Annotated in this window: 57 protein-coding genes (1 of these 57 cut by a window edge); 28 read left to right on the top strand and 29 right to left on the bottom strand. The window is 68.6% G+C overall.

The features are described from left to right. From G6N64_RS15280 to G6N64_RS15260, 5 genes are all read right to left on the bottom strand, one after another. A protein-coding gene (locus G6N64_RS15280; protein WP_163797822.1) for an amidohydrolase family protein crosses the window boundary here: on the bottom strand, positions 1-498 show its 5' end (the start). Its footprint begins 504 nt before the window's first position; the window shows 498 of its 1002 coding nt (coding positions 1-498); it begins with the start codon at positions 496-498; its stop codon lies beyond the left edge, outside the window. A gap of 70 nt (positions 499-568) precedes the next feature. Next, a complete protein-coding gene (locus tag G6N64_RS15275) occupies positions 569-1723 on the bottom strand; it encodes a hypothetical protein (protein ID WP_163797821.1) in 1155 nt (384 codons plus the stop codon). Next, on the bottom strand, positions 1683-3092 hold the full coding sequence (locus tag G6N64_RS15270) for an FAD-binding oxidoreductase (RefSeq protein WP_163797820.1): 1410 nt from the start codon (positions 3090-3092) through the stop codon (positions 1683-1685). Before G6N64_RS15270 ends, G6N64_RS15275 begins: the two co-directional genes overlap by 41 nt. Positions 3093-3215: 123 nt before the next feature. Beyond that, the gene (locus G6N64_RS15265; protein ID WP_163797819.1) at positions 3216-3842 is read right to left on the bottom strand and encodes a class I SAM-dependent methyltransferase; all 627 of its coding nucleotides are present in this window, start codon (positions 3840-3842) and stop codon (positions 3216-3218) included. Between the two features lie 61 nt (positions 3843-3903). Beyond that, on the bottom strand, positions 3904-5043 hold the full coding sequence (locus G6N64_RS15260) for a zinc-binding dehydrogenase (RefSeq protein WP_163797818.1): 1140 nt from the start codon (positions 5041-5043) through the stop codon (positions 3904-3906). A gap of 178 nt (positions 5044-5221) precedes the next feature. On the opposite strand from G6N64_RS15260, the gene G6N64_RS15255 reads away from it, so the two are divergent. The 8 genes from G6N64_RS15255 to G6N64_RS15220 all read left to right on the top strand — a co-directional run bounded on the left by G6N64_RS15255 (position 5222) and on the right by G6N64_RS15220 (position 17418). Next, positions 5222-6544, top strand: coding sequence for a cation:proton antiporter (locus tag G6N64_RS15255; protein ID WP_163797817.1), 1323 nt, complete (start codon positions 5222-5224; stop codon positions 6542-6544). A 179-nt stretch (positions 6545-6723) separates the two neighbouring features. Continuing rightward, positions 6724-8490, top strand: a complete 1767-nt coding sequence (locus G6N64_RS15250; RefSeq protein WP_174266815.1) for an NAD(P)/FAD-dependent oxidoreductase — start codon at positions 6724-6726, stop codon at positions 8488-8490. Between the two features lie 49 nt (positions 8491-8539). Next, entirely contained in the window at positions 8540-14080 is a 5541-nt protein-coding gene (locus tag G6N64_RS15245) for a type I polyketide synthase (RefSeq protein WP_163797816.1), read from the top strand. Continuing rightward, positions 14077-14928, top strand: a complete 852-nt coding sequence (locus G6N64_RS15240) for an ABC transporter ATP-binding protein (protein WP_163797815.1) — start codon at positions 14077-14079, stop codon at positions 14926-14928. The genes G6N64_RS15245 and G6N64_RS15240 overlap by 4 nt, the downstream gene beginning before the upstream one ends. Continuing rightward, positions 14928-15785 (top strand): ABC transporter permease, encoded by an 858-nt coding sequence (locus tag G6N64_RS15235; RefSeq protein ID WP_163797814.1) that lies wholly within the window; start codon positions 14928-14930, stop codon positions 15783-15785. The genes G6N64_RS15240 and G6N64_RS15235 overlap by 1 nt, the downstream gene beginning before the upstream one ends. Then, positions 15782-16420: a glyoxalase gene (locus tag G6N64_RS15230; protein WP_174266814.1), complete on the top strand. Its 639-nt coding sequence runs from the start codon at positions 15782-15784 to the stop codon at positions 16418-16420. The genes G6N64_RS15235 and G6N64_RS15230 overlap by 4 nt, the downstream gene beginning before the upstream one ends. Before the next feature lie 54 nt (positions 16421-16474). After that, the gene (gene rnhA / locus G6N64_RS15225) at positions 16475-16942 is read left to right on the top strand and encodes a ribonuclease HI (protein WP_163797813.1); all 468 of its coding nucleotides are present in this window, start codon (positions 16475-16477) and stop codon (positions 16940-16942) included. A 65-nt stretch (positions 16943-17007) separates the two neighbouring features. Further along, the gene (locus G6N64_RS15220) at positions 17008-17418 is read left to right on the top strand and encodes a PAS domain-containing protein (RefSeq protein WP_163797812.1); all 411 of its coding nucleotides are present in this window, start codon (positions 17008-17010) and stop codon (positions 17416-17418) included. A gap of 154 nt (positions 17419-17572) precedes the next feature. On the opposite strand, the gene G6N64_RS15215 is transcribed toward G6N64_RS15220, so the two are convergent. Both G6N64_RS15215 and G6N64_RS15210 read right to left on the bottom strand, forming a co-directional pair. After that, positions 17573-18319: a GAF and ANTAR domain-containing protein gene (locus G6N64_RS15215; RefSeq protein ID WP_246231254.1), complete on the bottom strand. Its 747-nt coding sequence runs from the start codon at positions 18317-18319 to the stop codon at positions 17573-17575. Between the two features lie 169 nt (positions 18320-18488). Beyond that, complete coding sequence (locus tag G6N64_RS15210; RefSeq protein ID WP_163797811.1) at positions 18489-19376, bottom strand: LysR family transcriptional regulator; 888 nt, start codon at positions 19374-19376, stop codon at positions 18489-18491. A 124-nt stretch (positions 19377-19500) separates the two neighbouring features. On the opposite strand from G6N64_RS15210, the gene G6N64_RS15205 reads away from it, so the two are divergent. After that, on the top strand, positions 19501-20268 hold the full coding sequence (locus tag G6N64_RS15205; protein WP_163797810.1) for a glucose 1-dehydrogenase: 768 nt from the start codon (positions 19501-19503) through the stop codon (positions 20266-20268). A gap of 26 nt (positions 20269-20294) precedes the next feature. After that, complete coding sequence (locus G6N64_RS15200) at positions 20295-21032, top strand: SDR family oxidoreductase (RefSeq protein ID WP_163797809.1); 738 nt, start codon at positions 20295-20297, stop codon at positions 21030-21032. Between the two features lie 9 nt (positions 21033-21041). Here the strand turns inward: G6N64_RS15200 and G6N64_RS15195 are convergent, their stop codons facing one another. Next, a complete protein-coding gene (locus G6N64_RS15195; RefSeq protein ID WP_163797808.1) occupies positions 21042-22802 on the bottom strand; it encodes an N-acyl-D-amino-acid deacylase family protein in 1761 nt (586 codons plus the stop codon). A gap of 100 nt (positions 22803-22902) precedes the next feature. Here G6N64_RS15195 and G6N64_RS15190 point away from each other — a divergent pair, with 100 nt between their 5' ends. Then, positions 22903-23550, top strand: coding sequence for a TetR/AcrR family transcriptional regulator (locus tag G6N64_RS15190; protein ID WP_163797807.1), 648 nt, complete (start codon positions 22903-22905; stop codon positions 23548-23550). A gap of 73 nt (positions 23551-23623) precedes the next feature. Further along, positions 23624-25849, top strand: coding sequence for an acyl-CoA dehydrogenase family protein (locus G6N64_RS15185; RefSeq protein ID WP_163797806.1), 2226 nt, complete (start codon positions 23624-23626; stop codon positions 25847-25849). A 122-nt stretch (positions 25850-25971) separates the two neighbouring features. On the opposite strand, the gene G6N64_RS15180 is transcribed toward G6N64_RS15185, so the two are convergent. Next, entirely contained in the window at positions 25972-26265 is a 294-nt protein-coding gene (locus G6N64_RS15180) for a DUF4235 domain-containing protein (RefSeq protein ID WP_163797805.1), read from the bottom strand. A gap of 261 nt (positions 26266-26526) precedes the next feature. On the opposite strand from G6N64_RS15180, the gene G6N64_RS15175 reads away from it, so the two are divergent. Both G6N64_RS15175 and G6N64_RS15170 read left to right on the top strand, forming a co-directional pair. Continuing rightward, positions 26527-27330: a bestrophin-like domain gene (locus G6N64_RS15175; protein ID WP_163797804.1), complete on the top strand. Its 804-nt coding sequence runs from the start codon at positions 26527-26529 to the stop codon at positions 27328-27330. Between the two features lie 147 nt (positions 27331-27477). After that, positions 27478-28191: a VIT1/CCC1 transporter family protein gene (locus G6N64_RS15170; protein ID WP_163797803.1), complete on the top strand. Its 714-nt coding sequence runs from the start codon at positions 27478-27480 to the stop codon at positions 28189-28191. Between the two features lie 21 nt (positions 28192-28212). Here G6N64_RS15170 and G6N64_RS15165 read toward each other — a convergent pair whose 3' ends face one another. From G6N64_RS15165 to G6N64_RS15150, 4 genes are read right to left on the bottom strand one after another with little or no spacing between them, the layout of a single operon-like run. Further along, positions 28213-28875 carry a GntR family transcriptional regulator gene (locus tag G6N64_RS15165; protein WP_163797802.1) on the bottom strand — a complete coding sequence of 221 codons (663 nt, stop codon included), beginning with the start codon at positions 28873-28875 and terminating at the stop codon, positions 28213-28215. Positions 28876-28920: 45 nt separating this feature from the next. Then, positions 28921-29904: a transketolase family protein gene (locus G6N64_RS15160; protein WP_163797801.1), complete on the bottom strand. Its 984-nt coding sequence runs from the start codon at positions 29902-29904 to the stop codon at positions 28921-28923. Then, a complete protein-coding gene (locus G6N64_RS15155; RefSeq protein WP_163797800.1) occupies positions 29901-30767 on the bottom strand; it encodes a transketolase in 867 nt (288 codons plus the stop codon). Before G6N64_RS15155 ends, G6N64_RS15160 begins: the two co-directional genes overlap by 4 nt. Then, the gene (locus tag G6N64_RS15150; protein ID WP_163797799.1) at positions 30767-32110 is read right to left on the bottom strand and encodes an MFS transporter; all 1344 of its coding nucleotides are present in this window, start codon (positions 32108-32110) and stop codon (positions 30767-30769) included. The genes G6N64_RS15155 and G6N64_RS15150 overlap by 1 nt, the downstream gene beginning before the upstream one ends. Before the next feature lie 193 nt (positions 32111-32303). Between G6N64_RS15150 and G6N64_RS15145 the strand changes: the two genes are divergently transcribed. Then, positions 32304-33134 carry a sugar phosphate isomerase/epimerase family protein gene (locus G6N64_RS15145; protein ID WP_163797798.1) on the top strand — a complete coding sequence of 277 codons (831 nt, stop codon included), beginning with the start codon at positions 32304-32306 and terminating at the stop codon, positions 33132-33134. Between the two features lie 20 nt (positions 33135-33154). Next, positions 33155-33931 carry an SDR family NAD(P)-dependent oxidoreductase gene (locus G6N64_RS15140; RefSeq protein WP_163797797.1) on the top strand — a complete coding sequence of 259 codons (777 nt, stop codon included), beginning with the start codon at positions 33155-33157 and terminating at the stop codon, positions 33929-33931. 12 nt (positions 33932-33943) lie between these two features. Here G6N64_RS15140 and G6N64_RS15135 read toward each other — a convergent pair whose 3' ends face one another. From G6N64_RS15135 to G6N64_RS15125, 3 genes are all read right to left on the bottom strand, one after another. Next, entirely contained in the window at positions 33944-34306 is a 363-nt protein-coding gene (locus G6N64_RS15135; protein ID WP_163797796.1) for a hypothetical protein, read from the bottom strand. Positions 34307-34309: 3 nt separating this feature from the next. Next, positions 34310-34969 (bottom strand): GAF and ANTAR domain-containing protein, encoded by a 660-nt coding sequence (locus G6N64_RS15130; RefSeq protein WP_246230660.1) that lies wholly within the window; start codon positions 34967-34969, stop codon positions 34310-34312. Between the two features lie 126 nt (positions 34970-35095). Further along, positions 35096-35731, bottom strand: coding sequence for a dihydrofolate reductase family protein (locus G6N64_RS15125; RefSeq protein WP_163797795.1), 636 nt, complete (start codon positions 35729-35731; stop codon positions 35096-35098). A gap of 178 nt (positions 35732-35909) precedes the next feature. Here G6N64_RS15125 and G6N64_RS15120 point away from each other — a divergent pair, with 178 nt between their 5' ends. The 4 genes from G6N64_RS15120 to G6N64_RS15105 all read left to right on the top strand — a co-directional run bounded on the left by G6N64_RS15120 (position 35910) and on the right by G6N64_RS15105 (position 38856). Continuing rightward, positions 35910-36677 (top strand): cutinase family protein, encoded by a 768-nt coding sequence (locus G6N64_RS15120; protein ID WP_409370808.1) that lies wholly within the window; start codon positions 35910-35912, stop codon positions 36675-36677. 59 nt (positions 36678-36736) lie between these two features. After that, positions 36737-37489, top strand: a complete 753-nt coding sequence (locus G6N64_RS15115) for an Rv2253/PknI dimerization domain-containing protein (RefSeq protein ID WP_163797794.1) — start codon at positions 36737-36739, stop codon at positions 37487-37489. Continuing rightward, the gene (locus G6N64_RS15110; RefSeq protein WP_163797793.1) at positions 37486-38349 is read left to right on the top strand and encodes a CE1 family esterase; all 864 of its coding nucleotides are present in this window, start codon (positions 37486-37488) and stop codon (positions 38347-38349) included. Before G6N64_RS15115 ends, G6N64_RS15110 begins: the two co-directional genes overlap by 4 nt. A 135-nt stretch (positions 38350-38484) precedes the next feature. Further along, positions 38485-38856: a hypothetical protein gene (locus G6N64_RS15105; RefSeq protein WP_163797792.1), complete on the top strand. Its 372-nt coding sequence runs from the start codon at positions 38485-38487 to the stop codon at positions 38854-38856. On the opposite strand, the gene G6N64_RS15100 is transcribed toward G6N64_RS15105, so the two are convergent. From G6N64_RS15100 to G6N64_RS15090, 3 genes are all read right to left on the bottom strand, one after another. Beyond that, entirely contained in the window at positions 38853-40253 is a 1401-nt protein-coding gene (locus tag G6N64_RS15100; RefSeq protein ID WP_197748272.1) for a carboxylesterase/lipase family protein, read from the bottom strand. The genes G6N64_RS15105 and G6N64_RS15100 overlap by 4 nt on opposite strands. A gap of 100 nt (positions 40254-40353) precedes the next feature. Then, positions 40354-41040, bottom strand: coding sequence for a 3-oxoacid CoA-transferase subunit B (locus tag G6N64_RS15095; protein ID WP_163797790.1), 687 nt, complete (start codon positions 41038-41040; stop codon positions 40354-40356). Beyond that, positions 41037-41723, bottom strand: a complete 687-nt coding sequence (locus tag G6N64_RS15090) for a 3-oxoacid CoA-transferase subunit A (RefSeq protein WP_163797789.1) — start codon at positions 41721-41723, stop codon at positions 41037-41039. The genes G6N64_RS15095 and G6N64_RS15090 overlap by 4 nt, the downstream gene beginning before the upstream one ends. 73 nt (positions 41724-41796) lie before the next feature. Between G6N64_RS15090 and G6N64_RS15085 the strand changes: the two genes are divergently transcribed. Beyond that, positions 41797-42717, top strand: a complete 921-nt coding sequence (locus G6N64_RS15085) for a LysR substrate-binding domain-containing protein (RefSeq protein ID WP_163797788.1) — start codon at positions 41797-41799, stop codon at positions 42715-42717. A gap of 55 nt (positions 42718-42772) precedes the next feature. Here the strand turns inward: G6N64_RS15085 and G6N64_RS15080 are convergent, their stop codons facing one another. The 7 genes from G6N64_RS15080 to G6N64_RS15050 form a co-directional block, all read right to left on the bottom strand. Beyond that, positions 42773-43030: a hypothetical protein gene (locus G6N64_RS15080; RefSeq protein WP_163797787.1), complete on the bottom strand. Its 258-nt coding sequence runs from the start codon at positions 43028-43030 to the stop codon at positions 42773-42775. Positions 43031-43064: 34 nt separating this feature from the next. Then, entirely contained in the window at positions 43065-43361 is a 297-nt protein-coding gene (locus tag G6N64_RS15075) for a hypothetical protein (RefSeq protein ID WP_246230659.1), read from the bottom strand. After that, the gene (locus G6N64_RS15070; RefSeq protein WP_163797786.1) at positions 43362-43736 is read right to left on the bottom strand and encodes a heme-binding protein; all 375 of its coding nucleotides are present in this window, start codon (positions 43734-43736) and stop codon (positions 43362-43364) included. It abuts the gene before it with no gap. A 174-nt stretch (positions 43737-43910) separates the two neighbouring features. After that, positions 43911-44123, bottom strand: coding sequence for a hypothetical protein (locus G6N64_RS15065; protein ID WP_246230658.1), 213 nt, complete (start codon positions 44121-44123; stop codon positions 43911-43913). A gap of 76 nt (positions 44124-44199) precedes the next feature. Continuing rightward, on the bottom strand, positions 44200-45111 hold the full coding sequence (locus G6N64_RS15060; RefSeq protein WP_163797784.1) for an alpha/beta fold hydrolase: 912 nt from the start codon (positions 45109-45111) through the stop codon (positions 44200-44202). Positions 45112-45284: 173 nt separating this feature from the next. Next, positions 45285-46505 carry a pyridoxal phosphate-dependent aminotransferase gene (locus tag G6N64_RS15055; RefSeq protein WP_163797783.1) on the bottom strand — a complete coding sequence of 407 codons (1221 nt, stop codon included), beginning with the start codon at positions 46503-46505 and terminating at the stop codon, positions 45285-45287. 9 nt (positions 46506-46514) lie between these two features. Next, positions 46515-47336 carry a glutamate racemase gene (locus G6N64_RS15050; RefSeq protein ID WP_163797782.1) on the bottom strand — a complete coding sequence of 274 codons (822 nt, stop codon included), beginning with the start codon at positions 47334-47336 and terminating at the stop codon, positions 46515-46517. Between G6N64_RS15050 and G6N64_RS15045 the strand changes: the two genes are divergently transcribed. Further along, positions 47335-48303, top strand: a complete 969-nt coding sequence (locus G6N64_RS15045) for a MurR/RpiR family transcriptional regulator (RefSeq protein WP_163797781.1) — start codon at positions 47335-47337, stop codon at positions 48301-48303. The genes G6N64_RS15050 and G6N64_RS15045 overlap by 2 nt on opposite strands. Beyond that, entirely contained in the window at positions 48290-48673 is a 384-nt protein-coding gene (locus G6N64_RS15040) for a RidA family protein (RefSeq protein ID WP_197748271.1), read from the top strand. The genes G6N64_RS15045 and G6N64_RS15040 overlap by 14 nt, the downstream gene beginning before the upstream one ends. Before the next feature lie 27 nt (positions 48674-48700). On the opposite strand, the gene G6N64_RS15035 is transcribed toward G6N64_RS15040, so the two are convergent. From G6N64_RS15035 to G6N64_RS15025, 3 genes are read right to left on the bottom strand one after another with little or no spacing between them, the layout of a single operon-like run. Then, entirely contained in the window at positions 48701-49582 is an 882-nt protein-coding gene (locus tag G6N64_RS15035) for a 5-oxoprolinase subunit C family protein (RefSeq protein ID WP_163797779.1), read from the bottom strand. Beyond that, positions 49573-50247 carry a 5-oxoprolinase subunit B family protein gene (locus G6N64_RS15030; RefSeq protein ID WP_163797778.1) on the bottom strand — a complete coding sequence of 225 codons (675 nt, stop codon included), beginning with the start codon at positions 50245-50247 and terminating at the stop codon, positions 49573-49575. The genes G6N64_RS15035 and G6N64_RS15030 overlap by 10 nt, the downstream gene beginning before the upstream one ends. After that, positions 50234-51013 (bottom strand): LamB/YcsF family protein, encoded by a 780-nt coding sequence (locus tag G6N64_RS15025; RefSeq protein ID WP_163797777.1) that lies wholly within the window; start codon positions 51011-51013, stop codon positions 50234-50236. The genes G6N64_RS15030 and G6N64_RS15025 overlap by 14 nt, the downstream gene beginning before the upstream one ends. Before the next feature lie 226 nt (positions 51014-51239). On the opposite strand from G6N64_RS15025, the gene G6N64_RS15020 reads away from it, so the two are divergent. From G6N64_RS15020 to G6N64_RS15000, 5 genes are all read left to right on the top strand, one after another. After that, positions 51240-52070, top strand: coding sequence for a substrate-binding periplasmic protein (locus G6N64_RS15020; protein WP_163797776.1), 831 nt, complete (start codon positions 51240-51242; stop codon positions 52068-52070). Between the two features lie 57 nt (positions 52071-52127). After that, positions 52128-53141 (top strand): arginase family protein, encoded by a 1014-nt coding sequence (locus G6N64_RS15015; RefSeq protein ID WP_163797775.1) that lies wholly within the window; start codon positions 52128-52130, stop codon positions 53139-53141. Further along, positions 53141-53854: an amino acid ABC transporter permease gene (locus tag G6N64_RS15010; RefSeq protein WP_163797774.1), complete on the top strand. Its 714-nt coding sequence runs from the start codon at positions 53141-53143 to the stop codon at positions 53852-53854. The genes G6N64_RS15015 and G6N64_RS15010 overlap by 1 nt, the downstream gene beginning before the upstream one ends. An 82-nt stretch (positions 53855-53936) precedes the next feature. Then, the gene (locus tag G6N64_RS15005; protein ID WP_163801819.1) at positions 53937-54725 is read left to right on the top strand and encodes an amino acid ABC transporter ATP-binding protein; all 789 of its coding nucleotides are present in this window, start codon (positions 53937-53939) and stop codon (positions 54723-54725) included. Positions 54726-54772: 47 nt separating this feature from the next. Continuing rightward, positions 54773-55519: an SDR family NAD(P)-dependent oxidoreductase gene (locus tag G6N64_RS15000; RefSeq protein ID WP_163797773.1), complete on the top strand. Its 747-nt coding sequence runs from the start codon at positions 54773-54775 to the stop codon at positions 55517-55519. Positions 55520-55876 lie beyond the last annotated feature (357 nt).

Genomic DNA, 55876 nt, shown 5'->3' with positions numbered 1-55876 from the left:
GATGGGGAGGTCGACCGCCTCGGCCGCCGCCAGGACCGGTTCGAAGCGTGCGTCGTCGAGGAACAGGCCGCCGCAGGTCCCCGTCACCAGCGTGCCCACGAAGCCCAGATCCCCGACGCATCTGCGCAATTCATCGGCTGCAGCCCGGGGGTCGTGCAGCGGTATCGTCGCGAAACCGCGGAAGCGCGTCGGGTGCTCGGAGATCTGCCGTGCGAGATCGTCGTTGACCCGACGGCACAGGGTCACCGCCTCGGGGTGGTCGAGGGCGCTGGGACTGTTCGCACCGTGCGAGACGACCTGCACGTCGATCCCCACGTCGTCCATGTGCTTCAGTCGGCTGCCGCCGAGCTGCTCGGCCGCCTCCGGGTCGGGGGCGAAGTCCCCGAGGAAGTCGCCGAAACCGGCGTCGGGCGTGATGGGCGCGGGGCCGGACAACTCCATGACCCGACCGACGGACCCGGGGTGGTGGAAGTGCTCCTCCACGGTGATGATGCGCATGGCTCTCCTCGAGGACGCCGGCGGGACGGGTCCGCGAGGGTACGCGGCCGATCTGGGTCCACGCTCGGAGTCAGTTGCCGCCGCCGCCGGTGTCGCCGTGATGCCGATTGCGGCCGATCAACGTGACGTGCAGGTCCTCGATGAGCGGTGTCAGGAAGTCGCGCTTGAACTCGTCGTCGCCGACCGACCGGGCGCTGACGTACATGAACGTCAACGCGCACAGGATCAGCGTCATGTTCAGCAGTGACTGCGGGACGGGCACCGTCATGCCGAGCACCGTCCCATCGGTGGATCCGTTGCCGGTCCACTTCTGGAGCACCGCGGGACTCAGCACGATCAACCCCAGCGCGAAGTAGATGGCCGACGTGCACACCGCGACGATCAGCAGGTGCGCCATCTGGGCCGCGGCCAGCACCACGACGACGTTGACGCGCTCGGCACGGTTGAGCGGTGCGACGGTGGGCGGGTCCGGGACACCCGCGAAGGGCGTGCCGGACAGGTCGTGGGAATCGTCGGCGCCGTCGAGCGACGACAACATCGGCCGCACCCGCGACGCACTCGTCGAGACGACGAAGGCCGCCGTCACCGCGGTCAGCAGGAGCACCGCCAGCCACAGTCGCGTCTGGCTGATCGTGGCGGCCATCAGCCAGACGTAGGTGTTGAAGAAGACGACCACCGTCAGCAACACCACCGGCAGGGACCGCAGGAAGAGATCACCCATCGCGGCGGCCTGCGCGACCGTGAGGCGCACCGCCCACCCCAGCACGGCACCCACACCCGTCGCCGTCGAGGCGACCACGATCGCGACGACGATGGCGACGCCGAGCAGGTGCGACGGCCCGCCCTGGATCACGCTCGCGACGACGGCGACGGCGACCGCGGACGCCGCGACCGCCACCCGTGTCCGTCGGCTCTCCAGCCGCGCGACCATCCACCCGGCGAGCAGGGCCAGCGGGAGGCAGAAGACGATGACCGTCAACACGATTCGCTCGGCGGGTGTCGGTGCGCCGTCGACGTACAGCTCGCTGGTTCCCGTCACGAGGTAGACCACCAGCAGTGCGACGGTCACGGTGGCGTAGGCCGCCAGTGCCGGCGCCGATCGTGACGTCACGTGGCGCGCGCGGGCCCGCGGCGTCAGCACCGCGGGCAGTCCCCGCCGGAGGAACCAGCCGTCGGGCGACGCGCTAGCTGCTGGGGTCACGTGCCGGCGGGACGCTCTGGGCATAGGTGAACACACCGTCGGGGTCGTACGCCGCCTTCACTCGCCGCAGCCGCTCGACACCCCGTCCCCAGTACTGTTCCGCCCAATCCTCGGCGTCCGCGTTGGGGACGTTGACGTAGGCGCCGTTCGCGAACGGCGCGAGGGCACGGCTGAAGTCGGCGACCCATGCCAGACACGTCGCCGTCAGCGCATCGCCGTCCGGCCCCGGATCCGCCCCTCGGGCGCCCCAGCCCGCCCCCGGCTCGGCGTAGAACAGCGCGTCGCGGTGGGCGAACACCGACCCGCCGGACGGCTCACCGTCAACGACGGCTCCACCGAACGCGTTGGTGAAGTAGTTGCAGTCGGCGGTGGGCGCCGTCGTCATGAACGACCGCACCACCTCGATGGCCTCGACCGGGAACGGCTGAGTCATGAACTGGGAGGTGAACTTCCAGTTGGCCGGCTCGTCCTCCGTCGGGAGTTGGAACCCCGCGTACGTGTCGGCCCAGCTCCCGGCGGTGGCCGTGACGACCGGGGTTCCTATCGACAGGACGGGCGCCAACAGTTCGAGCGCCTCCGCCTCCGAATCCGACACCAGGACGCCGATCAGGGAGATGGCGTCCCCGTGGATCTCGAGCTGACTGGTCAGCCGGCGGTCGGCGCCGGGGGCCGACCGCTGCCAGGTGTCGAACACCTCGACGAGGTCGCCGAGGCCCGTCCAGTTCGCCGTCACGTAGATCGCCTGTGCCACGGGATGAATGGCGTAGGTCAGCGAGGTGACGATCCCGAAGTTGCCGTTGCCGGCCCCGCGGAGCGCCCAGAGCAGGTCCGCGTGATCGTTCTCGTCGACCGCCAGCACCTCGGCCCCCGTGTCTCCCGACGCGACGACGACCTCGGCGGCGAGCAGGTTGTCCGACGCCATCCCGAAGGGGCGGGTGAGTAGGCCGAAGCCGCCGCCCAGCGTGGCGCCGACCAGACCCACGCTGCCCTCGGTCCCGGTCGGCGCCACGAAGCCTGCGGCACCCAGGGCGGTCACCGCCTCGAGCTGGTTGAGCCCCGCGCCGACGGTGGCCGTCCCCGCCGCCGGGTCGATGGCGGCGGACTTCATCTCGCTGACGTCGATCACCACGCCGTCGTCGACGGTGGACCAGCCCTCCAGGCAGTGCCCACCGCTGCGCACCCGCACCGGGACGTCGTGCCACCGCGCCCACGCGAGCGCCGTGACGACGTCCTGGGTCGTCTGCGCGTAGACGATCACGCGCGGTCGGTGGCTGAACAGCTCGTTCCACGACCGGCGCGCCACCGCGTAGTCGTCGTCTACGGGTCGGACGACGCGACCAGTGAGTTCCGCCGGCGTGGAAGCGGCGCGTACCGCTACGTTCTCCGCTGTCATCGTTCGGTCCGATCGTCGGTCGCGAGGAATGACCGAAGACCGGCCGTCAGTGATTGTCGCGCCGACGGTGCCGATCAGCACCCGTTATTGACTACTGCGTTCGATCGAGGTTTCCTCGCGCGACTACCGAACCCGCCGCGCACGCAGCACCAGGTCGTGCGAGTGCCCGGATCCGCCGCCGGTGGGCACGTCGCGCGGGCGCCGCTCGTCCACCTCGACGAGCCAGTCGTCGTCGAGGACCGACATGACGTCGCCGGGCATGACGTAGTCGGCCGGATCGAATCCGTGGGCCTTCGCCGCTTCGGCGTCGACGTCGGCGTGGTGCACGACGAGCAGGGTTCCTCCCCGCACCACGGCCGCGGCAAGCAGTCGTTCGGCCTCGCGCCCCGGGGTCGCGGGCAGAGCCGGATAGTGGACGGTGACCAGGTCGAACGAACCGGGGTCGAGGTCGGCGTCCAGGAGGCCGGCGTGGACGAAGTCGATCCGCGAGGCCATCTCACCGGCGCGGCGGGCGGCGCGGTCCAGTGCGACCCGGGACACGTCGAGCGCCGTCACGGACCACCCCCGGTGGGCCAGCCACACCGCGTCCCCACCCTCGCCGCACCCGACGTCGAGGGCGCGGCCCGGCCGAAGGGTGGCGACCTCGGTGACGAGCGCCCCGTTCGGCTGCCCGCTGAACAGCTGTTCCTCGCTGGAGTAGCGCTTGTCCCAGTCGGCACCGTGATCCGTCGTCGGAGATGAATTGGTCATGGGTACGACGATTCCCCCGTCGTCCCAGATCCGCAAACGTTCTTGCCGATCCGGCAACCGGTCAGCCGTTCGGGGTGACGAGGAACTTCTCCCCCGTCGCACGTCTGACGTAGGCGGTGAACGCCTCGGGCGCGAGCATGCCCGGCAGCGTCACCTCCTGGGTGTAGCTGCTGGCGAACGTGGTGGTCAGTTCGTCGGCCACCCGGGCCCGAAGCCGGGCGATCGTCTCGCCGCCGGCGTTCTGCAGGAACGGGGTGAGCAGCCACCCGCCGATCCCCCACGCCATGCCGAACCGCCTGTGCAGCACCGTCGGTCCGGTGTCGAGGCCGCCGTAGACGTACACCTGCTTGTGCACCGTCGACCCGTAGCGCGAGTACTCGGCGGCACTGGCGCCGGCGGCCTCCTCCATGCCGTTGAGGATGTCGCCGGCGAGGGTGCCGCCGCCGATGGCGTCGAACGCGAGGGTGGCCGACGTCGCGATCAGGGCCTCGCGCAGGTCCGCCGGGAACGTCGGCGAGGACGTGTCGCAGACGTGCGTCGCGCCCAGGTCCCGCAGCAGCTCGACCTGCTCGGGCTTGCGGACGACGTTGACCAGCGGCACGTCGTCGGCATGGCAGATCTTCACCAGCATCTGACCGAGGTTCGACGCCGCGGCGGTGTGCACCAGAGCCGAATGCCCCTCGCGCCGCATGGTTTCCACCATGCCGAGAGCGGTGAGCGGGTTGACGAACGACGACGCCCCCTCCCTTGCCGTCGCACCGTCGGGCAGGGGCAGGCACGCCGCGACGTTCACCAGCCGGTACTGCGAGTACATCGCGCCGCCCGCCACGCCGACCGTCTTCCCGAGCAGCGCCTGGGCGCCGGCCGACGACCCCGCCGCCACGACCGTGCCCGACCCCTCGTTCCCGACGGGCAGCGACGCGTCGAGACGCGCCCGAAGACCGTCGAGCGCACCCTCGGGCAGCGGCGCCGAGACGACGGGGCGGTCGGCCGAGCCGCCCACCGTCGCCGCCGCCATGTCGGCGCCGGCGGTCAGCAACCCGAGATCCGACGGGTTGATGGGCGCCGCCTCCACCCGGACCAGCACCTCGTCGTCGCCCGGAACGGGCACCGGCACCTCGTGCAGCGACAGTTCGAGTGTGCCGCCCGAGGTCACCAGTGACCGGAGTTCGAGCGCGCTGTCGGGGAGGTCTGCGGTCATGGCCGGTGCTCTTTCCTGTCGGGAACGTCTCCGTGACAGTGTGAACCCGCTGCCGGCGACGCGACGGCGTGTGTCATCTTCATGACGGGTCCCGCCGCCGGTCCTCCGGTGCCGGGGTCCCACTCGTAGCGTCGCCACTGACCGTCGACCGCCCCGCCGAACCAGGGAAGACGAACCGATGCCCGCTGAGATCGCCATCCACTTCTTCCTGAGTCTGGCCGTCATCCTGGCGACGTGCCGCGTGGTGGGCATCCTGGCGCGGCGCGTCGGCCAGCCGCAGGTCGTCGGCGAGATGATCGCGGGCGTCGTCCTCGGTCCGTCGCTGTTCGGCCTGTTCGCGCCCGGGGCGCAGGAGTGGATGTTCCCGCCGGGACAGGCGAACACGGTGCTCTACACCATGGCGCAGATCGGTCTGGTGCTCTACATGTTCCTGATCGGTCTGAACTTCGACGTCGACCTGATCAGGCACCGCGCGGGCACCGCTGCGGCCGTCTCTGCGGCAGGCATCATCGTCCCGCTCGCGCTGGGGGCGCTGATCGCTGCGCCGCTGCTGGCCGACGGAAGCTTCTTCGGCGAGAACGTCACGCTGGTCATGGCGATGCTGTTCCTCGGCGCATCGATCGCCACCACCGCTTTTCCCATGCTCGCCAGGATCATCTTCGAGAAGCGCCTCTCGGGGACGTCGCTGGGCACCCTCGCGCTCGCCTGCGGTGCCACCGACGACGCCATTTCCTGGTGCATCCTGGCCGTGGTCCTGGCCCTCAACCGCGGGAACCCGTCCACGGCCGTGCTGGCGATCGGCGGCGGGATCGCCTACACCCTGATCGTCCTGACGATCGGCCGGCGTGTCCTCGGCAAGCTCGGCCCGATGACCGAACGCGCCCAGAGCATCAGCGCTCCGGTCCTGAGCGTCGTGCTCGGCCTGCTGATGCTGTGCGCCTGGATCACCGACGTCATCGGGATCTACGCGATCTTCGGGGCGTTCCTGCTCGGCGTGGCCATGCCCTCGGGCTTCTTCGCCAAGCGCTTCACCGCCACCGTCGAGCCGATTACCACCACGTTCCTGCTGCCCCTTTTCTTCGTCTACTCCGGGCTGAACACCCAGATCGGGCTGGTCGACACCCCGGCGCTGTGGGCACTGACCCTGGGTCTGCTTGTGGTGTCCATCGCCGGAAAGGGTGTCGCGTGCACGGTGGCCGCACGGCTGAACAAGGTCCCGATGCGCGAGTCCGTCGCACTCGGCGCACTCATGAACGCCCGCGGCCTGATCGAACTCATCCTGCTCAACATCGGCCTGCAGGCGGGGATCATCACCCCGACGCTGTTCACCATCCTCGTCATCGTCGCGATCGTCACCACGCTGATGGCCTCGCCGATCTTCGAGTTCGTCTACGGCCGGCACCGTCCGCCCGTGCCGCCGCCGGCCGAGGAAGCCCACGGCGACCTGCCGGTCCCCCAGCGGGATCCGGCGCCCTCCGACGTCGAGAAGGGTCAGACGTAAGGGTTCGGTCACAATATTGACGCGAGCCTTCCCGAACCGCAGGGCCGGCCTATGTCAACGCCCCGAACAGCGTCTTCGCCGGTGCCGTCGCGCTGCCGTCGTCGCTGGCAGAGGCCCCGTTTCGTGTTAGGTTCGAATACTGAACGACTTCGTCGACCCGCCGTGGGAAAGGGTGTTGCATGGACGTGCAATCGCAGCTGTCGCAGCTCAGTTCCGAGGCCCGGGAAGCGCTCGCGCGCAAGATCAAGAGCCGCCTGTCCGCAGCCGGGTCCGGGTCCGCCGGCACCGACCACGACGTCAGCATCGTCGGAGGGGGCGTCGCGGCCCTCACCCTCGCCCTCGAACTGCGATCCGCGCGCCCGGACACCCGGGTGCTGATCGTCGAACCGACTCCGCACCCCGTCGCCGAGATCACCCACACGGTCGGCGAATCCACCGTCGAGGTCTCCGCTCACTACCTCCGGGACCGGCTGGGCATGGCCGACCATCTCCGGGACTCCCAGATCCGCAAGATGGGCCTGCGGATGTTCTTCTCCGGGGCGGGCAACACCGACATCACCCAGCGGGTGGAACTCGGCAGCTCGACGTTCACGTCGCAGACGACCTACCAGATCGACCGCGGCCGGTTGGAGAACGAACTGCATCGCCGATGCGTCGCAGCGGGTGTCGACATGGTGGTCGGTCGGGTCCGGTCGATCGACGTGGGTTCCGACGACACCCCGCACACCCTGTCGATCCAGAGCGACGACGCCGTCACCCGGACGACGGCGCGCTGGGTCGTCGACGCGTCGGGCCGCAACCGCACGCTGCCGCGGGAGCTGAACCTCAAACGCGACAACGGACATGCGTGCAACGCGGCGTGGTTCCGGGTCGCCGCGGAGATCAACGTCGGGCAGTGGAGTGACGACCCGGCCTGGCACGCGCGCCTCGACGAGGGCGACCGCTCCTTCTCCACCAATCATCTGATGGGCGAGGGCTATTGGGTGTGGCTCATCCGCCTCGCCTCCGGGGCCACCAGCGTCGGCATCGTCGCCGATCCCGCCTTCCACGCGTTCGACGGATTCAACACGCTGGCCAAGGCCAAGGCCTGGCTCGCCGAGCACGAGCCGCAGTGCGCGTCCGAGGTCGCGAAGTACGACGACCTGATCATGGACTTCCGGGTGATGAAGCACTACAGCCACACGGTGACCAAGGCATTCGACGGTCGTGACCGGTGGGGCGTCACCGGCGACGCCGGCGTCTTCCTCGACCCGCTGTACTCCTCGGGCCTCGACCTGGTCGCGATCGGCAACGGGCTGCTCACCGACATGATCGGTCGAGACCTCGACGGCGAGGAGGTCGTCGCCCGATCGGCGATCAGCGACTCCCTCTTCCGGTCGCTGACCGACATGTGGCTCAACATCTACCGCGACCAGTACGTGCTGATGGGATCGCCGACCGTGATGTCGGCGAAGGTGATCTGGGACATCGCCTTCTACTGGGGCTTCGTCGGATTCCTCTACAGCAATGACCGGTTCACCCGGGTCGCCGACGATCCGGCGTTCGTCCCGCACCTGCAGGGACTCATCGACCTCAGCAATCGGATGCAGGCCTTCTTCCGAGAATGGGCGGCCGTCGAGGGCGCCGGATCTCCGGTCGACTTCGTGGACCTGTACTCGCCGCTCGACTTCATGGTGACGCTGCACCACGCGATGATCGGCGAGTCGGAGCGGTTCGACGACGAGTTCGACGCGAACGCCCGGCTCCTCCGCCAGGTCGCCGGCCAGATGATCGACACGGTCCTCGCCGAGAAGTCCTCGAACTACTCGGACGACGGCGTGATGGCACAGGTGCAGGCCTGGCAGCGGGACGGCCTGGTGCGTGACCTGCGGTCGATCTACCGCCAGGAGCAGTCGACGAACCCGATCAGCACGGACTGGGTGCTCAGTACCGCTCTGGCGCACTGACCCCCGACCGGGCGTGCCCCAGGATGAGAACCATGCGGTGTAGAAGAGGATGAAGGTGCCCGACACGCAGGACCGACCGAACCGCGAGCCGTTGGCGATCGTCGGGATCGGATGTCGCCTCCCCGGCGACGTCAGCTCGCCCGAAGACTACTGGAACCTGCTCGTGAGCGGGATCGACGCCACGCGGACGGTGCCCGAATCACGCTGGGACGCAGCGCGTTTCTACGACTCGAACCCCGCCAAGGCCGGCAAGATGGTCACCCGCCGCGGCGGCTACCTCGCCGAGATCGACCAGTTCGACGCCCAGTTCTTCGGCATCTCACCGCGCGAGGCGAACCTGCTGGATCCGCAACAGCGACTGCTGCTGCAGACCACGTGGGAGGCGCTCGAAGACGGCGGCATCCCCGCACAGTCGTTGGCGGGCGCCGAGGTCGGCGTGTTCATCGGCGGCTTTACGCTCGACTACCAGCTGCTGCAGAATCAGGGGCGCACCAGCCGCTTTCGCTTCAAGACCCATTCCGCCACCGGAATGATGATGACGATGCTGGCGAACCGGATCTCCTATACGTTCGATCTGCGCGGGCCCAGCATGTCGATCGACACGGCCTGCTCCAGTTCGCTCGTCGCGGTTCACCTGGCGGCGCAGAGCATCTGGAACGGCGAGTGCGACCTGGCGCTCGCGGGTGGGGTGAACGTGATCGTCGGCCCCAACACCGCCATCGCGGAGTCGAAGAGCGGTTTCCTCAGTCCCGACGGCCGCTGCAAGGCGTTCGACGAGTCGGCCGACGGGTACGCCCGCGGCGAGGGTGGCGCCGTCGTCGTCATCAAGCCACTCGCCAAGGCCCTGCTCGACGGGGACCGGATCTACGCGCAGCTTCTCGGCTCCGCGGTCACGCAGGACGGCCACACCGACGGCATCACCGTGCCGAGCGAGGACGCTCAGCGCTCGGCCATCACGACCGCCCTGCATCGGGCCGGGGTCAGCCCCGAGCAGGTCGGCTACGTGGAGGCGCACGGTACGGGCACCCCGGTGGGTGATCCGATCGAGATGCGTGCCCTCGCAGGCGCTCTGACGGCGGACCGGCCGACCACCGAACCCCTGGTGATCGGATCGGTCAAGACCAACATCGGCCACCTCGAGGCGGGCGCGGGTGTCGCCGGGCTGATCAAGGCGGCGCTCGTGGTCGAGCGCGGCCACATCCCGGCCAACCTGCACTTCGACAACCCGACGAGCGTGTTCGCCGACCTGAACGTCGACGTCCCGCGTACCGGCCGCCCGTTCCCCGCAGGCGAGCGACGGATCGCGGGCGTCAACTCCTTCGGCTTCGGCGGCACCAACGCCCACGTCGTGCTGGCCGAGCCCCCCGTCGCGGTACCGCAGCCCGTCCCGACCGATCAGCGGCAGCCGTCGCCGACGGTCCTGCCCATCTCGGCGCGCAGCGAGGATGCGCTCACGGCCGTCGCCCACGACCTCGCCGAGTTCATCGACGCCCAGGCCGACCTCACCCTGGCCGATCTCGGGTACAACCTGAGCCAGCGGCGCTCGCACCTCACCTTCCGCCGGACGCTCATCGCAGACGATCTCGGCGACGCGCGGGAACAGTTGGCGGCGCTCGCGGCCGGCGGCCTGATCTCGACGGGCCGGACGCCGACCAGCGCACCGAAGGTTGCCTTCGTGTGTACCGGCATGGGTCCGCAGTGGTGGCGGATGTGCCGCGACCTGCTCGACGCCTACCCGACGTTCGCCGAGACCATCGCGGCGTGCGACCGCGAACTGTCGAGGCACGCCGACTGGTCGCTGCTCGAGGAGCTCCGGCGCGACGAGGCCGACTCCCGCATGGGCGACACGGAGATCGCGCAGCCCGCCAACTTCGCCGTCCAGGTCGCCTTGGCCGCCCAGCTCGCCGAGTTCGGGATCACCCCCGACGCGGTGGTCGGCCACAGCGCCGGTGAGGTGGCGGCCCACTACCTCGCCGGGTTGTTGACCTTCGAACAGGCCGTGCACGTCATTTTCCACAGGAGCAGGCTGCAGCAGCGCACCAGCGATCTCGGCCGGATGCTCGCCGTGGGCCTGAGTGCCGAGAAGCTGCTCCAGACCGTCGATGCCGCGACGGTCGCCGAGTTCGGCCACCGTGCGTCGGTCGCCGCGATCAACAGTCCGCTCGCGGTGACGATCGCCGGCGACGGCGACGTCCTCGACGAGATCGCCCGCCAGCTGGACGATCTCGAGGTGTTCAACCGCTACCTCCCCGTCAAGGTGCCGTACCACACCCACTACATGGACATGGTGAAGGACGACCTGTACGAGGCGTTCGAGGGACTGACGTCGGCGACGGCGACGATCCCGCTGTACTCCACGGTGACCGGCGAGCGGGTGACGGAGTACGCCGCCGGCGCCGCCTACTGGTGGCAGAACACCCGCGCCACGGTGCTCTTCGAACCTGCCGCGCGCCGGATGCTCGACGACGGCTACACCCACTTCGTGGAACTCGGGCCACATCCCGTGCTGGCGTCGTCCCTCCTGGAGATCGCCGGAACGCGGCCGGTGTCCATCGTGGCGTCGCAGCGCCGCAACGACGACGACGATCGCACGCTGCTCAATTGCGTTGGCGCACTGCACAACGGCGGTGTCGACGTGGCGTGGGACGCGCTCAACCCCCGCGGTGGCGCCCGTCTGCTCGCGTTGCCGTCCTACCCGTGGCAGTCGAGGCGCTTCTGGAACGAACCCCCGGAGGCGGCCGAGGACCTGCACTACGACCCGGTGCACCGACTCCTCGGACAGCCCGTCCGTGCCGTCCACCCGACGTGGGAGGGCGAACTCAGCGTCGCCACCATCGGCTTCCTGGCCGACCACCGGGTGCAGGGCACCGTCGTCGTCCCCGGTGCGGTCTTCGTCGAGATGGCGATGGCCGCCGCCATCGAGACCTACGGAACCCCGTGCAGCGTCGACGATCTGGTGCTGCACCGGGCGCTGCTCATCGAGGACGCCTGCGATCCGCTGGTCCGGACCACGCTCAACGAGGAACGCGGCACCCTGGAGTTCGCGGCGTTCACCGCGACGGGTGACGGCGACTTCGCCTGGATGCTCACCGCGACGGCCGAACTCAACACGCTCCCCACGGCGCCCACCCATCTCCGCGGGCCGGAGCCCGCCGAATCCGGCACGTCGATGTCCGGCGACGACTTCTACGCCCTCACCCAGGACATCGGGTTCGACTACGGCGACGCCTTCCAGGCCATCACCGGCATCACCGCCGGAGACGAGTGGGCGGTCGCCGACATCGCCGTACCCGGCGGCATCATCGACGAACTCGACGACTACCACTTCCATCCGGCACTGATGGACAGTGCCTTTCAGACGCTGTTCGGGACGAGGTTCACCGGCTCGGACGCCGACGGCGCCACCTACCTCCCGACCCGGATCCGGCACAGCGCCGTCCACGGCCCGGCCGAGAAGCGCATGACCGTGCACGTACGGGTCGTCTCGGCCACCGCCGAGGAGATCGAGAGCAACATCACGATCGTCAACGGCCTCGGCGAACCGCTCGCGGTGTTCGACGGGTTCACCGTGCAGTCCCTGAGCGCCTCGTCGGCGATGTCGACCGAACGGATCGACAAGGGCCTGTACGAGATGCAGTGGATCGCCGCGCCCGAGCCCGACCCCGAGACCGTGGACGTCTCGACTGTGGCCGACCGGTCGTGGCTGGTGCTGACCGACGACGACGGGCTGGGAACCGTTGTCGCGCAGAACCTTCGGGATCGCGGCCACCGCGTGCACGAGGTCGCTCACCGCACGGTCGACGAACTCACCGAGACCGCCTCGGGTTACGCGATCGATCCCGCCCGGCCTACACAGATGCGCGAGCTGCTGGACGCGCACCTGGCCATCGACGGTGACCTCGCCGGCATCGTCGACTGCTGGGCCCTCGACATCCCGGCCGACGTCGGCGCCGACGTTGGTTCCGACGACACCGAACGCACCCATCGGATCGGCGTCTTCGCGATCCTGCACCTGGTCCGTGCGCTGGCCGAACTCGACACCGTCACCCCCCGACTGCACGTCGTGACGGCGAACGCGCAACCCGCCCTCGGCACCGAGAGCCTCGCCGCCGACCGGTCCGCACTCTGGGGCCTGGGGCGCGTCATCGGTCACCAGGAGTTCGCGGGCAACTGGGGCGGCCTGATCGACGTCGACGACGCGGACGACCGTGCTCGCACCGCCGAGCGAATCTGCCGGCACGTGCTCGACGACGACACCGAGGACCAGATCGCGTTCCGGGGCGACGCGGCCCTGGTACCGCGACTGCGCCCGTGCACGGGTCTGACGAAGCCCTTCCCCACCAAGCTCGCCGTCAACGCCACCTACGTCGTCACCGGTGGCGCCGGCGCCCTCGGCCGTACCGTGGCCGGCTACCTGGCCGACCGCGGCGCCCGGCACATCACTCTGCTCGGCCGGCGGGCGATGCCACCGCGGGCGCAGTGGTCGAACCTGGACCGCGAGCACCCGCAGTTCCGCACCGTCGAGGCCATTCAGAGGATCGAACGCCTCGGCGCCGAGGTCACCTGCGCCAGCGTGGACGTCACCGACGCGGCGGCCGTCCGGTCGTGGCTTGCCGACCACGAGCGCGACGGCGGCCGGCCCATCCGCGGGATCGTGCACACGGCGGGCACCGTCGACGATCGTCTGCTGGTCAACATGACCGAGGAGGACTTCGCGCGGGTGATGGCCCCCAAGGTCACCGGGACCCGGGTGCTGCACGGCGCCCTCGACGGGTACGACCTGCAGTTCTTCGTGATGTTCGGATCGGCCGGCTCGGTCGTGGCCTCCCCCGGCCAGGGCAACTACGCCGCCGCGAACGCGTTCCTGGATGCCTTCGCGTCCTACCGCCGCGCCCGGGGCCTACCCGCGCTGACCATCGGGTGGGGCCCGTGGTCGGTGGGGATGGTCGAGGAACTCAAGCTAGAGCGGATCTACGCGCAGCGCGGGATCGAACTGATCACCCCGGCCGCGGGCAACCGCATCCTCGACCGGCTGATCAACCAGAAGATCCCTGCCGTCGTGGCCATCACTGCCGACTGGGGCCGGGCCCGCCAGATGGGCCTGGCCGGCCAGCTCCCGCCGATGTTCTCCGACCTCGAGGCCCTCGAGAGTTCGGTCACGGCGGACGAGGGCGGCTCGTCGGTGCTCGACGTGCTCGCCGCGACCCCGGAGCCCGAGCGCCTCGGCGTGGTCACCGACCAGGTCCGCAGGAGCGTGGCGGCGATCTTCGACTGCGCGGTCACCGACGTCGAGACCGACGAGACCCTGGACGGCGTGGGACTTGACTCGTTGATGGCGATGGAGTTCCGGGTACGGATCAACGCGATGTTCGCCATCGACATACCGGTACTCGAGATACTCAAGGGTGTGAGCGTGAACTCGCTGGCCGCCCGGGTGCTGACCGAACTCGACGTCCCCCGCGCCGACGACGCACCGAGCGTCCCCAATCAGCCCGGGGACGGCGCCGATGACGTCGACCGGCTCGTCGCCGAACTCTCGGACGACGAATTGCGGGCGCTCCTGGCCGAACTCGAGGCAGACGGGTCTTGACCAACGCAGACCGGTCGAACGCCGTTCGGGTGCGCGGCCTGTGCAAGACGTACGGCCGCCTGCACGCGGTACGGGACCTCGACCTCGACGTCGGCTACGGCGAGGTCGTGGCGATCCTCGGCCCCAACGGCGCGGGCAAGTCGACCACGATCGAGATCCTCGAGGGCCACCGGAAGCGCGACTCGGGTGACGTCCGCGTCCTGGGAGAGGATCCCGGCGCCGCGGGCAGGAACTGGCGGGCCAGGATCGGGATCGTGCTGCAGGAGGCGAGCGACTTCGGGATGCTGACGGTGTCCGAGACCGTGCGCATGTTCGCCGGGTGCTACGCCGAGGTGCGCGATCCCGGCGAGGTGCTCGAACTGGTCGGTCTCGGGGCCACGTCGACGTCGAAGGTGCGGACGCTGTCCGGTGGGCAGCGGCGCAGGCTGGACGTCGCACTCGGCATCATCGCCATGCCCGAGCTGCTGTTCCTCGACGAACCGACCACGGGGTTCGACCCCGAGGCGCGCCGACAGTTCTGGGACCTCATCAGGTTGCTCGCCCGCGACGGGACGACCATCGTGCTGACCACCCACTACCTGGAGGAGGCCGCGGCGCTCGCCGACCGCGTCGCCGTGATCGCCCAGGGTCGCGTGGTGGCGGTGGACTCGCCGGAACGACTGACGGCGCACGCGAACTCGGCCGCCACCGTCCGGTGGATGGAGGGCGACCGGGTGCACGTCGAGGTGACCTCCCACCCGACCGAGCTGATCAGGCAACGCTCGGCCAACGGGGTCGAGCTGGCCGAGCTGACGGTCACGCGACCGACCCTCGAGGATGCGTACATGCATCTGATCGGCGCTCGGTGATGGCCACCGACCAGGCGCCCAGCCCGGCTCGGCACCGCGCCCGCGGGTCGACGTCGGCGTCCGCGCTGCCGTCGCCGTTGCGCATCGGACTGTCGCGCGTCGTCCCGGAACTGAAGATGTTCTACCGGCGCCCCGAGCAGCTGGTCCTCACGTTCTCGATGCCGGCGATCATCTGCATCCTGCTCGGCTCGATCTTCTCGGCGAAGCTGCCGAACACCGACACCAGTACCGGCGCCGTGATCGCCGCGAGCATGCTCGCCTACGGCGTGCTCTCGACGTCGTTCATCAACCTGGGCATCAGCGTCGCCGCCGACCGGGACACCGGCGCGCTGCGGCGACTGCGTGGCACGCCCGCGACCGCCACGTCGTACTTCGTCGGGAAGATCGCGCTGGTGGCCATCGCGAGCCTGGCCGAGGCGATCATCCTGCTGCTGGTCGGCGTCTTCGTCTTCAAGCTCCAGCTGCCCTCGGACCTCCTCGGGTGGTGGACGCTGACGTGGGTGTTCGTCCTCGGCATCACCAGCTGTTCGCTACTGGGCATCTTCATCAGCAACTTCGCGAGCAATGCGGTGTCGGCGGCGGTGATGACGAACGGGCCCGCGGTGGGTCTGCAGTTCGTGTCCGGGACGTACGTGCCGCTGATGGTGCTGCCGGCCTGGATGCTGGCCATCGGGTCCGTCTTCCCGGTCAAGTGGATGGCGCAGGGGTTCCGCTCGGTGCTCCTGCCCCCGGAGATGGTGATCTTCGAGCCGGCGGGCACCTGGGAGCACGGCCGGATCTTCCTGGTCCTCGCCACGTGGAGCGTCGTCGGCCTGTTCTGCTGCCTGCGGGTGTTCCGGTGGTCGGACAAGAGGTGAGCACCGCGCCCGCCGTCGCCGGGTTCGAGGTGGCCGATCCGGTGGAGGCGTGGGTTCACGCCGGCTTCCACGTGGGCTCGGACGCCGTCTGCAGGATCGGTGGCGTCGGCGTCCGGTTGGTCGGACGCGAGCGTGGGACCGGACTCGTCGGCTGGTCACTGCGCGGAGTGCCCGACGAGGTCACCGACGTCGACGGCATCCCGACGACCCCGGCGGCCGAGGTCGCCGCCCCCGGCCAAATCCATCCCAACGGGGTCCTGGCGATCGATCACGTCGTGCTGCTGACCCCGGACCTGGGCCGGACCGTCGCATCGCTGGCCACGATCGGCACCCATCCGCGCCGGGAACGCGACGCCCACCTCGGGGGCCGCCCGATGCGGCAGGTGTTCTTCCGACTCGGCGAGGTGATCGTCGAGGTCGTCGGGTCTCCCGAGTCGTCGACGACCGGCCCGTCAGCGCTGTGGGGTCTGACCCACACGGTGTCCGACATCGATGCGACGGCGCACTCGCTGGGCGACCTGACGTCTCCGGTGAAGGACGCGGTGCAGCCCGGACGCCGCATCACCACGCTGCGGCACGAGGACCTCGGCATGTCGGTGCGGACCGCGCTCATGTCGGCGCAGCCGGAGCGGTAGCGACCCGCGCGTCGCCCGCGGGGACGGGCGACGGTGGTCCTATCCTCAGCGGTCATGGGCGAGTCAGGAGAGGACGTGGTGGTCATCCACACCGACGGCGGCTGCCGGCCGAACCCCGGGCCGGGCGGCTGGGGTGCGGTGCTGCGCATGCGTCAGCATGTTCGCGAGATGTGTGGCGGCGACCCCGGTTCGACCAGCAACAACCGGATGGAACTGACCGCACCCATCATGGCGCTGGAGGCGCTCACCAGGCCGGTCGTCGTGCACCTGTACACCGACAGCACATACGTCCGGAACGGGATCACCAAGTGGGTCCTCGGCTGGGAGCGCAACGGGTGGCTGACCGCCGCCAAGCAGCCGGTGAAGAACGTGGACCTCTGGCAGCGCCTGCAGGCGGCGTGCGCCCAGCACGACGTCGAGTGGTTCTGGGTGAAGGGGCACGCCGGCGTCCCCGACAACGAATTGGCCGATGAACTGGCCACTCGCGGGATGCAGGAGGCCATCGACGCGCCGATGCGGTGACCCGTGTGAGGGGTGCCACAGCGCGTCGGGGTTCGGTTTCGCCGCTGGCGCCCGTCTCCACTTCCATGCCTACTTCGACGTGGAGTGACGGAACGGCCTCGGCGCAGTACCTGGACGTGACCCCGGCGCGCGCGGTGCTCGACCAGTTGCAGACGCCGGTGCTCGGCGTCGGTACGGGCGGCCAGATCGTGTACGCGAATCCGGCGTTCGCCGCGATGATCGGCTTGCGTTCCAATCCGGTGGGCCGCCTGGTGAGCACCCTGTTCGCGGTGCCCGACGCCTGCCCACCCGGCAGCACCTCGGCTTTGGCGGACGTGGCGGGACGGTCCCTGTCGTGGCGCCACGTCGACGGCTACGAGGTCCGCACCGTGGTGTCGCCCGCTCTGCCGCACCACCGCGGCGACGTCGAAGTGCTCGTGACGCTCGACGACGTGACCGCCTCGGACTGGACGCACGACGCCCGTTCGAAGAACTGACCTGGGCGGCCCCGCCGGCACCTTGCTCGGCCGGCGAGGCCTGAACGGCCGGAGTGACCGGTCACTTCTGCCGTCCTGAAGCAACCCTTACCCGGGGACGGTCTCGCAAAACGTGGACGAGCCGGACGACGAGAGAAGTTGTCCGACAGCGGTTCTAGTCCTCGCCTCGACGGTCGACCTCGGCGAGGATCCGTAGCGCGATGTCACGCAGCTTGACGTTCTCCCGCTGGGACCGGTCCACCATGCGCGCGAACGCATCGTCGGCCGTGCCGCCGTAGAGCGTGCGAAGCACTCCCTTGGCCTGATCGATCTCCGTGCGGGACGTCAGCGCGGTCTCCAACTGCTCCACCGTGTCCCGGAGCCGTTGCCAACGGTGCGCTTCCGCAATGGCGCGGGCGGCAGCCTCGGTGTAGAGGCCCATGATCTTCTCGTCGATGACGTCGAAGGCCTCCGTCGACCTGCTGTAGGCGTTCAGCGAGCCGACCAGTTCGTCCTCCCCGCTGGCCGGGGATGGCACGATCAGCGGAATCGACAGGGTGGCGTGTACCCCGGCCGCGCGGGCCGCCTCGACGAACTCGGGCCACCGCTGGCCGTCGGCCCGCATGGTGACCCGCACGGGTTGGCGGGTCCTCGCGGCCTCCAGGCAGGGACCGCGGCCGGAGTCGTACTGCTCCTGGTCCAGGGCCACGACGCCGTCGTCGGTCGACGCCGCGGTGCGCACGGGCTCGTCCTGAAGTTCGGTGATGGACACCGCGTCCGCGTCGGACACCGCGCGTACGGCGTTGAGGGCCACCTTCTTGAGCACGTCGTCCAGCGACTCCTCGGCCGCGAGGAGCGTGTTCAGCGATCTGATCGCCTCCGCCGCAGCATCTAGACGGACCAGGAGGTCCGGTCGTTCCACGCTCAAGCGCAAGTCCTTCCCGCAACGTTCTGAAGACGAGGATATCGACCACGAGAGCGGGTCGAAAAGGAAACGGGCGCATGTGCCTAGACGCCGAGTTATGTCATTTATAATCAGTACTGGACGATCTGTCCAATACGCACGCGGCCCGTTGACGGTGACGTCAGAGTCACGTCACCGGCGTGCCGGTCAGGTGCCGGCGGGCAGCGGTGACGAAGTCCACGACGAGCGGGTTGGGGTCGCCGGCCCGGGTCGCGACGATGACCTTGCTGGTGGGGAATCCCTCGACCGGCACGCTGGCGAGGTCGGTGCGCAGCGAGCTGCGCCGGTCACCAGCAGGCAGCACGGCTAGCGCCCCGCCGCTCGCCACCAGCTCGAGCCTGTCCTCGAAGCTCTCACCGGCCGGACCGGCGGAGATCGGACCGGCCTCGGCGTCGAGCGGATAGACCGCGCGGGCGCCGCCGTGCGGGCAGACGAAGTCCTCGCCCGCGAAGTCCGCCGGCGACACCGATGCGCGGGTGGCCAGGTGGTGATCGACCGGCATCACCAGCACCCGCGGCTCCTCGTACAGCACCGTGACGAGGGCGCCCTCGCCCGGGACGGGCAACGGGTCCCTGGCCACCAGGACGTCCACGGTGCCCGCGGCGAAGGACGCCGCGTCGGCGCAATCCAGGTGTCGCGTGCCGATGTCCGCGTGCGGATGGCGTCGACGAAGCTCGCGGACCGCAGCCGTGACGACGAGGTCCTCGACGAAGCCGATGACGATGCTGCCCTCGGGTGCGTGCGCCCGGGCGGTCTGCGTCGCCCGGCGGGCTGCCCGCAGCAGCGCGTGGGCCTCCGGCAGGAAGGCCGCACCGGCCGACGTCAGGCGGGTGCCCTGCGGGGTGCGGTCCAGCAGCCGGACGCCGAGCCGGGCTTCGAGGCGCTGGATCTGGCGACTCAGCGACGGTTGCGCCACCCGTAGCTCCGTGGCGGCGCGGCCGAAGTTGCCGTGCTCGGCGACGACCGTGAAGTACCGCACCAGCCGCAGTTCCAGGTCTGCCCCGAGATCGTTCACCGTCCGTCCAACCCGGCTCGCCGTCGACGGTATTCCGGAGCGCCCGACGTCATTCCGATTCGGCATGACGTCGTGCCGAACGGGTCTTGGACACGATCGGTCGGGTCGCCCGAGACTCGGAAGCATGGAATCCGAGCCGATACGGCGAGAGACGAAGCGCTACGACGGCAAGAACGTCGTGATCACCGGTGGCAGCAGCGGTCTGGGACTCGCGGCCGCGAGGTATCTGGTCGACGGCGGAGCGCGGGTGCTGGTGACGGGCCGCACGCGCGAGACGCTCGACGACGCCGCACGGCGCCTCGGCGACGGCGGTCTCGCCGTCCGGAGCGACGCGAGTTCGCTCGAGGACGTCGACGCACTGGCCGACCGCGTGCGAGCCGAGTTCGGCACCGTGCACGCCCTCGTGGTGAATGCGGGAATCGGGAGCTTCGACCCCTTCGACGAGGTGACCGAGCAGACCTTCGACCGCGTGTTCGCGATCAACGTGAAGGGTCCGTTCTTCACCGTGCAGAAGCTGGCCCCGGTACTCGCCGATGGCAGCTGCGTCGTCCTGACGACGTCGACGGCGAACCAGACCGGTTGGGACCGGCTCAGCGTGTACTCGGCGAGCAAGGCGGCCCTGCGGTCCATGGCCCGCACACTCAGCCGAGAGCTGCTGCCCCGGAACATCCGGGTCAACGCGATCAGCCCGGGGTCGATCGACACCGGCAAGTTGGAGAAGGAGGTCCCCGAACGGGCGGCTCGCCTCAAGGCCGAGTTCACCGCGAGCAGCCCGATGGGGCGCTTCGGCCACCCCGACGAGTTCGCCCCCGCGGTGGCGTTCCTCGCCTTCGACGCGACGTTCGTCGCCGGCATCGAGCTGGTGGTCGACGGTGGCGACTCACAACTGTGAACACTGATGGAAGAGAGCATGATTCGATGAGACGCTACGAGGGCAAGCGGGTCGTCGTGACCGGCGGGACGAGCGGCATCGGCCTCGCCACGGCCACACTTCTCGCCGACGGCGGCGCGACGGTCCTGGTCACCGGCCGCACCCCCGCGTCGCTGGACGCTGCGCGCGCCACGCTCGGTTCCGACGCGATCGTGGTGCGCAGCGACGCCGTGTCGGGGATCGACGAACTCGTCGAGCGGGCGGCCGCCGATCTCGGTGCCGTCGACCTGCTCGTCCTCAACGCAGGCGGGACGCTGGGCGCGTCCGTCGAGGACACCACCGAGAACCAGTACGACGACCTGTTCGACCTCAACACCAAGGCACCCTTCTTCACGCTGCAGCGGTTGCTGCCCCTGATGCCGCCCGGCAGCGCGGCGGTGCTCGTCACCTCGGTGAGCGGAGTCAAGGGCATCGCGGCCACGAGCGTCTACTCGGCGACGAAGGCGGCACTGCGATCCCTGACGCGCACGTTCGCACGCGAACTCGTCGACCGGGGCATCCGCGTCAACGCCGTCTCCCCCGGCCCCGTCGACACGGGCATCCTCGAACGGTCGATGCCACCCGACGCCGCCCGCGAGTTCCTGCAGCAGATGAAGGCCCAGAACCCGATGCAGCGGCTGGGTGAACCCGCCGAGATCGCCACTGCAATAGCGTTCCTCGGCTTCGACGCCACCTACACGACCGGCGCCGAACTCAGCGTGGACGGCGGGGTGTCGCAGTTGTAGGTTTCGCCCTCAGCGCGCCCCACGGACCAGTCGACCCGGCCGCGCCCCGGTGTCCACGTCGTCGCGCCGCGTGACCACTCCGCTCACGATCGTCGCCGCGTATCCGGATGCGCCCTGCACCAGTCGCTTTCCGCCGGCGGGGAGGTCGTGGGCCATGCGCGGCGCGTGCAGCGTCAGGCCGTCGAGGTCGATCACGTTGAGATCGGCCTTCTTTCCGACCTGGACGACGCCCCGGTCGGTCAGCCCGAACAGTTCGGCGGTGTCACGAGACTGCTTGCGGACGACGTACTCCAGGGGCAGCTTGTCGCCGCGGTGGCGGTCGCGCGCCCAGTGCGTCAGCAGGAACGTGGGATAGGAGGCGTCGCAGATCATGCTGCAGTGCGCGCCGCCGTCGGACAGGCCCAGGACGCCGGCGGGATGGGTCATCATCTCGCGGATGGCGTCGTGATTGCCGTTGGAGTAGTTGAACATCGGCAGCATCAGCATCGCGCCTGCGTCGGCCTCGAGCATCAGGTCGTACATCGTGGCCAGCGGATCCTGGCCGCGGTCGCGTGCGATCGCCGACACGGTGCGTTCCGCGGTGGGCTCGTAGTCGGGCGGATCACCCATGGCGTACAGCCGGTCCGCGGAGTACTGCGCCAGCGCGAACATGCCGTCGAACAACACGTTCGGGTCGACGGGCAGGTCGTCCTCGGCGAGGATCGCCGCTCGGACGGCGGGCTCGGCGAGCCGCGCGCCCAACTCCTCGCGGGTGCACTCGGCCACCAGCCGCCGATAGGTCGGGCGGTGAGTGAAGGCGTGATGGCCGGGGAACCCGAGCAGCATGCCGAACGGGCGCGCGGCGACCTGCGGGTGCAGCCGGCTGCCCGCCTCGTGCGCGGCCGCCGACATCTCCAGCTGCTCGCGCCACAGGTTGGGGTCGGCATCGACCTGGATGAGCGCGAAGCTGAGCGCGCAGTCGATCTCCCCGCCGAGGCGCCGCATCCACTCGAGTTCCTTCTTCGGCGCGACGATGTCCTCGCCTGCCGCGCCCTGGGGTGCCAGCTCGAACACCCCGGCACCGCCCGCCGCCATGGCCCGGCCCAGCGCGAACAACTCGTCCTCCGCGGCGAACGTGCCGGGTACCGGCTCGCCGTCCATCGCACGGTGGGCGAGGGTCCGCGACGACGAGAAGCCGAGCGCCCCGGCCTCCGCGGCCTCGCGGACCAGCCGGCTCATCGCCTCGATGTCGTCGGGTGTCGCGGGTTCGTTGCGGGCGCCGCGCTCCCCCATCGCGTAGGCACGCACCGTGCCGTGCGCGATCTGGCTGCCGAAGTCGACGGCGAGTTCCCGCGTCCCGATGACGTCGAGGTACTCGGCGTAGCTCTCCCAGCCCCAGGTGATGCCCTCGGTCAGCGCGGTCCCCGGGATGTCCTCGACGCCCTCCATGAGTTCGATGAGCCACTGCTCGCTACCGGGGCGGACGGGGGCGAAACCGACGCCGCAGTTGCCGGCGACGACCGTCGTGACGCCGTGGTTGCTCGACGGTTCGAGCACGCTGTCCCAGCTGACCTGGCCGTCGTAGTGGGTGTGGATGTCGACGAATCCCGGGGCGACGATCCGTCCCGTCGCATCGATGGTCTCGGCGGCCTCGCCCTCCAGGGCCGGGTCGCCCGGGCCGCGGCGCCGGATCTCGACGATCTTGCCGTCCTTGACCGCGACGTCGGCGGTGAAGCGATCCCCGCCCGTGCCGTCGACGACGGTGCCGCCGGTGATCTTGAGGTCGAACACGGATGCTCCCTTGCAGTCGCGCCTGAATGGTCGATGTAACGCCGTTACAGGCGTCACTGTAATAGCGTCACAGGCCGCACGGACGGGATTGGAGGGGACGATGGCCGAAACGAATCCGGCGACCACCGGGTCGCCGCGCTCACGCGTCACCGCCGACCTCGTCCTCGAGACGGCGGCGCGCCTGATCGACCGCGAGGGTGTCGAAGCCTTCACCATGCGCAGGCTCGCGGAGGAATTGGACGTGGCCGTCACGTCCATCTACTGGCACGTCGGCGGCCGCGACGCACTCTTCGACGCACTCGTCGACCAGCTGCTGGACCAGATGGCCGCACTCCCCACCGAAGCTGGCGACCCGGTCGATCGCATTGCCGCCCTTGCCCGTTCACAACGCCGGATGCTCATCGAGAAGCAGCACGTCCTCAGCATCGCCCACGAACGCGACCGGACGCCGCGGCTGTTCCTGCCGATCCAGCGCGAACTCGCGGCACAGCTGGCCGAACTCGGCGTCACCGGCACACGCGCGGCGCTGGTCCTGCGCGCGGTGCAGGTGCACGTGATCTCGTCGGCGGTGATCCGGTTCTCGGCGGTGCGGGGCGACACGCACGACGAGGAGGACCCGTCGCTGTGGGACCAGACCTGGCCCGACCGGGCGCTCGTCGAGGCGCTGCAGTCCCCGACCGACTACGACGCGGTCTTCGAGTACGGCCTCGCCGCGCTGCTGGCGCCGCTGCGCGACGGGCTCGACTGAGCGCGCGGTCGAGCCGACCGTATGGTCGCAGTAGCGAGACGGTCCGTCTCGCAGGCTCGAGGAGGGCGACTGGATGCCGATCGGACTCACCCCGGAGCAACGCGATCTCGAGGGTGCCATCGCCCGCTTCGCCGACCGGCACGCCGGCGTGGGCGAGACCCGCGCGACGTTGGACGCGATCGCCGACGGCCACCTCCCGGCCTGGTGGGATGAACTGGTGGCACTCGGCTTTCACGCCGTGCACCTGCCCGACTCGGTCGGCGGGCAGGGCGGTGAGCTGATCGACGCGGCCTGCGTCGTCGAAGCCGCAGCGACCGCGTTGTTGCCCGGGCCGCTGCTGCCGACCGTGATCACCGGCGCCGTCGCGGGCGTGGCGGGAGATGACCCCGCCGCCGTGGCGCTAGCCGCCCGACTGGCCGAGGGCGTCACCGCGGCCACGATCCTCCCGGGGCACGGCGACCTGAGGGCCACGGCCGGCGACGACGGGTGGCTCGTCACCGGCGCGTCGCGCGACGTCCTCGGCGCCCGTGCCGCCGGCGTCGTGCTGGCAGCCGCGGAGACGGACACGGGCGGGACGGCGTGGTTCGTCGTCGACCCGCGCGACGACGCGGTGACGGTCGAGGCCCGGGGCGGAACCGACCTCACCGTCGACGTCGGGACGGTCTACCTCGACGAGTTGCGCGTACCGAATGCGTTGATGGTCAACGGCATCGACGACGTCGCGGCGTGGGACGTCGCCGCCGCGCTGTCGGCGTGCGCTGCCGCGGGCACCCTGCGCTGGTGCGTGGACGCCGTGACGAGCCACCTGCGCACCCGCGAACAGTTCGGCAAGCCCATCGGCACGTTCCAGGCCCTCCAGCACGAAGCGGCGATGCTGCTGGTGAACACCGAACTCGCGACCGCCGCCGCCTGGGATGCGATTCGCGCGACGGACGAACCGCCCGAGCAGCGGAGCATGGCGGCGGCCGGGGCCGCGATCATGGCGCTCGCCCCGGCGCCCGACCTCCTGCTGGACGCGCTCACCATGTTCGGCGCCATCGGGTTCACCTGGGAGCACGACCTGCACCTGTACTGGCGGCGCGCCATCAGCCTGGCCGCGTCCATCGGCCCGACGACGCGGTGGTCGCGACGGCTCGGCGAACTCGGGTGCACCCACGTGCGGGACACGTCGCTGAAACTCGGCGACGCCGAGGCGGGCTTCCGCGCCGAGGTCGCCGAGGTGCTCGACCGCGCGCTCGAACTGCGCAACGACGTGCCAAGTCCGCTGGGCGACTACCCGGACCTCGCGACGGGCCCACAGCGTTCCCTACTCGCCGACGCCGGGTTGCTGGCGCCGCACTGGCCACCGCCGTGGGGCGTGGGAGCGACCCCGGCGCGGCAGTTGATCATCGAGGACGAGTTCGCGAAGCGGCCCGCACTCGTCCGTCCGTCCCTCAACATCGCCGAGTGGATCCTCCCGACGTTGTTGACCGCTGGTTCGGAAGACGTTCAGCGGGAACTCATCCCGCCCTCGCAGCGCGGCGACCTACGGTGGTGTCAGCTGTTCAGCGAGCCCGGTGCGGGTTCGGACCTCGCGGCGCTGAGCACCCGCGCGGTCAAGGTGGACGGCGGCTGGCGGATCAACGGCCACAAGATCTGGACGTCGTCGGCGCAGCACGCGCACTACGGTGCGCTACTGGCCCGGACCGATCCCGTTGCGGCCAAGCACAGGGGCATCGGGTACTTCGTCGTCGACATGCGCGCCGATGGCATCGAGGTACAGCCCATCAAGACCGCCGACGGCGAACCACACTTCAACGAGGTCTTCCTCACCGACGTCTTCGTCCCCGACCGGATGCTGCTCGGCGGACCCGCGGACGGGTGGGGTCTCGCCATCAGCACCATGGCGTCCGAACGGGTCGCGATCGGCGGTTACGTGAACATCGACCGGGCCGTCGCCCTGCGACACCTCGTACGGCAGCCAGGGCCGGACCGCGACGCCGGGCTGTGCGCACTGGGCGAACTGGACGCGTACACCAACGCCATCAAGGCGCTGGGCGTGCGCGAGACGCTGCGCCTCATCGACGGCGACGCCGCGGGACCGGCCTCGAGCATCGCCAAGGTGGCGACGGCCGTCATGCTGCGGCGCACGTTCAAGGCCACGCTGGAGTTGGCCGGCCCGCTCGCCATGGTGGAAAAGACGGATCCCGCGGTCGTCGCGCCCTATCTGCGGCTCCCCGCCGAACTCATCGGCGGTGGCACGAAGCAGATTCAGCTGAACATCATCGCGCAGATGATCATGGGCCTGCCGCGCAAGTGACGCGGTCGGGCGGCCAGCGGCGCCGAGAGTGACTCTGGCGACGATCTGCGGGGCGGATCCGTCGCGAGTTTCACACTCGGCGGCGAGCTCGGCGGCCGCGATGGCGCTGCGGCCAGGGCGGCCTAGCTTCCGGGCCACTCCCCCGTCGCCCGCTCGAACATCCGGGCGCCCTGCCGGTCGATCACGGTCTTGACCACCGAGTAGATGGCGCCCTGGATCGCCGCGGCGATCAGGATCTCGCGCAGCGGATACTCCGTCTCGAGCGGGCCCGGCGGATCCGCCTTGGGTCCGGGCGCCGCCTGCTTCCACACCTGCTTGAAGATCGCGCCGGCCAGCAGGCCGCCCACGATCGATCCGGCCAGGCCGAACGGCCGGTACAGGACCTTCGCCGAGGTGCTACTGGACTTCTTGGGCATCGGAACCCCTTCTCCATTGCGCGCTCACGGGACCGAGCGACGCGGCTTCCGTCGGCGAGGTGCCCCGAGAAGCCGCCCACCAAACACCGCCGGACGAACGATCGGTGGGCGTCAGCGCCTGGGCGAGGACGTCGTGCAGCGCCGAGGTCCCGGCGCGACCTGGAGAGTCACGCGTTCCTTTGCCGCACGAATCGGGCGTCGTGGCCCCACAATGATCGGGCGGTGCTCACGTCGGTCGCCGTACTTCGCGATGGGGGCTTCATGCTGACTTTCCTGGCAGCGACGGTCCTCGTCGTCGTGGTGACGGCCGCTGTCGTCGTGAAGCTGTGGGCGCGGCGTCACGTACCCGATTCCGGGTGGTTCATCGACAGCACCCGCGCCGCAGGTGCTCTCACGGTGATCGGCACGATGTTCTCGGTGCTGCTCGCGTTCACCATCTTCTACGCGCTGCAGAACTATCAGCGCGCACGCGACGGCGGCAGCATGGAGGCCATCTCCGTCACCGAGTTGCACAACGTCGCCGACGTCCTCGAGGGCCACGCCGGGACCCGCCTGCACGGTGACCTCATCTGCTACTCGCGCGCCGTCGTCCACGACGAGTGGCCTGCCATGGCGCGCGGCGAGTCGTCCACCGTGGTGCAGGGCTGGGTCGACACGATGGTGGCGGACTTCGAGGGCCTGAACCCGACCAGTGCGAAGCAGGAGGCGGCGTATAGCCAGTGGTTCGACCAGCAGGCGCAACGCCGCGACGGCCGCCGCGCCCGCGCCGCCGAGGCCGCACCGTCGGTACCGATGCCGCTGTGGGTCGTCCTCGGCATCGGCGCCACGGCCATCCTCTCCTACATGTGCGTGCAGGCCGATCGCCGCGAGGGCCCGATCGTCCAGGCGGTCCCCATCGCGTTCGTGTCGGCTCTGGTCACGTCGGCCCTGCTGGTGGTGGCCTTCCTCGACAGTCCCTACGACGACTGGTCGGGCAGCATCCAGCCGGAGCAGATGCGGGTGACACTGCACCTCATCGACGACGGCCACGACGCGCCGTGCGACGCGAACGGCACGCCGACGTAACGCCCGTCGGACTGCACGCAGCATCCGAAGCCGTTGCGCCACCCGCGATGTGGAGAGCACGGCCGTTACATTCCGCTATTCGCCCGAATGCTTTGGCAAGCCTTGGTTTCCTGGAACTTCCGCGGCCGGCTGATTACCGTGCACGTCATGTCCGTGACGTCGCACCCCGCCGAACCGCATGCCGGTTCGGTGGCGTCGAAGCTCAACTGGCTGCGCGCGGGCGTCCTCGGAGCCAATGACGGCATCGTGTCGACCGCGGGCATCGTGGTCGGAGTCGCCGCGGCGTCGGCCTCGACCGGGCCGATCCTGATGGCAGGCATCGCAGGACTGGTCGCCGGGGCCGTCTCGATGGCGTTGGGCGAGTACGTGTCCGTCAGCACCCAGCGCGACACCGAGCGCGCCCTCCTCGTCAAGGAGGAAGCGGAACTCGAGCTGTATCCCGCAGCCGAACTCGACGAACTCGCGGCGCTGTACGAGGCGAAGGGACTGTCGGCGGCGACCGCTCGGACCGTGGCGGAGGAACTCACCGACCACGATGCCTTCGCCGCCCACGTCGACGTCGAACTCGGGATCGACCCCGCCGAACTAACCAACCCGTGGCAGGCGGCGCTGTCGTCCGCGCTGTCGTTCACCGTCGGCGCGACGCTTCCCCTGGTGGCGATCCTGCTGCCCTCCCACGGCCTGCGCGTCCCGGTGACGATTGCCGCGGTGCTGCTCGCGCTCGCGGTCACGGGCGCCGTGTCGGCGACCCTGGGCAACGCTCCGAGGGGACGGGCGATCGCCCGCAACGTGATGGGCGGTGCGCTCGCCCTCACCGTCACCTACGTCGTCGGACACCTGGTCGGTGCCACCGTCGGTTGACGTGACCCGACGATGCCGGTGTCAGGCGGTCACCAGGGTGTCGGCCGCGCCGGCCATGTGGTCGATGACCGCCTCTGCGGCCTTGGCGGTGTCACCCGACTCGATCGCGTCGACGATGTCGTGATGCCGCTTGGCGTTCATGTTCTTGATGGCGCGATCGACGCCGGCGAACATGATCGACATCCGGATGCTGCCCTCCAGCGACGTCCACTGGTGCAGCAGAGTCAGATTGCCGGTGAGTTGGCACATCGTGCGATGGAACCGGAGGTCGGCCTCGATCCGGTCCTCGAGGTTCGACGCCGCCCACCGGTCCATGTCGTCCACGGCGCTGCGCAGGGTGGCGACGGCCTCCGTGCGGTCCGGACGCGCCGCCAGCTCGCGGGCGGCGAGCGACTCCAGCGCTGCCCGGACGTGGAAGACGTCGCGGATCTCCTTGGTGTCGAGGTGGCGCACCGACAGCCGACCACGGGCCCCGGCCGAGATCAGCCCCTCCTGCTGAAGCTGCCGCATGGCCTCCCGCAGCGTGCCGCGGCTGATCTGAAGCGCCTCGGACAGTTCGGTTTCCACCAGGTGCGTGCTGGGCGGGATCTGACCCGACGTGATCGCCTTCCGCAGTGCGGTCAGCGCCTGCTCACGCAGACTGGTCTTCTCCAGCCGCAACAGCGACGTCGGTTCGACCGACATGTGGTGCCCCTTCGACTGTCAACACTTGCTTGTCAACAGCCAACCTTACAGTCGACCGAGGACGGTAGCGACGATCTGCGGCGTCGACAGGCCGTACCGCTCGTGCAACGTCGGCAACGCCCCGGCGGCCAGGAACTCGTCGGGCAGTCCGATCGGCGTGATCTGCTTGGCGATCCCTCGACGCACCGCCGCCGACGCCACCGTCTCGAACAGACCGCCGACCACGGTGTGGTTCTCGCACGTCAGCACGAGACGGTCTGAATCCACCTGCGCCATTACTGTTTCGGCGTCGAAGGGCTTGATGGTCGGCGTGTGCACGACGGCGACGTCGACGTTGTGTGCGCTGAGCTCGTCGGCCGCCTGCAACGCGCGCATGGTCATCAGACCGGACGAGATCAGCACCACGTCCGCCCCGTCGCGAAGCACCTTGGCCTTGCCGAGTTCGAAGGTGTAGTCGTACTCGTCGAGCACCGTCGGCACGTTGCCGCGCAGCAGCCGCAGGTAGGTCGGCCCGGGGTGCTCCGCGAGCTGAGGTACCGCCTGCTCGATGTCCACCGAGTCGCACGGGTCGACGATCGTCAGGTTGGGCATGCCCCGGAAGATCGCCATGTCCTCGGTCGCCTGGTGCGACGGCCCGTAACCGGTGGTCAGGCCCGGCAGGCCGCCGACGACGTTCACGTTGAGATTCGGCTCGGCGATGTCGAGGCAGATGAAGTCGTACGCGCGGCGCGCCGCGAACACCGAATACGTCGACGCGAACGGCACCAGCCCGGTCTCGGCCATCCCCGCCGCGGCGCCGAAGAGCAGCTGTTCGGCCATGCCCATCTGGAAGAACCGGTCGGGGAATTCGCGGGCGAAGATGTGCATGTCGGTGTACTTGCCGAGGTCGGCCGTCAGCCCGACGATGCGTTCGTCGGCCTGCGCCGCCTTCACCAGGGCGTGCCCGAATGGTGCGGGCGTCGTCTTCTGACCGGGATCGGCGAACGATGCGATCATCGCCGACGTCTTGAGCGGGACGACGGATGTCATACGAGTACTCCTTCGTGGCCTGCGGTGAGCTGGTCGCGGCAGATCTGCCATTCGTCGGCGTCGATGCGCATGAAGTGGGCCTTCTCCCGGTTCTCGAGCAGCGGTACGCCGCGACCGACCCGGGTGTCGCACAGGATGACCGACGGCGCACCGACGGGTTCCGAGGTCACCTCGTCGAACGCGGCGAGCAGTGCGCCGACGTCGTTGCCGTCGACGCGTTGGGTGTGCCATCCGCAGGCGGCCCACTTGTCGGCGACCGGCTCCGTGCGCAGCACTCCGGCGGTGGGCCCGTCGGCCTGCAGCGCGTTGATGTCGACCATGGCGATCAGGCGTCCCAGCTGATGATGGGACGCGCCCATGGCCGCCTCCCACGTGGAACCCTCGTCGAGTTCCCCGTCGGACAGGAAGTTGATGACGCGGGCGTCGGATCCCTGATGGCGGAGTCCGAGCGCCATGCCGACGGCGACGGTCAGGCCGTGGCCCAGCGATCCGCCCGAGATCTCCATTCCCGGTGTGTAACTCGCCATCCCGGACATCGGCAACCGCGACCCGTCGGAACCGTAGCTGTCGAGTTCGGCGGCGTCGATGATGCCGGCTTCGGCGAGCGCCGAATACAGTGCGATCGCGTAGTGGCCCGTCGAGAGCAGGAACCGGTCCCGTCCGGTCCAGTGCGGATCGTCGGCGCGGTAGCGCAGTTGATCCGCGTAGACCGCGGCGAGCATGTCGGCGGCGCCGAGGGCCTGCCCGATGTACCCCTGGCCTTGCGCCTCACCCATGTTCAGGGCGTGGTGGCGCATGCGGTAGGCGGCGTCGGCGACCTGCTGGGTGCGCGTAGTCGACGGCGTGGCGTTCGTCCCGGGCATCAGGCGGCCACCTCTTGGGTCGACGGGGTCTTCTCGGTGGCCTGGTCGGCCAGCAGTCGTTCCCGCGGACCCCACGTCTCGCGGGTCAGGATCGCGGCCACGAGGCCGATCGCCATGTATCCGCTGAACAGCAGGGCCGGGCCCCACCAGCCGTAGGCCTCGTACAGCAGCGTGGTGATGAAGGGGGTGAATCCCGAAGCGATGGCGGAGATCTGGTAGGCCAGGGAGGCGCCGGACGAGCGGGTGTTCGCGTTGAACAGTTCGGGGAACCAGCCACCCTGGGAGCCGGCGAGCGCGTTCTGGAAGACGCCGTAGGCGATGACGAACGTCGCGAGGATGAGGATGAACATGCCGGTGTTCACCGCGACGAACATCGCTATGCCGAACGGGATCCCGAGCGCACACACCCACAGGTACAGGGGGCGGCGGCCGATCCGGTCGGTCAGCCTGGCCCAGCCGAAGGTGGCGAAGATGCCGATCGCGGCCGCGACGCAGAGGGCGCCGATGGTCTGGGACCTGGTCGCGAGTTCGGCGTTCTTCAGATAGGACAGCATGTACGTGATGGACACCGCGTAGCCGGCGGTCTCCGCGATGCGAAGGCCGATGCCGCGCAGGATGTTCCGCCAGTCGGTCTTCACGACCTCGACGATCGGCGACTTGATGATCTCGCCCGAGGCCTTGACGTCCTCGAACACCGGCGACTCCGGCACCTTGGCCCGGATGATGAGCCCGACGATGACGAGGACGGCGCTCGCGAGGAACGGCACCCGCCACGCCCAGTCGCCGCCGAGGTGGATGCTGAAGAAGAAGACCAGGTTCGCGATGAGCAGGCCGACCGGGAAGCCGGCCTGGACGATGCCGGTGTAGCGGCCCTTCTTCTTCCACGGGGCGTGCTCGTAGCTCATCAGGATGGCGCCACCCCACTCGGCGCCGAAGGCCAGGCCCTGGATGATGCGCACGGTCACCAGCAGTATCGGTGCCAGCACGCCGACGGTGGCATACGTCGGGAGAAGGCCGATGGCGAACGTGGCCAGGCCCATGAGGATCAGCGACGCCACCAGAACCGGCTTGCGGCCGACCTTGTCGCCGAGGTGTCCTCCGATGATGCCGCCGAGGGGCCGGGCGACGAAGCCAACGCCCAGGGTCGCGAACGACAGCAGGGTGCCCGCCAGCGGGCTGGAGTTCGGGAAGAACGCGGTGCCGAAGTACAGCGCTGCGGCGGTCCCGAATCCGATGAAGTCGTATGTCTCGATGACGGCCCCGACACCGGAGCCCACTGCTACCCGCTTGGCGTCCTTGGTGCCGTGCACCGGACCCCTCATCGACAGAGCGTCGTCGCTCATGATGGTCATCCCTTCGCGCTGAGCTGTCTGGATTCGATCACTGTCGACCGTCAACAGTGCGTTGCATCACCTAGTGTGACCACGCCCACACCGCGTTGTCAACAGTCGACACAAGTTGACCGTCATCGGTTGACTGTCAACAGTGCACCGGCCTAAGGTGGGCTGCATCACACACCGCCCGAGGAGATCGCTGATGCCGCACTACGACAGCCGACTGGGTTGCTCGACGATCAGCTTTCGGCATCTGGCCCTCTCCGAGGCCCTCCGCACCATCGGCGACCTGGGGTTCACCGAGATCGACCTCGGCGCCCTGCCCGGTGTCTGCGACCACGTGCCCTACGTCCTCGACGACGACGCAGTCGCCGCCGTGTCGGCCACCGTCCGCGCCTCCGGCCTGGCGGTGCGCTCGATCAACGCCGACGTGGGCGACCTGAACCGGCCGCTGGAGGAGTCAGAGCGCGACGCACGCCGGACGCATCTCGACGCGCTGATCGCGCTCGCCGTGGCAGTGGGATCGCCGGCGGTGGTCCTGCCCTGCGGCGCACTGGACCACGAACCGCTCTCGACGCTGGACGCCGACCTCGACCTCGTGGCCGCCGAACTGGCCGCCGCTGCCGCCGTCGCGGCCGAATCCGGTATCGAGATCTGGACGGAGTCGCTGCACTTCCATCGACTCTCCTGGAACCTCGACCGCGCTCGAGGGCTGTCCCTGCGCCTCACCGACACCCCCGTCCGCCAGGTCATGGACTTCAGCCACGTCGTCGCGTCCGGCGGCGATCCCGCCGAGTTCGTCGACCAGCTCGGCCCGCACATCGCCCACGTCCACATCCGGGACGCCGTGCCGGGCAACATCAACCTCTCCGTCGGCAACGGCCACGTGGACTTCGCCCATGGCCTCAAGACGCTCCGTCACGCCGACTACGCCGGGCACTTCTCCCTCGAACTCGAGACCCGCGACGTCACCGACGACCAACGACCCGCCGCGACGGCACGCGCCGCCCGGCTCATCTCACACCTGATCTGACGACACGAAGGAGCACGACCATGTCCACCACCACCCAGCGCACCGCCGTCATCACCGGAGCCACCTCCGATCGCGGCATCGGCATGACCCTGGCGCAGCGATATGCGCGCGAGGGCTGGGCCGTCGTCATCCTCGACCTCGACGGCGAGGCGTCCGCCAAGGTCGCCTCCGACATCGGCAACCAGTACGCCGTGCCCGCCTTCGGTCACGCAGTCGACGTCACCTCGGAGGAGTCGGTGACCACCGCACAGTCCGCCGTCGCCGCCGAGGTCGCGTCGGGCAATCTGCCGCCGGTCGGCGCATTGGCCAACATCGCCGGAATCACCTCCCCCGTACCGTTTCTCGAGACCACCCTCGACCTGTGGAACAAGGTGATGGCCGTCAACGCCACCGGCACCTACCTCGTCACCAAGGCGTTCCTGCCGGACATGATCGACAACGGCTGGGGGCGCATCGTCAACATGTCGTCGGTGTCCGCGCAACGCGGAGGCGGCGTGTTCGGCAAGGTGCCCTACTCGTCGGCGAAGGCCGCCATCCTCGGTTTCACCAAGGCACTGGCCCGCGAGATCGCCGACACGGGCGTCACCGTCAACGCCGTCACGCCCGGCGCGGTCGACACCAACATCCGCGTCGGGGCCACCGATGAGTCCGAGGCCGCCCTGGCCGCGGGCATCCCCGTCGGACGCACCGCCACCACCGAGGAGGTGGCAGCCGTCATGACCTTCCTCTCCAGCGAGGACGCCAGCTACCTGACCGGCACCACCGTGGACATCAACGGCGGCAGCCACATGCACTGAGGCGCCGCCTCGTCACTGCTCGTCCGCCCCCTCGGCGACGGCCTCCGAGTGCGCGCGCCTGGCCTCCGACTCGTCGTCGTCCGCGGCGGCCCGATGCCTGTCGGCCGCGGCGCGGTGCGCCACCAGGTCGCCGACACCGTCGTCGGCGGCCTGATCGTGTACCAGGGCAGCGTCACGATGCGTCGATGCGGCTTGTTCGTGGCCCACGGCCGCTTGGTCGTGGGCCCGCGCGGCGCGAGTCCTGGACGACTGTGCGTGTTCCCGCGCGCGCTGCACGTCCTGCTCGGTGACCGTCTCGCCGGCGGCGAGTTCGGCATTGCGCGTCTGCAGTTCCAGGGCACGGCGGCCCGCGTCGGCGTTCGCGTCAGTGGGCACGGTTCACTCGACCGTGGTGTCGACGACGCGCGCCGCGATGCGGGACAGCTTCTCGTTGCCGTCCTGCGACAGCTTCCGCAGCATCTCGAACGCGCTGACGGCGTCGATCTTGAACCGTTCCATGATGATTCCCTTGGCCTGGCCGATCAGGTCACGGCCGGCCAGCGCGGACTGGAATTGCGTCTCCCGCTCGCCGGCGATGATCGCCATGGCCGCCTGGGTCGCCAACATGGCACCGATCGACTCCGAATTGTCGTCGAAGGTGTGGGTGTCCCGGCCGAAGAGGTTGAGCGCGCCCGCGCCGTTGTCGTGGGTGTACAGCTGATAGGACAGCATGCTGTTGATGCCGTGCCCGACCGCGCCCTTGGCGAACCGCGGCCACCGGTCGTCGCCGGAGAGATCGGCGCACCGCACGATCGAGTCCCCCGCGGCGGCGTCCAGACACGGGCCCTCGCCGAACTGCTTCTGCAGCTGATCCAACTCGGCGAGCACGGGCACCGTGGGATTCAACGACTGGAAGTCGTCGCCGGTGATGATCAGGATGTCCGCGAAGTCGATGCCGTCGATGAGGTCGACCGCCGCCGCGGTCACGGCCGCCAGCGTGGCGTCGAGGTCCGGCTGACCGACGAGCGAGTCCGCCACGTCGTGCATCGCGGCTCGCATCGCAGCATCGTGTTGTTCTCGGGTTGCCATGACGTCTACTTCCCTCTGCCACAGTTGGGAGGGTTTTCGTACGGGCAGTACCTCAGTATGCCCCTTCTGGCAGGCCTGCGGGATGCGGCGACTCGATCACTCGACGCCGCGGTCGGGTGCGCCCATGTCCCCCGTCCCCGGTATGCCGTCGGCCAGGCCGTACCGCAGATGGACCACGCCCTTCGGGCTGACGGCCGGCGGTTCGAGGAGCGCGACGTTGGTCGGTACCGCGCCGCCGTCGAAGACCTTCTTGCCCGAGCCCAGCACGATCGGGTGCAGCCACAGGTGAAGACGGTCGAAGAGCCTCTCGCGCAGCAGGGTCTGCACGAAGTTCAGGCTCCCGACGACCTTCACCTGCTGGTGGCGGTCGCGAAGGTCTCGGACCTCGCGAGCGAGATCCGCACCCAGCAGCGTGGACCCCGCCCAGGTGAGTTCCGGCCGTGAGCGCGACGCCACGTACTTCGGAATTCCGTTGAAGAGCGTCGCGATCGCGTCGTCGTCGCCGCCCTCCTGGTGGGGCCAGTAGGCGGCGAAGATGTCGTAGGTCCGTCGGCCGAGCAGCAGCGCGTCGGTGCCCTCGTACGACGCGCCGATCTGGGCACCGGCGACGTCGTCGACCAGGGGCGCCTGCCAGCCACCGAACGCGAATCCGTCCGGGTCCTCGTCCGGCCCACCGGGGGCCTGCGCGACGAGGTCGAGCGTCGCGAACATCTCGATGTCGATGAATCCCATGCCGTACTCCTCGTGTCGTCTGTCGATGGGTGGACCGGCGGGCACCCACGAACTCATCGCGGGCTGTGGGTCGGCTTACGGCTAGCTGGTAGTGGGGAGTGACGCCAGCGTCGATGTTCGGGCAGGCCGTTCACGGGACTCTTGGTGCAGCCGATTGAGCCCCTCGAAAGGAACCATCATGACGAACACCGCTTCTTCGCCCACCAGGACGCGTTCGCGGATGCTCCGCCCGCTTGCCGCAGCCGCACTCTCCGCGGCGGCGCTGATGGGACCGCAGGCCATGGGGCTCGCCTCCGCCGCGCCCGACGCGACGGCAGTCCCCGGCGCGGCCTGCTCCGACGTCGAGGTCGTGTTCGCCCGCGGTACCTTCGAGGCACCGGGCGTGGGGCTCACGGGTCAGGCGTTCGTCGACGCGCTCACCTCGCGGCTCGGAGGCAAGTCGGTCGACGTCTACGGCGTCAACTACCCCGCGTCCCTGGACTTCGGGGACGCCATCGACGGCGTCGCCGACGCCTCGAACCAGATTCAGGCGACCGCCGCCAGCTGCCCGAACACCAAGATCGTCCTCGGTGGCTACTCACAGGGTGCGGCGGTGGCCGCGTTCACCACCTCCGACAGCGTTCCCGCCGGTGTGACCCTGCCCGCCGGCCTCACCGGGCCGATGCCGCCCGAGATCGCCAACCACGTGGCGGCGGTCGTGCTGTTCGGAACGCCGGACCCGTGGTTCCTCAACCTCGTCGACCACAGCGCACCCCCCATCGCGATCGGCAACGCCTACACCGCCAAGACCCTGCAGCTGTGCAATCCCGGCGACCCGGTCTGCTACCCCGGCGGCCTCAACCGCGCCGCACACAGCGCGTACAAGGACAACGGTGCGACCGATCAGGCGGCCGACTTCGCCGCCAACGCACTGTTGTCGGCACCGTCTGCCGCAGCACCCGTCTGATCGTCTCGGACCTCGAGGAGTTCGGCCTCGACCGCCCGGAGCCTGGGTAGGCTCGCGCCATGGCGGACGAGATCGGGCCGGACGACCCCACGCGGTCGGCCGGCGTGGTCGAGACCCGCTCCCTGCGGGCTTGGGGGTTGGACCGCTCCGATGACGCCGCCGTCGACCCGGACGTCGCCCGGCGCCGACGATTGAGCCCGCGCACGATCGTCGTGGCCGCGGTGGCGTCGAGCCTGCTGGTGGTCGTCGTCGCGGCGGTGGTCGGGTACCGCAGCCTCACCGGATCCGGCGCCGAAGGGACACAGACGTCGCCGACTCCTCCGCAGGCAGCCGCGCCCTCGGTGTCGGTGTTCGACGGGACGTACCGCGTCTTCCACGACTGGAAGAACACGACGTTCTCCGACGGTGACGGTGGCTCCGCGGGCAAGGTGCAGTGGAAGTTCGACGAGGTGGCGCCCGACTACTGGTACGCGTTCTCCTCGACCTGCACCAAGACCGAGTGCATCGCGACCGGTACCCCGCTCGACGATCGACGCGTGCCACTCGAGAACGGCAACCCGGTGGTGATGCGACTCGTCGGGGACGCGTGGAACGACATGGCGGCGTCGCGCTGGCAAGAGGAGTGCACCGACCCGAGTACCGGTGCGGTCATCGGGCGGGCGTGGAACAGCCAGCGCCTCAGTTTCCAACCCCGGGACGACGGCACCTTCGTCGGCACACTGACGACGCGGGTGGATTCCGACGAGTGCGGCGACGAGGGCACGACCGCGCGCACGCCCCTCGTCGCGACCCGAATGAGTTCCGGGAGTTGAGGACTCACGAAATCCGGGTGCACGGTGAACTCCGCCGCTACCTCGTCATCCGCCCACCCGGCTCGACGGTCGGCCACCTGCCGGTGATCATCGATCTCCACGGCAGTGGGAGCAGCGCCGAGGAACACGCGGGCGTCACCGCGGCATCGTCCTGGGCGATGGCCGGCGCCGTCGTCGTGCTGCCTCAGGCCAGCATTCCGTTTCAGTTGATCGACGGTCGCCCAGAGGGTTTCGCCTGGAACGTCCCCGGGAGTCCCCTGCCCGGCGAATCGAGCGCTCGCCGAGGCCCCGACGACGTGGCGTTCATCGATGCGATCGTCAGTGACCTGATCGATCACCACGGGGCCGACCCGACCCGCCTGCACCTGCGCGGCTACTCCGGCGGTGCACGGTTGGCAGCGCACGTCATTGCCGCAGCGACGGGGCGATTCGCGTCGGCGTGCTTCGTCGCAGGTGTTCGCTTCGTCGAACCGCACGCCGGTCCGCTGCCACGCATTCTCGCGATTCACGGGCTGGCGGACACGGTCAACTCGTTCGGTGGCGGCACCGACACCCGATGGTCCGAGTCGGTGCCGTCGGCGGTCCGCCGCTGGGCCCTCGCGGCGGGGTGTCCCGATGCGAGCACGACGAGCAACACCGATCACGTCGTCGACTCCACGTACGTCGACGCGCTCGACAACCCCGCCGTCCGCCTCCTGGCGGTGAAGGGAGCCGAACACTCGTGGCCGGGAACCTCCGACCAGGATCACATCGCGGCATTCGGGGTCGCCACCGACTTCGACGCGTCGGGTGCGCATTTCGCCTTCGTCCGCGACGTCGAGGCAGACGCGGCGAGCGCGGTCCCGAACGACCGGCACTAGCCCTACAGTTCGCGTCCTCGACCAGATCCGCCTCCCCCACACCGGGAAGCATGCCGCTACTCCTCAGACGGACGGCCAGCGGCTACGACTCGGAGAAGTGAGGCGACGCCGCGTCCGGTCGGTACGGTCACGGAGATGGCCACACCGCGTCGCACGATGCCCCCGGACCTGCCGGCGTGGCTGTACGTCGCCGCGACTCCACTGCTGTGGCCGGCCATCTTCCTGGGAAGTCGCTCGCTGACACGTGGTGGTGGGGACTCGTGCGATCGCGTATACGCCGACGACTGGTCGTCCCGCGATGCCGAATTCCGCACGGCGCAGCTGGTTTCTCAGTGGGGCGGCGGCGTGATGATCGTGCTCGGCGTTGCGGTGCTCGTGTCACTCGTGGCGCGGCGGCACCGCCTCGGCCCGCGTCGGTGGGTGTCGTGCGCGGTGGTGACCGCCCTGGCGACGGCCGGCTACGGCATGCTCATCGCGACGTCCGGCTTCACCACCGACTGCTTCTAGGGCCCCCACGGATCCTTGCCGGCGACCGCGTCACCGCCGGTCGTGAAGTCGAGGATCTCGTCGGCGGCCGGGTCGAAGCGGGGCCATTTCGGCAACTCGGGCCCGTTCGGGTCGCCGGTACGGGCGAAGTTGACGACGTAGGCGCTGGCCGTTCGCCCGACCTCCTCGTCGCTCGCCGTCGTGCCGTCGCCGTAGCGGATCCGCTCGGTGTTCAGGAAGAACGGGATGTCGGTGGCGTGCAGGGCGCCGTCCTCCGGATCGACCGATCCCGGAACGTAGGAGAAGCGGTAGGAGTAAACCGGGACGCCCTGCCGCGCGAGGACGGTGGCGACGTCGCGGGCTCCCGCGATCATGAAGCCGTCCCGACCGCCGAGGTCGTCTTTGGTCGCGCCGATCATCACGGGCACCCGGGTGAAGGCTCCCGCCCGGTAGGCGGCGCGCTGGTCGACGATGACGGTCCCGTCGACGAACGGGCTGGCGAAGTCCCGCGGCGATTCGTCGAAGAGGCGTTCCATGCTGAGGTCCCCGCGGATCCGTTCTGCGCTCACGTCTCGAAGCTTCGTCAGCGCCTCCGGATCCTGCGACGAAATGCCCTGCGTCTCCGCGAAGTTCAGTCCCAGCCGCTCCGCGTCGCCGATGGTCGTCGGCTCCAGCTGGGTGCCGTCGCCACCGGACATGATGATCGCCCGCTGCATCAACCCCTGCGCGAGCGGTGACGTCAGCAGCATGTTGATCGACATGCCGCCCGCGCTCTCCCCCATGACGGTGACGTCGTTCGGGTCGCCTCCGAAGGCGGCGATGTTCCGCTTGACCCATTCGAGTCCGGCGATCTGGTCCATGATCCCGTAGTTGCCGAGCCGTCCGCCATCGGCGTCTTCCTTCGTCAACTGCGGGTGCGCGAAGGTCCCGAAGCGTCCCAGCCGGTAGTTGAAGCTTGCGACCACCACGCCCTGGCGGGCCAGCTCGGCACCGGTGTAGGTGGGCGGCGAGGACCCGCCGTTGACGAAGCCGCCGCCGTAGATCCAGACGACGACCGGCCGTGGTCGGGCCGTGTCGCCGGCCGGCCGCCAGACGTTGAGGTAGAGGCAGTCCTCGGACGGTTCGGTCCCGGGCGGCGCGGCATCGCTGGGCGCCGGCCGCTGCATGCAGTCGTTGCCGTAGTCGCGGGCATCCCGCGTTCCCTCCCATCGCGCCGCCGGTTGTGGTGCACGCCACCGGAGGTCGCCGACCGGAGCGGCTGCGAACGGGATGCCCTTCCAGCTCTCGACGCCGTCGTCGACGCTGCCGCTCAGCGCCCCGGTCTCCACGTCGACGACGGGCCCTGACTCGGCAGGGGTCGAGGGCACCAGCAGCGCCGCCGCGATCAGTGCGGCTCCAGCAAGTCCCCCGAGTGCCACCCAAGTCTTCCGCACGTCTGTCGACGCCCCTTCCCACCGCAGAGTGTCCCGTCATGGCGATGGTAGGTGGCCGACATCGCGCCGGCGGGATCGATCCGGCTCAGGACCGTCGCGGTCCCATCAGGTCCACGGCCACCCGCTCGGACAGTTCCGCGACGCTGATGCCGAACGTGTCGCGCACCCGCACGCCGTCTTCGTCGATGTCGAAGGTCGCGTATTCGGTGTACACCCGGGTCACGCACCGCAGACCGGTCAGCGGGTAGGTGCACTCCGGCACGAGCTTGGCGGTCCCGCCCTTGGTGAACAGGCTCATCATCACGAACACGCGCTTGGCGCCGATGGCCAGGTCCATGGCCCCGCCCACGGCGGGGATCGCGTCGGCTTCCCCGGTGTGCCAGTTCGCGAGATCGCCGTACCGGCTGACCTGAAACGCACCGAGGACGCAGACGTCGAGGTGCCCGCCGCGCATCATCGCGAACGAGTCGGCGTGGTGAAAGTAGGATGCTCCGGGGGTTTCGGTGACCGGAATCTTGCCGGCGTTGGTCAGGTCCGGGTCGATCTGGTCGCCCACCGCCGCGCCACCCATGCCGAGCATCCCGTTCTCGGTATGCAGGACCACCCCGGCGGCCGGGTCGAGGTGATCGGCGACGGTGGTCGGCTGCCCGATGCCGAGGTTGACGTAGGACCCCGCCGGGATGTCGCGGGCGATGGTGGCGGCGATCTCGCGCTTGTCGAGGGTGCCGCGGTCGAGGTGCTCGATCGTCGCGGATGCGGAGACGTCGCTCACGGGGCCACCTTCTCGGAGTCGGACAGGTCGAGCACGCGGTCGACGAAGATGCCGGGGGTGACGACGGTCTCGGGGTCGATCTCCCCCGTGTCCACCACTCTGGACACCTCCACGATGGTCAGGGCGGCGGCGGTCGCCATCACCGGCCCGAAGTTGCGTGCGGTCTTGCGGTACAGCAGGTTTCCCGCACGGTCGGCGACGTGGGCGCCGATCAGGGCGACGTCGCCGCGGATCGGGTACTCCAAGACGTACTGCCTGCCGTCGATGGTTCGGGTCTCCTTGCCCTCGGCCAATGGGGTGCCGACGGCGGTCGGGCAGAAGAACGCACCGATCCCCGCGCCGGCCGCGCGCATCCGCTCGGCGAGGTTGCCCTGCGGGACCACCTCGAGGTCGACCTGCCCCGATCGGTACAGGCGGTCGAAGACGTAGGAATCCGCTTGCCGCGGAAAGGAACAGACGACCTTGGCGACCCGGCCTGCGGCCAGTAGCGCGGCCAGGCCGGTGTCGCCGTTGCCGGCGTTGTTGCTCACGATCGTCAGGTTCGACGCACCCTGGTCGATCAGGGCGTCCATCAGCGTGGTCGGCATCCCCGCCATGCCGAACCCACCAACCAGGACGGTGGCACCGTCCACGATGCCGGCGACGGCCTCGGAGGCATCGGAGTAGACGACGGTGCGCATCACCCCACCGTAGATCGACGATTGTTCATTGTGAAATACACGGATCGATGCGATTGAGATGTTGTAGGTTCCAATGGTGGAACTACGCCATCTTCGCTACTTCCGCGCGGTCGCCGAGGAGTTGCACTTCGGTCGGGCCGCCGAGCGGTTGCACATCGCGCAACCGCCACTGTCACAACAGATCCGCCAGCTGGAACGTGAACTCGACGTGAGCCTGCTGACCAGGAGTACCCGCCGGGTCGAGCTGACCGCCGCCGGGGATGCGTACCTGGCACGGGCCATCGCCATTCTCGACGCCGTCGACGATGCCGGGCATCAGGCGCGGCGCATCGGTACCGGTGTCGAAGGACACCTGACCATCGGGTGCGTGGGATCGGCGACGTACTCCGTGTTACCTCGCCTGGTGCGGGCGCTGCGCGACGAGATGCCTCGTGTCGAGGTCGACATCCGCGGCGAGATGCTCGCCCCGGCCCAGCTCGACGCCGTTCGTGCGGGCGACGTGGACCTCGCCCTCCTCCGGCCACCGGTCGACGATGCCGCCATCCGGTGGGAGACGTTGCGACGGGACCGGTTGATCGTCGCGCTTCCGGCCGAACATGCATTGGCGCGCCGGGCAACCTTGGACATCGCCGATCTTCGCGGCGAGGACATGGTCGGCCATGCGGGACATGGGCGCTCGGTCATGGGCGGATTGCTCTACGCCATCTGTGCCGACGCCGGCTTCGCGCCACGAATCCGACACGAGGCGTCGGAGACCTCCACGTTGGTCACCTTGGTGGCGGCCGGTCTCGGCCTCGCCGTGGTCCCCGCGCCGACCGCCGAACTCGACGTCGCCGGAGTCACCTACCGCCCACTCGAGCCGGCATCGCTCGGCATCGACCTCGTCGTCGCACGTCTGGCGGACGGTGCGTCTCCGGTGGTCGAGCGGGCGCTGGCCGTGGTGCGCCGCGTGGTCCGGGGGAACGTCGACGGGGCCTCGCCGCCGTCGAATGCATAGACCGGTCGAGGGACGGTGGCCGAGCAGGATGGCTGAAGACCGCCCGTCCCCGTCGTCAGCAGGGCTCGCCAGGAGGGGTGTAGTAGGGAGTGCCCTGCACCGTGTAGCAGGGCACCTCATTGGGAACGTAGGGAGTGTCCTGTGAGGCGATGGCCACGGCCGCGGCGTCGCCTGCCACGTTGGTACAGCCACCGACCGAGACGTGGCGCCCGCCTGCGGCAGCGCAGACGTCAGCCGCAGCCACGGGAGCGGACACCGCTGGTGCCACCGCCATTCCCGACGCGATCAGCACTACTGCAGCCAATGTCTTCATGCACCACTCCTTCGTCGAGCGTACGAGGTTGTCGCTAGTTGCAGCCGCTGGCGTTGACCCACCTGCCGTTGTAGCTGACGCAGCCAGTCACATTCGGCGGGGGCGGTGGGTCATAGGGCATCGGAGCGTAATAGGCGGGCGGTGGCACGTAGGGCGCGACCGCGTCGGCGATGTTCGCGCACCCGCTCACCTGCACGCGCCGCCCTGCGCCGACGCACACGTCTGCATCGGCAGTACCCGTCGGCTGGACGATGAGGATGACGCCAGGGATGGCTGCGATCGCCAAGGTGCTCGCTGCCGCCACGGTCCACGACCGCGTCCAGTGCGTCATCTACGACCCCAGCGGTCCGGCGGCGAGGTCACACCGGGCCCGCAGGTCGGTCAGCGGCTGGCGGATGCCGTTGATGTCCGTCTGCACCTGCGGGTGGGCATCCATATACGTCGAAACACGTTCGTGGACCTCCTCGTTCGGCTGCCCCCGAAGGCTGGTGAAGAAGTCGTTGACGTCCGGGTGGCTGAACAGGTAGTCCCCCATGGCCGACCCGACTGTCCCCGACGCCACCGCCAGGTCGCCTGCCGTGCAGTTCGGCGGCGGTACGGCAGGCGCGGGCTCGGCCGCGGCCGTGCAGATCCCGCCGAAGAACATTGCGCTGACGCCGATGACCCCGAGCCCTACCCCGCGAAGATGACGTCCCGATGGCCGCATGTGGACTCCTGACTCGAGGGTCGACCCGACCATCGACTCCACCAGCCAACCACACGCCGAACACTTATTGTCGCGAGTGGCAATATTGCGCTGTCGAAGTTCGCGAGGCGCGCCAGGAACGCCCGGCCAACCCGCGCCGGTGGTTCGACTCGGGCTGCAGCAGCTAGCGAGCGGTTACAACTCCCCCAGCGGTCGGCACACGTTGGACAGCGCGTTCCAGTACTGACCGGGCGCGCAGTCATCCGCCGGGCGCGGCGTCTGGCAGGTGTTGGTGATGGGATCCCAGAACTGGCCGTTCACGCAGTTGAGGGGCTGCGCCGACCCGGTTCCCGCACTGAGCAGGGACACGGCGAGGACGGGGACGGCGACGAGTGTGGAACGGATCATCGTGCTTCGCATATCGCGGTTTGCCCGAGATTTCGCGGGGTCAAACACGTAGGAGAGAGGCCCCGTCACGGCCGGCTCAAGGGATGAATCGTGCCAGCGCGGCGGCCACCTCGGCCGGCGCATCCTCTTGGACGTAGTGGCCGGCGCCGGGAATGGCTACTTCGGTGACGTCCCGCGCGACGCGGCGCAGTCCGTCGGCGCTGAGGGCCACTCCCTCGGGGCCCGACAGCGCCATCGTCGGCACGTCGAGAGTCGGTGCGGCGCCTCGCCGGTTGGCGGTCGCGTCGTCGTAGATGGCGCGATACTGGCCGAGCGCGGCGGTGAGCCGGCCGGGGCGGGCATAGGACCGGGCGTAGACGTCGATCACGCCGGACCGGTGCATGGCGTCACTGGTGACGAAGTCGCCGAAGTACTCCCGTTCGCGCCCGGCGATCAGCATCTCGGGCACGTCGGGCACCTGGAAGAACGCCAGATGCGGTAATCCCTGGCCGGGCGTGCGGAAGTCGAGCAGGTCTTCGAGGCCGAAGCCGGGGATCGCAGTGCCCGACAAGACGAGATGGCTGATGCCGTCTCGAAATTGGCGGGCATAGGAGTAGGCGACCCACCCGCCGGTGTCGTGTCCGACCACCGCGACCCGGTCGACGCCTTCGGACCGGATGACGTCGTGCACGGCCCTCGCCATGGTGTCGGCGTCGTAGCGCGAGGCGAGCGACGAGCACCCGACACCGAGCAGGTCGGGCACGATGACGCGGTGGGTCTCACCGAGCGCCGCCATGACGCCACGCCACGTGTACCAGGTCTCGGGGAAGCCGTGCAGCAGCACCACCGCGGGTCCGTCACCGCCGACCACGGCGTGCATGACGGCGTCACCGACATCGACCTTCTTGGCCGAGAATCCCGATGGCAGCGAACCGCATTCGTCGTCGGCGGAATCATCGGTCCGCGCGGATCCCGCAAGGACGACGACGGTGACCAGCGCGGTGATCACCCGTGTGGCGCACCCTCGAAGCATCTGCGACCTCCGACGACGCGGTACCCGGTCGTCGGGCGAACAAACGACGAGCTACCGCGCGGAACCGACCGGTGCCATCTCCACGGGCGCGAGAAAAGGTCGGACGTCCTCGCCGGTGAACGGCGGTGAATTCAGAACGCTCCCTCGTGTCAGCGGACCGCAAACGAGGCGAGGACGCCCTGCATCCGTTCGAGGGCGTCGTTCCACGCGGATTCGTCTTGGGCGAAGCAGATACGGAAGTGGTTCGCACCGATCGCGCCGAACTGGTAGCCCGGGTTGACGACGAGACCCGCGCGACTCTTCAGCGCCAGTGCGATCTCCTGATCGGAGGCGTTGATCCCCTCGGTGTTCACGTAGAGGTAGGCCGAGCCGCCACTCGGGGTGACGCTGACGCCGGGTAGAGCGTTCAGCGCCGCCACCGACACGTCACGAAGTGACTGGTACTCGCCGATGCGCTCGTCGACGTAGGCCTGATCGTCGCGAATCCAATGCGGAAGCAGGTGCTGGGCGTAGGCCGGGCACCGAAGGGCGGCAATGCCCATGACGTCTTCCATGCTGTTGAGGATTTCCGCGGGACCGACCGCCGCACCGATCCGATAGCCGCTCAGGCTCTCGGTCTTACTCGGCCCGAGAGTCGTCAGAACACGACCCTCCATCCCGGGTTCCGCTGCCAGATGGGCGAACGTGCGTCCGTCGTACACCAGTCGGCAGTACAGCTCGTCGACGATCGCGAAGGTGTCACTGTCGCGGAGCAATGCAGCGATCTGCTCGACATGCGTCTTGCTGAAGACCGCGCCCGTGGGGTTGTTCGGGTGAGAGAACATGACGAGCTTCGGCTTCTTGGCCAGGGCTGCCTCGAGCGCCTCTAGGTCGAGCGCGGCGTCACCGTCCTCCCAGCGCATGGGTATGGCGTCGACTTCTCCACCGAAGTAGCGAACCGACCGAGCACTCGTCAGATAGTCCGGATCGGGAACCACCACGCGATCGCCCGGCTCGATGAGCGACGCCATGGCGGTGTAGAGGCCGGCCTGGGTGCCGGGGGTGACCATCAACTCCCGACGGGGGTCGACCCGCACTCCGAGTAGCCCCGAGACGTTCTCGGCCACCTGGGTGAGGACGTCGGGGTCGCCGCGGTAGGGGGTGTACGTCATGCCCGAGCCGGCCGCCGCCTTCGTGAAGGCCGGAAGTGCCCACTCCGGCGGTGGGAACCGATGTGTGTCTGCGTACGTGATGTCCAGGAACGGCTCGCCCGCGGCGGTGGACTCAAGCTCACGCTCCAGCTCGCGCAAGGCTCGGTCGTGCGTCGCGGCCCGCTCGGGAAGCTGTAGCCGCTGGACACGGCTCGTGGCCGTGAATTCTGGTGCACTCACGCGATTCTCCTAGTGTGGTGATGGTTGGGGCAGGGTGACGATCTCGGGTGGTGGCAGGGCGAGACCAAGTCGATCGCGCGCGTACTCGGGCACGTCGACGGGATGGGGTCCGGTCAGACAGAGGCGATCCACTGCGCCATTGGCGTCGGTGTGCGGGCGCGCACCGAAGTCGGCGATCGCTTCCAGCACCAGGTCCAGCGCCGCATCGAGGGGATCGACCAGAGTCATCGACGCTGAGACCTCGGACATCATGGGAAGTATGGCCGTGAAGTCCGTACACGCGAGGACCGCTGAGTCACAGCCATTCTCGCGAAGTACACCGATGGCCGCGCGAGTCAGTCTCTGAATGGTGGCGCGGTCATTCGAACCGACCTCGGCCAGTCGCAGCAGATCCTCGGTGGCCACCTGTGTCACGTCGAACTCCGGCAGCGCATCGACCAGGACACCACTCGCAACGGTGCTTGCCGTCGCCAGCAACCCGATTCGCGACCGGCCAATGCTCATCGCGGCGCGACGCACGGCCTGGACCATGTCGATGCGCAGTGCGCGTCCGACGGGGATGTCCTGCACCGCAACGCTCGCGGTGTTGCACGCCACTGCCCACAGATCGACGCCCGCTTCGTCGAAGAATTCGCTGACCTCCTCCATGTGCCGCCGAATTACTCGCTGCGGTTGTGGACCGTACGGCCGTCGGGCGGAGTCGGCGAGATAGACGACGCCGACGTCGGGCCGCGTGCGCTTGATGGCGGCGGCAAGCGGCAATCCGCCGATGCCCGCGTCGAACACCCCTACGATGGGCGCACGACGGGGGTCGAGTCCGGTCACCGTCATGATCCAAGATCTTGCATCTTGCGATGATATGATGCAAGTGGCTGACGGACGGTCGCGCCGTGACGCGAATGGGCCACGTGTGCCGGACCGCTGGATGGAGGATGGTCGGATGCCCGAGGACGAATCGCTTCCGGAACGGATACGGCGAAAGAAGAACCAGCTCAGCGTCAGTCAGCAGAAGGTGGCCCGATACTGCCTGACGAATTCTCAGAAGGCCGGCACACTCGCCGCGCTTCGCATCGCCGAGGAACTGGAAGTCAGCGAGTCCACGGTCGTCAGATTCGCGGTGAAGATGGGCTACCGCGGGTTTCCCGACATGCAGGCGGCCATCCGCCGTGCGTGGGAGTCGCGCGCCGAGGAGGAACAACCCGTCGCGCGGGGGCAGATCGCCGGCAAGGCCGCCGACTCGCTCCGCGTCGACCTGAACTCGCTGCAACAAACGATCGCCGCGCTCGATCTCGGGCGACTCGCCGGGGCGGCGGACGCGCTCGTCAAGGCGCAGCGAATCCACGTCTGCGGATTCAGGACATCGTTCAGCCTCGCGTTCCTCGCCGAGTTCCACATGCGACAGGTCCACCGCTCCGTCCGCCTCATCGACGGCGTCGGAGGCACCCAGCCAGACGACGTCGCTCTCATCGAACCCGACGATGCGTTGCTCGCCTTCACCTTTCCGGTGTACGACGACCGAACCATCGACACCATCGAGCGGGCGGTCGACGTCGGCGCTCAGACGGTCGTGGTCACCGACAGTGCCTTGGCGCCGTTGCCCATCGCCCGGCAACTGCACACGCTCACCGTCCGGCACGACAGCGTGACGTTCTTCAACTCGACGGTGGCCGCGACGGCACTATTGAACGCGCTGGTCGTCAGAATGGTCGAACTGCGGACCGATGCCGAACCGGGATTCGAGGAGCGCATCACCGACCACTTCCAACAGAAACGGAGCCCGGCACGTGACCGCCCGTGAACCCATTCGTACCAGCGATGCGCCTCCGCCGGCCGGCTCGTACAGTCAAGCCATCCGGCACCAAGGACTGGTGTGGCTCGCCGGTCAGACGCCACGCACCTCGGATGGCGCGCGCCTGAACGACAGTTCGTTCGAGGTCCAGGCACGACAAGCCCTTCAGAACACCGAGGCCGTCGCCGTGGCCGCCGGCACGTCGCTGCAGCATGCGGTGAGCGTCACGGTGTACCTGCGCGATCCCGAGGACCGGACGGAATTCGACGACCTGTGGCGCGATTTCGTCACCGTCCCCTATCCCGCTCGCGCCATCGTCCAGTCGGATCTACCCGGCTTCGACATCGAAATCAGCGCCGTCTGCGCCATTCCCGAATAGGGCGCGGCACCAGAATTCGCAACGAGGTCAGAACGGCGAGCCCGTCCTCGCGAGCGGCCGAAACCGGATCCGTGTGCCGGGCGGGCACTGGGACAGCGTGGCCACGTCATCGGACGTCACCACGCCTATGACCGCGTAGCCTCCCGTCGGAGGGTGATTCGCAAGGTGGATGATCGGACGGCCGGACGGTGGCACCTGAATCGAGCCGAGTGCTAGTCCCTCGGTGGCGAGTTCCGAGCGATCTGAGAACTCCAACGCGGGTCCGTCGAGTCGTGCTGCGATGCGGTCCACTTCGGGGCTGATCATGAACGTGCTCCCCACCAGAGCTCGCCGAGCAGCGCTGGTGAATCTGTCGTCACGAGGCCCCCAGTGAAAGTCGACGCGCAGTTCGACCGGTGGCCTCGAGATCGTGGACATCACCACGTCGACTGCGGGTGCCTGGGGACCGGGCGACCCCAGATCGAGGCGATCGCCGAGTTCGAGCGCATCGGGCCCTAGTCCGGAAAGCGTGTCGGTCGAGCGACTCCCGAGTACCGGTGCCACGTCGATGCCGCCCGCAATGGCCAGATAGCTCCGCAGTCCGTGACCAACGCGACCAGCCACCACGAGGTCACCATCCCTGGCAAGCTGCCATTGGCCGGCTTCGGCCGGGCGTCCATTGATGCGCAGGTCCACCGGGGCTCCGCTGATTGCGAACGCCCTCTGGCAGTGGAACCTGACGGCGAGGCCGCCCAACAGGAACTCGATGGCCGCGGCACCTTCGGGATTGCCCACCAGCCGGTTGCTCAGCCGCAAGCTCTTCGGGTCCGTCGCGCCAGCCTCCGGCACGCCGAGATGCCCGAACCCCCAACGCCCGAGGTCCTGGATGGTCGCCTGCATGCCGGGGCGCACGATTTCGATCATCGGCATGGCCTGAAGCGGACCACGTCCCCCACTTCCAGCTGGTTGGGTGGAGTCTTTCGGATGTCCCAGAGAGGCTCGGAAAGGCGCGTGCCGATGAGATTCCATCCTCCCGGTGAATGATCCGGATAGATCACCGTGAAGCCGTTGGCGATCGCCAACGCTCCTGACGGCACGAGTGTCCTCGGAGTTGCTCGACGGGGCAGTTGCAGGCTCTCGGGAAGCCTTCCGAAGAAGGCTTGTCCGGGAGCGAATCCGAAGAACTCGACGACGTGATCTGCGCTGCTGTGCATGTCGACGACATCGTCGGGAGAGAGCCCAAGCCGTCCGGCGACTTCGCGCAGATCGGCGCCGTCGTAACGGACGTCGACAGTGACGCGTCTGCCTCCTGCCCTCTCCGGGGAGGGCTCGATCGTCCCGAGGGCGAGGAGTTCGGATCCGATGGCACGCAGGATCGATGGTTCACCCGAGAGGAATAGCGTCTCCGCGGCGGGGATCACTTCACGAAGGCTCCGTCGCAGCCGGTGACCGTTCACCCAACTGGCAAGGGACCGAACCGCATCGGGCGGATCAACCTCGACCAGGATGGCACCGCTACCTACGGGACGTACCCGGAACCTGTCAGTTGCGGGATGCGCCGGTGCTGGTCCGTCCCTACGATCAGGCGCTGTCACGCGTGCCCAGTGCAGCCACGACCACCCCTGCACCTTCCAATGCTTCGCGAACGGCGTGGGCCAGCCGTGGCGCCCCCGGCGAATCCGAGTGAATGCACAGCGAGTCAGCGGCGACCTCGATGGTCGTCCCATCGAACGTCGTGATGCGGTTCTCCATGGCCAATTGCAAGGCTCGCGACACGCATTCGTCGAGATCGGTGATCACCGAGCCGGCGATCGACCGTGGCACGAGCAGTCCCTCTGCCGTATAGGCACGGTCGATGTAGCCTTCGGCGATGGTCCTCAAGCCGGCCGCCGTGGCGGCGTCGAACAGCGAAGTCCCAGGCTGACACATCAGAGGCATCGTCGCGTCGTAGAGAGTCATCGCGGCGACGACGGCATCTGCATACTCGGGGCGTGCCACGGCGGCGTGGTAGAGCGCTCCGTGAATCTTGAGATACCCGGTCTTCCGACCCGCGACGGCGGTGAATGCGCTCAAGGCCCCCAGTTGGTACAGGACGTCGTTGGTGATGGTCGCGGGATCCACTTCGATGAAGCGACGGCCGAAGCCACGGAGATCGTCGAATCCCACCTGGGCGCCCACGGTGATGTTTCGAGTGGCGGCGACCTCGCACGTCCTGCGCATGATGTCCGGGTCCGAGGCGTGGAACCCACACGCGAGGTTCGCGTCGGTCACGATGCCCAAAAGGGCTGCATCGTCGGCGATTTGCCACGCACCGAAGCCCTCCCCAATGTCCGTGTTGAGCGAGATCACGCGAGTGGTCATCGTGACTGCCTCCGATCCTCATCGATTGAGTGTTGGATTCCACGGACCGAACGTCCATGCACTCCGCGTCAAGTCTTGCATCATATGGCATCTTGCTGCAAGATCATGTTGCAAGACCTTCCGGTCCCGTCGCCGTGACCTCGTCGATCGCCAGGTGCATCCTGGCCACGATTGTCCCGAAGAGAGGAAGTCAGCCGTGAAGGCACACCCCCGAGTAGGTCGTCTGTTGTCCGCATCCCTGGCCGTGGCCGGACTCGTCGCCACCTCGGCGTGTTCCTCGTCCAGCAGTGGATCACCAGAGGACCTGATTGCCAACATCAAGGCCAACAAGCAGGTGACGATCGGCACGTCCAACGACGCGCCCTGGTCGACGGTCTCCGACTCGGGCGAAGCCGTGGGAATCGTTCCCGACATTCTGCGAGAGTTCCTCAAACGCGCCGACATCGATGCCACCATCAAGTCGACGGCCATGCCCTTCGACAGCCTCATCCCGTCCGTGAGCAGCAGTCGGATCGACCTCATAGGCGACGCGATCTTCGCCACCGAGGAGCGCGCGAAGCAGGTCAGTTTCACCCGAACCATCTTCGTGAACCCCGATGGACTGGTCGTGCGCGAGGGCAACCCCGACAAGATCGAGAGCGTCGCCGACCTGTGCGGACGCGTCGGGGCGACCTACAAGGGGACGACGTGGGTGGAGGATCTGAAGGCTGCCAGCGCGCGCTGCCCGAATGGGGAGGCCATCGACGTCAAGGTCTACTCGACGATCTTCGAAGTGATGCAGGACATCACGGCCGGCCGGGTGGACGGTGCCCTCATCGACGCGTCCCTCGCGGCATACGCGTTGGTACAGAACCCCGGGCTCGGAGTCCAGCTTGCGCCCGACTACGTGTCGCCGACGGTGGACAAGAGCCAAAACGCCCTGGCCACCAACAAGGCGGACAAGACCTTTGCCTCGACGTTCAATCCCATCTACGAGGCAATGCTCGCCGACGGCACCGTCGCCAAGATCTTCGACCATTGGGGACTGAAGCCCATCGACCAGTTCCTCCCGAAGTAGATCGATCGGCCGTCGTTCGGCAGTGCCACTCTCCCCACCACCAATGAAGGAGCGCCCATGGACTCGAACCGCACGCAACCAGATCGGCTCGACCTCGCCTTCACCGGCATTCCGGTCTTCCTGCGGTCACCGATCGTCACGGATCTGGCCAATCTCGACGCGGACTTCGCCTTCCTGGGATTTCCGAGTGACGAGGGCACTGGCTGGTATCCGGGCTCCCGATTCGGGCCTCGGAGCATCCGCGAGATGTCGCTGCGGTTCGCCTCGTGCAACACCGGCGCCACCGCCGGCTTCTGGGACATCGACGAGGGCAAGCGCTACCTGCAAGAGGAGATGGAGCAGAAGCGAATCGTCGATTGCGGCGACGTCGACGTCATCTACACCCGTCCAGATCTGACCTGGGACAAGGGAACTGAAGCGGTCCGTCAGATCATCGCCGGTGGGGCGCTGCCGTTGATCGGCGGTGGCGACCACGCCGCGACCTTCTCGGTCGCGCGAGCATTCGATCATCCCTTCCAGGTGGTGCACTTCGACGCGCACCTCGACTACCAGCCCTACTCTCACTCGGTGCAGCACTCGCACGGCAATCCCATCCGCAAGGTCAAGGAGCTGGCCACCGTTCGCAGCCTGACCCAGGTGGGCATTCGTAGTTACCGCTCAGTGCAGGAGGACTACCTGGACTCGGTGCGCGACGGCAACTTCGTGCTGACGACGAAGCAGTACCAGGCGGGTGGAAACGACCGCCTCTTTCCCACCCTGCAGCCCGACCTACCGGTGTACCTCAGCGTGGACGTCGACGTCCTCGACATGACGCTCGCCCCGGGGGTCGGTACCCCGGAACCCTCCGGACTGCTTTACGACCAGCTCCGCGACGGGATGTGCGGTATCGCGGACGAGTTCGACGTGTGTGGCCTCGACATGGTCGAGCTGAATCCCCTCATGGACAGCGCGAACAAGTCGACGGCATTCCTCACGACTCAGTTGATGGTCGAGTTCATGGGGCACGTGGCACAGCGCCGCGCCCGGGTTCGCGCGGCTGAATCAACTCAGAGTGCCAACGGATCGCGCTGATGCCTACGCTCGACGAACTCGGCGCATGGCTGCCCCGCCTGATGCATGGCTTGGTGTTCACGGTGCAGATCACCGTCGGCGCCTTCGTGTTGGCGGTGGTCTTGGGGTTGATCGTCGCCTTGTTACGGCTGTCGCCACGCCGCAAGCTCGTCTACATCCCCGCGACCATCTACGTGGAGGTGCTGCGCGGAACTCCGCTCATCCTGCAACTGTTCTTCGCCTACTTCGCGCTCCCGTCCGCCGGACTCCGGCTGTCTCCGGTCGTGGCAGCCGTGATCGGGTTGGGACTCAACACCAGCGCATACCTCAGCGAAGTCTTTCGGGGTGCGATCCTCGGGGTGGACAAGGGACAGTGGGAGGCCTCCGAGGCGCTTGCGATGACCTGGGTCGGGATGATGCGTCACACCATCCTGCCCCAAGCCTTCCGTTCCGCGATACCGCCGACGGGCAACTACGCGATTTCGCTATTCAAGGACAGCGCACTGGCCTCGACGGTATCCGTGTCCGAACTTTTGTTCACCGGCCAGGTGATCGGGTCCGAGACCTTCAAGTACATGCAGGTCTATCTGGTGATCGGTCTGCTCTACCTCGCCCTGAGCTACCCCACCAGCCGCGCGGTGCTGCGCCTCGAGCGCAGACTCGACTTGAGCACACGGACCTCGGGTCCTCGCCGTCCGCGACGTGACCACGTGGCCGCCAAACCCGTGCCCTGACAGCCGAAATGGACCCCGCTCCAGCCCACCGAACGAAAGAGGTCCCGTTGTGCATTCGGTGCCCGATGAACTCAGGAGTGTCATGACCACGACCGATGAGACTCCGCTGATCGCGGCTCGCGGCCTGCGGAAGAGCTTTGGTGACATCGAAGTGCTCCGAGACGTGACACTCGAGGTGGGTCGCGGAGAAGTCGTGGCCGTCATAGGACCGAGTGGCTCGGGGAAGACGACGCTCATTCGAACGTTGAACGCCCTCGAGACCATCGACGACGGAGAGATCATCGTCGATGGCATCTGTCTGCAGCGTGCCACCGATGGGCGGCGGGAGAAGCTGGACCGTCGACGGATACGAGATGCCCGTCGCGAACTCGGCATGGTGTTCCAACGGTTCAATCTGTTTCCTCACCTGACGGCGCTGGGCAACGTGATGTGTGCGCCGCGGTCGGTCAACGGGGTCGCAGAAGACGAGTGTGAAGCGCAGGCGCGCAAGCTACTCGATCAGATGGGACTCGCTGAGCGCTGCGACAACTACCCGCACCAACTGTCAGGAGGACAGCAGCAGCGAGTCGCGATCGCCAGAGCGTTGGCCATGCGACCCAAGGCGATGCTCTTCGACGAAGCCACCTCGGCCCTCGACCCCGAACTCGTGGGCGAAGTGCTCAAGGTGATGCGCGACCTCGCCGTTCAGGGCATGACGATGATCATCGTGACCCACGAGATGCGGTTCGCTCAAAAGGTGGCCGACCGAATAGTCGTCATGGACAGGGGCAGCATCATCGAATCGGGCCCGCCGGAGCAGATATTCACGCATCCCAAGGAAAAGCGGACAGCCGAGTTCCTGCACGCCGTGCTGCACCCGGATGACATGTGAGGGACGAATCACCGGCCGGACGCGAGGAGCGTCGCCGATCAGTCCTGGTGACCGGCGCATCGACGGGAATCGGGGCGGCAATCGCCCAGGCATTCGCCGAGATCGGCGACCGAGTTGCGGTACACTATTCGTCGAATGCCGAAGGCGCGCAACGCGTCGTCGCAGGCCTGCCGGGGACCGGTCACGTCATCGTCCGCGGCGACATGGGTGATGCAGAACAGGCACGCGCGGTCGTGACGGATGCCATCGAACTGATCGGTTCGCTCGACGTCGTGGTGAACAATGCCGGTATCGCACCCACACCGGAGACCGTTCACGACGTGGCGACAGCGGACTACACGGACTGGATCGACAGCTGGCGTAGCTTCGTCGACGTCAATCTGCTCGGTACGGCCAACGTGACGTGGGCGGCGGCCCGGCAGATGATCGACCAGCAGGCCGGAGGACGGATCGTCAACGTCGGTTCGCGCGGCGCATTCGTCGGTGAACCCGCCCATCCCGCGTACGGGGCGAGCAAGGCAGCCGTTCATGCGTTCGGCCAATCGATGGCGATCGCCCTGGCTCCGTACGGGATCGCGGTGACCTCGGTGGCTCCCGGCTTCGTGGCGACGGAGCGGCAGGAGACGACACTGGCAGGCTCGAGGGGCGAGGGACTTCGGGCACAGAGTCCCTTTGGTCGGGTGGGCACTGCGCGCGAAATTGCCTCGGCCGTGGTCTATCTCGCGTCGGCAGACGCGGAATGGTGTTCGGGTGCCGTCGTCGATCTCAACGGAGCGTCCTACCTGCGGACGTGACTCCTGGCCGCCGAGTCCCGCGTTCGCGGGTGACGGCGAGTGCAGCACGTCCTCAACGACGGTGAACTGGGTGGCGAGCGCAGTCCATCGCTGCGCACACCCTGCTGAAGTAGGGACCGCCGATTCTGCCGCTCCGTTGTCGATGGTTTCAATAGCAATCATCTATTGGCTGAGCAAAACGCCGGCATTGCAGGCAGAACTGACCCTTGCTAGGGTTCCGGCAAAGCTAAGAACCTGCTGACGATCGCCTGGAAACGGGTGGGCGTGCGGCTCGACTGGGGGGCAGTCACCATGGCGCAAACCGTCGCTCTATTCCATGCCGTCACGGCACGAACTGCTGGTGCACTAGCCGCGGCC

The organism is Mycolicibacterium sediminis (assembly GCF_010731735.1).
GTDB classification, from domain to species: domain Bacteria; phylum Actinomycetota; class Actinomycetes; order Mycobacteriales; family Mycobacteriaceae; genus Mycobacterium; species Mycobacterium sediminis.
The sequence above is the reverse complement of the archived record's forward strand: the minus strand, read 5'-3'. Positions and strand labels throughout refer to the sequence as shown.

Excerpts from the sequence above, each read along its gene's own strand:
- G6N64_RS15275 (WP_163797821.1), bottom strand. The coding sequence starts at position 1,723 with ATGCCCAGAGCGTCCCGCCGGCACGTGACCCCAGCAGCTAGCGCGTCG.
- G6N64_RS15270 (WP_163797820.1), bottom strand. The coding sequence starts at position 3,092 with ATGACAGCGGAGAACGTAGCGGTACGCGCCGCTTCCACGCCGGCGGAA.
- G6N64_RS15265 (WP_163797819.1), bottom strand. The coding sequence starts at position 3,842 with ATGACCAATTCATCTCCGACGACGGATCACGGTGCCGACTGGGACAAG.
- G6N64_RS15260 (WP_163797818.1), bottom strand. The coding sequence starts at position 5,043 with ATGACCGCAGACCTCCCCGACAGCGCGCTCGAACTCCGGTCACTGGTG.
- G6N64_RS15255 (WP_163797817.1), top strand. The coding sequence starts at position 5,222 with ATGCCCGCTGAGATCGCCATCCACTTCTTCCTGAGTCTGGCCGTCATC.
- G6N64_RS15250 (WP_174266815.1), top strand. The coding sequence starts at position 6,724 with ATGGACGTGCAATCGCAGCTGTCGCAGCTCAGTTCCGAGGCCCGGGAA.
- G6N64_RS15245 (WP_163797816.1), top strand. The coding sequence starts at position 8,540 with ATGAAGGTGCCCGACACGCAGGACCGACCGAACCGCGAGCCGTTGGCG.
- G6N64_RS15235 (WP_163797814.1), top strand. The coding sequence starts at position 14,928 with ATGGCCACCGACCAGGCGCCCAGCCCGGCTCGGCACCGCGCCCGCGGG.
- rnhA (WP_163797813.1), top strand. The coding sequence starts at position 16,475 with ATGGGCGAGTCAGGAGAGGACGTGGTGGTCATCCACACCGACGGCGGC.
- G6N64_RS15220 (WP_163797812.1), top strand. The coding sequence starts at position 17,008 with ATGCCTACTTCGACGTGGAGTGACGGAACGGCCTCGGCGCAGTACCTG.
- G6N64_RS15205 (WP_163797810.1), top strand. The coding sequence starts at position 19,501 with ATGGAATCCGAGCCGATACGGCGAGAGACGAAGCGCTACGACGGCAAG.
- G6N64_RS15200 (WP_163797809.1), top strand. The coding sequence starts at position 20,295 with ATGAGACGCTACGAGGGCAAGCGGGTCGTCGTGACCGGCGGGACGAGC.
- G6N64_RS15190 (WP_163797807.1), top strand. The coding sequence starts at position 22,903 with ATGGCCGAAACGAATCCGGCGACCACCGGGTCGCCGCGCTCACGCGTC.
- G6N64_RS15185 (WP_163797806.1), top strand. The coding sequence starts at position 23,624 with ATGCCGATCGGACTCACCCCGGAGCAACGCGATCTCGAGGGTGCCATC.
- G6N64_RS15180 (WP_163797805.1), bottom strand. The coding sequence starts at position 26,265 with ATGCCCAAGAAGTCCAGTAGCACCTCGGCGAAGGTCCTGTACCGGCCG.
- G6N64_RS15175 (WP_163797804.1), top strand. The coding sequence starts at position 26,527 with ATGCTGACTTTCCTGGCAGCGACGGTCCTCGTCGTCGTGGTGACGGCC.
- G6N64_RS15170 (WP_163797803.1), top strand. The coding sequence starts at position 27,478 with ATGTCCGTGACGTCGCACCCCGCCGAACCGCATGCCGGTTCGGTGGCG.
- G6N64_RS15165 (WP_163797802.1), bottom strand. The coding sequence starts at position 28,875 with ATGTCGGTCGAACCGACGTCGCTGTTGCGGCTGGAGAAGACCAGTCTG.
- G6N64_RS15160 (WP_163797801.1), bottom strand. The coding sequence starts at position 29,904 with ATGACATCCGTCGTCCCGCTCAAGACGTCGGCGATGATCGCATCGTTC.
- G6N64_RS15155 (WP_163797800.1), bottom strand. The coding sequence starts at position 30,767 with ATGCCCGGGACGAACGCCACGCCGTCGACTACGCGCACCCAGCAGGTC.
- G6N64_RS15150 (WP_163797799.1), bottom strand. The coding sequence starts at position 32,110 with ATGAGCGACGACGCTCTGTCGATGAGGGGTCCGGTGCACGGCACCAAG.
- G6N64_RS15145 (WP_163797798.1), top strand. The coding sequence starts at position 32,304 with ATGCCGCACTACGACAGCCGACTGGGTTGCTCGACGATCAGCTTTCGG.
- G6N64_RS15140 (WP_163797797.1), top strand. The coding sequence starts at position 33,155 with ATGTCCACCACCACCCAGCGCACCGCCGTCATCACCGGAGCCACCTCC.
- G6N64_RS15130 (WP_246230660.1), bottom strand. The coding sequence starts at position 34,969 with ATGCGAGCCGCGATGCACGACGTGGCGGACTCGCTCGTCGGTCAGCCG.
- G6N64_RS15125 (WP_163797795.1), bottom strand. The coding sequence starts at position 35,731 with ATGGGATTCATCGACATCGAGATGTTCGCGACGCTCGACCTCGTCGCG.
- G6N64_RS15120 (WP_409370808.1), top strand. The coding sequence starts at position 35,910 with ATGACGAACACCGCTTCTTCGCCCACCAGGACGCGTTCGCGGATGCTC.
- G6N64_RS15115 (WP_163797794.1), top strand. The coding sequence starts at position 36,737 with ATGGCGGACGAGATCGGGCCGGACGACCCCACGCGGTCGGCCGGCGTG.
- G6N64_RS15105 (WP_163797792.1), top strand. The coding sequence starts at position 38,485 with ATGGCCACACCGCGTCGCACGATGCCCCCGGACCTGCCGGCGTGGCTG.
- G6N64_RS15080 (WP_163797787.1), bottom strand. The coding sequence starts at position 43,030 with ATGAAGACATTGGCTGCAGTAGTGCTGATCGCGTCGGGAATGGCGGTG.
- G6N64_RS15075 (WP_246230659.1), bottom strand. The coding sequence starts at position 43,361 with ATGACGCACTGGACGCGGTCGTGGACCGTGGCGGCAGCGAGCACCTTG.
- G6N64_RS15070 (WP_163797786.1), bottom strand. The coding sequence starts at position 43,736 with ATGCGGCCATCGGGACGTCATCTTCGCGGGGTAGGGCTCGGGGTCATC.
- G6N64_RS15065 (WP_246230658.1), bottom strand. The coding sequence starts at position 44,123 with ATGATCCGTTCCACACTCGTCGCCGTCCCCGTCCTCGCCGTGTCCCTG.
- G6N64_RS15045 (WP_163797781.1), top strand. The coding sequence starts at position 47,335 with ATGATCCAAGATCTTGCATCTTGCGATGATATGATGCAAGTGGCTGAC.
- G6N64_RS15050 (WP_163797782.1), bottom strand. The coding sequence starts at position 47,336 with ATGACGGTGACCGGACTCGACCCCCGTCGTGCGCCCATCGTAGGGGTG.
- G6N64_RS15035 (WP_163797779.1), bottom strand. The coding sequence starts at position 49,582 with ATGCCGATGATCGAAATCGTGCGCCCCGGCATGCAGGCGACCATCCAG.
- G6N64_RS15025 (WP_163797777.1), bottom strand. The coding sequence starts at position 51,013 with ATGACCACTCGCGTGATCTCGCTCAACACGGACATTGGGGAGGGCTTC.
- G6N64_RS15015 (WP_163797775.1), top strand. The coding sequence starts at position 52,128 with ATGGACTCGAACCGCACGCAACCAGATCGGCTCGACCTCGCCTTCACC.
- G6N64_RS15010 (WP_163797774.1), top strand. The coding sequence starts at position 53,141 with ATGCCTACGCTCGACGAACTCGGCGCATGGCTGCCCCGCCTGATGCAT.
- G6N64_RS15005 (WP_163801819.1), top strand. The coding sequence starts at position 53,937 with ATGACCACGACCGATGAGACTCCGCTGATCGCGGCTCGCGGCCTGCGG.